Consider the following 57,671-nt stretch of genomic DNA (forward strand, 5'->3'; position numbering starts at 1 on the left):
CCGGCACCAATCAGGTTAATGTAACCGTAAATATTAAAGATGAGAAACTTTATCTGGCCGTAAAAGATTTTGGTATCGGTATTTCAAAAGAACAGCAGCACAAAATTTTCGATAAATTTTATCGGGTAGAAGAGAACAGTAACCGGTTTAACGGTCTGGGGATCGGCTTGTACATCTGTTCAGAAATCATAAACCGCCATGGCGGCACAATAGGCGTAAACAGTGTGCCGGATGAAGGTTCTGAATTCTATTTTATTATTCCTACAACAGAAGAAGAAATCCTTAAAAATCAAATCTAATTATCCTTAATCCGTATTAATGAAAACAACTCTTAAAAATAATTTGCGTTTAGGCCTCGGCTTATCGCTAATTATTCTGTTTATCAGTTCCCTGGCCTCTTACATAAGTATTAGCAACCTGATTAAAAGTACCGAATTGGTTAAACGTAGCGATGAGGTGATTTTAAATGCAGAAAATATTATATCGTATTTAAAAGACGCAGAAACTGGCCAGCGGGGCTTTTTATTAACAGGGAATAAGGTTTTTTTAACGCCCTATTACGGTGCCAGCGATTCGGCGGCTGTGATCCTAAAAAAAGTAGAACTCGATACCAGGGATAACCGAATTCAGCAAAAAAATGTGGCGGCGCTTAAAAATATTCTTTTCAAAAGAATGGATATCATTAAATCAACTATAGAGATTAAAACTTTAGGGGGTGCCATTGATCCAACCGTATTATTTCAGGGTAAAATTTATATGGATGATGCCCGGGCCGTTGTGAGTAAAATGGTTGCAGAAGAGAAAAGATTACTGGAGAAAAGAACCAACGAATTAAACAAACTTACTTCTTACACGCCTATCCTGATTTTAATTGCAGCGGTTCTTGCCATTTTGATCACTTTGTTTTTTTATCGGAGGGTATCAATTGATTTTGATGAACGTGTTAAACTCCAGCAAGAAATTGAGGATAAAAAATACGAGATGGAGAAACGCATAGCGGCCATTAAAGAAATTGCCGTTCAGATATCTGATGGTAATTATGGTGTCAAGCTCGATAGCCAAAGCCGGGATGATATTGGCGAACTTTCCGAATCGTTAAATACCATGTCGGCATCACTAAAAAAATCTTTTGATATTTTAGAAGAGAATGAATGGTTGCAGACCGGCGTTGCTAACCTAAACGTGAAAATGGTTGGCGAAAAAGACGTTTTCCACCTGGCAGATGATATTGTTGAGTTTTTGGCCACCTATACCAAGAGCCAGATTGGTGCCATTTATTTATTTAAAGATGATGGATACCTGCATTTAAAAGGGCAGTACGCACTACATGGACAAAATTTAGCTAAAACCCTAGAACTTGGACAGGGTTTAATTGGGCAGGCAGTTAAATCAGGTAAGCCTATATTGTTGGAAGATGTTCCACAGAACGAACTAACCATTACGCATGCTACCGGGAATATTAAACCTGCACAGCTAATTGTGCTGCCTATTGTTAGAAACGAAATTTCCATCGGAGGTTTAGAATTGGGCACCGTCGGGAAATACAGCGATTTACAATTACATTTCTTAAACTTGATTTTATCTGATATCGGTACCGCTTTACTGGGTGCACAGAACAGGTTTAAATTACAACAATTGTTAGAAGAAACGCAGGCACAATCAGAAGAGTTGCAGGTTCAGCACAGCGAACTGGAAGGTTTAAATGCAGAACTTGAAGCGCAGGCACAGAAACTTCAGGCCAGCGAAGAAGAATTACGGGTGCAACAGGAAGAATTGTTGCAGAGTAATCAGGAACTTGAAGAAAGAAGTAGCTTATTAGAAGAAAAAAATGAACTGATCGAAGAACGCAATATTGAGATCCAGCAAAAAGCAGAAGCATTAGAACTGAGTACAAGGTATAAATCAGAGTTCTTGGCCAACATGTCGCATGAGTTAAGAACACCGCTCAATTCGATATTGTTGTTATCAAGATTGATGGCTGAAAATGAGGCCATAGATCCTGAACATCAGGAATACGCAGCGGTTATTCAAAGCTCTGGGCAAGGGCTTTTAAGTTTAATCGACGAAATTTTAGACCTTTCTAAAATTGAGGCGGGCAAAATGGAACTCGATCGTACAAATGTAAAAGTTGACGATATTATTTCCGGTATGCGTTCTTTGTTTAACCCTTTAGCTAAGGATAAGAACCTGAATTTCGTTATTGAAAAATCGGCGGGGGTTCCTGAATTTTTCCATACGGATAAAATGCGCCTGGAGCAGATCATTAAAAACCTGCTATCAAATGCCATTAAATTTACCACGGCAGGTTCGGTAACCCTAAATATTATTACAAATGAAAAATTAGGCGCACTGATATTTAAAGTTGCTGATACCGGTGTAGGTATTGCACCCGAAAAGCAGGGTATGATATTCGAAGCTTTTCAACAGGCCGATGGCTCTACACGCCGAAAGTTTGGTGGTACTGGCCTTGGACTTTCCATTAGCAGAGAGCTGGCTAAATTATTGGGCGGATACATTGATTTAAAAAGTGCAGAAGGCGAAGGAAGTGTTTTTACACTTACCCTGCCCATTGATAAAAATAAAGGCTTTGAAGGTGTAGTACCCCAAAAAGAACAGCCGGTGGTGGCTTTAGAAACCCCGTTAAAAAAAGTAAACCATTTAACGGTTGTAAATATTCCGCAAGAGATTGAGGATGACCGTGATCATATTGAGCCTGATGATAAAGTGATTTTAATTGTGGAAGATGATACCCCTTTTGCTAAAACACTTTTAGATTTTACCAGGAAAAGAAACTATAAAGGTTTGGTTGCTGTTCGCGGAGACGTAGGGATTGAAATGGCAAAAACGTTTAAACCACTTGCGATTTTACTTGATATCCAGCTGCCTGTTAAAGATGGCTGGCAGGTAATGGAGGAGTTGAAATCGGATCCTGCTACACGCCCAATCCCGGTACATATCATGTCTTCTTTACAGGTGAAGAAAGAAAGTTTGCTGAAAGGTGCGGTAGATTTTATCAATAAACCTTTTGCTTTTGAGCACATGCAAGAGATATTTTCAAAACTAGAGCATGCTTTAAGCCGTCATCCTAAAAAAGTGCTTATTGTAGAAGAAAATGAACAGCATGCCAAGGCGTTGAGTTATTTTCTGAGCAATTTTAATATCCAGACAGAAATTGTTAACCAGGTAAACGAAGGCGTTTCTGCCTTGCATAAGCCAGAGGTTAACTGTGTGATTCTGGATATGGGCATTCCGGATAAACACGCCTATGAAACACTTGAAGTGGTGAAGAAAACACCAGGCCTGGAGAATTTGCCGATCATTATTTTTACCGGTAAAAACCTGTCAAAAGGTGAGGAAAACCGGATCAAACAATATGCAGATTCGATCGTCGTTAAAACGGCACATTCTTACCAGCGTATTCTGGATGAAGCGGGCCTGTTCCTTCACTTGGTTGAAGAAAAAAGCAAGGAAAAAACCAAAACGCCTAAAAAGTTTTCCGAGCTGCAGGATGTATTGATTGGTAAAACAGTTCTGATCGCGGATGATGATGTGCGCAACATCTTCTCTTTAACCAAAATGTTAGAGCAGCACCAGATGAAAGTGGTAGCTGCCACAGATGGGAAAGAAGCCCTTAAGCTACTAAATGAAAATCCCGAAATTGATGTGGTTTTAATGGATATGATGATGCCTGAATTAGATGGTTACGAAACTACCACGGCCATCAGGCAGGATATCAAGTACCGCAGCCTGCCAATTTTGGCCGTTACCGCAAAGGCGATGATGGGCGATCGTGAAAAATGTATTGCTGCGGGTGCATCAGATTATATCAGTAAGCCTGTAGACATGGATCAGCTGATATCCTTATTAAGGGTTTGGTTATACGAAAATCATCATACATCTTAAACCATTATATTTTTATGCCTCAAAAATTAATTCTCATCATTGATGATGATAACCGAAACATTTTTGCTTTAAAAGCTGTTTTAAAGGCCAAAGGTTTTGATTGTTTATCTGCTATAAGTGCACAAGATGGTTTTTCTATTTTAGAAAAGCACGATCATGTTGCCGTTGTTTTAATGGATATGATGATGCCGGATATGGACGGTTATCAGGCTATGGCGGTCATGAAAAAATCAGATAAAATGAAGAACATACCTGTATTGGCCGTAACCGCCCAGGCCATGGTTGGCGATAAAGAGCGCTGCCTGAGCGCGGGGGCATCGGGGTATGTTTCGAAACCGATAAATGTTGATGAGTTATTAAAGCAAATTGAAAATTTTACAGAATAGCAGGTGATAAGTGATGTGATAGATAACGCGCAGGTAGAAATCCTGTTGAATGATGTTTTAGAAAATCACGGTTATGATTTTCTGGAGTATTCTCACGCATCGATTAAAAGAAGAATTATCCGCCTATACGGACTGGATAATTTTGTGAGTTTCGCCGAATTTCGTTATACGGTTAGAACAGATAAACAATACTTTAAGCGTTTTTTAGAAGAAATCACGGTTAATGTTACCGAAATGTTCCGCGATCCATCCTTTTATAAATCTTTACGGAATGATGTACTTCCTGTACTGGGTACTTATCCCTTTATCAGGATTTGGGTCGCAGGTTGCTCTACCGGAGAAGAAGCTTATTCGCTTGCCATTGTATTAAAAGAACTTAATTTGCTTCATAAGTCGCTCATTTATGCAACTGATATTAATCCATCGGTTTTAGAAAAGGCAAAAAAAGGTATGTTTCCTTTAACTTATTTAAAACAGTATTCCGAAAATTATCTGCAATCAGGTGGATTAAAAGATTTCTCTGCTTATTATACGGCTAACTACTCTTTGGCAAAATTTGATGAAAGTTTAAGCAGCAAGATGATCTTTTCTACACATAACCTGGTATCAGATCATTCTTTTAATGAGTTTCAACTGATTTTATGTAGAAATGTATTAATTTATTTTGATAAAGGGCTACAGCACAAAGTTTTCAACTTATTTGATAGTAGCATTGAGAAATTGGGCTATCTTGCTTTGGGAAGTAAAGAAAGTTTGGAATTTTGGCCAAAGGCGAGAGAATATAAAAGGGTTAAAATGGAGAAAATATGGCGCAAACTATAGGTTCTACATCATGTGAAGCATTAATTATTGGTGGCTCAGCCGGCAGTTTAGATGTTTTGCTCGAAATTTTTCCTGCCTTACGGAAAGATATTCATTTTCCTATTATAATAGTGGTTCACCGTAAGGCAAGTAACGAGTCTCTTTTAACCGATTTATTAAAATCGCGTACAACATTGGCCGTTGCTGAGGCAGATGAAAAGGAGTTTTTAATGCCGGGTAAAGTTTTTATTGCGCCCGCAGATTACCATACGCTGATAGAGGAAGACCAGAGTATATCTTTAGATTATTCTGAAAAAGTAAATTATTCCCGACCATCAATTGATGTTACCTTTCAATCTGCAGCTGAAGTTTTTAAAGAAAAATTAGTCTGTATTTTACTTTCAGGCTCCAATTCAGATGGTGTAGAAGGATTAAAATGCGTAAATATCTTTGGGGGTAGGGCGGTTGTACAGAATCCAAATACGGCCATAATGCCATATATGCCACAACAGGCGGTTCTGAATGTAATACCACATATCATAGTGGATAGCCACGATATGGCTGACTTTATAAATAAATTAAATGATTGATTTTTCGGAGGTTAATATGATAGTTACAAAAAAAGTATTTGTTTTTGATGATAATAGGGATATCCTTGATCTCTGTACATTTATTTTGGAAGATGCCGGGTATGAGATAAAAACATCCGAAAGTGCCAATAACATAGAAGAACAGGTTGCAGCCTATATGCCTGACCTAATTTTTATGGATAACTGGTTACCCGATCTGGGAGGGATACAAGCCACCAGAGCTTTAAAAAGCAATCCTGATTTAAAACATATTCCGGTAATTTATTTTTCGGCCAATAATGATATATCTTCATTGGCTGATGAAGCGGGTGCAGATAGTTACCTATCGAAACCGTTTGATATTGCTGCATTAGAAGAAATTGTTAAAAAGCATTTGAGTTAGTGCCATCTTATCACATGAACTCGATAATTGTTTTAGCAAACAACTGTTTTAAAAATGCCTGCCAGACCATTTCGTCATGCTGAATTCATTTCAGCATCTTTTTAGTCATGAAAAGACCCTGAAGTAGATTCATGGTGACGATCGCTTACATTAAAAAGCTGATAAAAGGTAATATTGCTGTCGAACTTAGAATTATAATATCCAACCGCCAAAATTGCTTAGCTATATATAGGTTTTAACACCCCTTAGCGTCCTCTGCATAAAAACTCAGCAGTCTTTGCGGTTAAACCAAATTTAAGCCTTACCCCAAATCCTGGTATTCAGATCCAGCTCCTTCACAATATCATACATAAACTTTATGGTAGAGATATCTTGATTTACAGTTTCGGGACTCAGTAAAGATTTAAATACCGGGGCTTCAAAATAATTCCGGTTTAAAGGGAAAGCGATATACATTCTTGATTCGATGAAGGATAAACTGATGTTATACTTGGTTTGCTGATTGAGGTTTAGTATCCGCTCCATCAGGGCAGGTGTAAGGATATACCTGGATTCGACCTGGTCTGAACCATAGGTTACAAAGGTCTTGTCAAATTCTACATTCTCCAGCTGGATAACGTCATTGTTGCCAAAAGAAAACAGGTTTTTTGAAAACCATGCACCAAAAGCTGCTCCGAAGTCTTTTGGCCTGACGATGGTTACGCCATTAAATTTCTTATTAAAATCGGCTGCGAAGAGGATCCCTCTAAAAATGTCGTGCCACGCTGTTCGGGTTCCGTCTTTTGTTTGGGTTACTGTTTTATATTCAGCATGTACTTCAGCGAAGTAAAACCGGGTTTTATCCGCACATCCCATTACTAAATCTTCTGTTTTGTAACGATCAGGCTCATTGTTAAACAACTGTGTGTACATAAACTCCGAAGCTTCAATTCCCTGATAGGGACTAATCGATAAACTTTCGTCTAAAAATTTAAGCGCAACACCAATTACATTGGTTTTGTAGGCATTTTGGTAAGCTGTTAAAGAATCGTTGATCTTAAATAATAGAACGCCGCCGTATATTAACGGGATTAAGCCAATAATTACACCAGGAACGGGAAGGCCCAATATGAAGCCTAGAATACAAATTAAAATACCGGCGGCAATAAAAATATAGCCTTTAGTTTGAGTGCCGGCAATTCTTGTGCGTTCTACCTCCATTGTAGCCAAAACTTGCTGTAAGGCTACATTATTTGCAATATCGAACAACATTAGTTATTGAAAAGTTCTTTTGCGCTAATGTTTTTACGTTCTTCTGCTGCGGTTTCTAAAACGGCTATTGGCTGAAAGTTCAGCATCCCGGCAAATAAACTGCCCGGAAACATCATAATTGAATTATTGTAATCGGTTACCGAAGCATTATAGGTTCTTCTGGCAGCGGCAATCTGTTCTTCACTCTCCGTCCAGGTAGTTTGCAGGTTAATAAAATTGGTGTTGGCCTTTAAATCAGGGTAATTTTCAACGTTTACCATTAATCCTCTGATATTGCTGCTTAATTGTGCATCCAAATCTGCTTTTTCAGCGTTACTGATATTTGGTGCGCCCGCTTTAGATCTCAGTTCAACTATTTTGGTCAAGGTTCCCTGCTCGTAAGTAGTGTATTGCTTTACTACTTCAACCAGGTTTGGAATAAGGTCGAACCGTTTTTTAAGCATTACATCAATGGCCGAGAAAGCATTTGCGACCTGGTTTTTCTTCCCGATAAGCGAGTTGTAAAAGAAAATCCCAATAAGAATAAATCCGATAATAATGAGGGCAATAATCATAATTTTAGTTTAAGGTTTAGCGCATAAAGATAAAAAAAGGTTACAACAATGTTATCGCTTTTCATTTTGCTCCCTTTCGCGTTTTATCCGACGTTCTAACCGCTTTTGTTTCCTTTTTAAATGATTGGCGCGCATGGCCTTAAAATTTGCGATATGTTCACGTACTTCACTCTGCTTTTCTTCGGTAATTCCTATACTATATTTTATACCGGTAAAAAGACCCTTCCAGATCATGTTGAAGAAAGAAGTATTGGATGGCCGGCTATAATTTACGGATACAGGTACCAGCTTGCCATCTGCCCCGGGGTTTTCTGATTTAATAATCAGGGCATTGGCTAAAAAAGAAAGAAAACCGCGTGTAACCAGATGATCTTTTTCAGGGTCGTTTTTCATCAGGGCAACAGAAAGGTCGTAATAAGAGAATGCTACCGTTCCTTTTGTGCCCAAATCGTTTGCCTTAAAATTGAATTTCAATTGATCTACATTGCCGCGGTTAATACGCACCAGACCCAGGGGTTTGGTAATCTGGTTTAAAATCCGTGCATTAAAATTGTGTAGAACGCCATGGTAGGAAAATGCACCATCTTTAGCGTTAAGGTTGAACATAAAATTCACATCAAGTTTCCCCTGGCCAAATAAATAAGTATTTAAGTTAACCTCCATTATCGGGTTTATGGCCTTAATATTATCAAGGTTAGTGGCATTTTTTATAATTCCAGAGGTGTTTTCAAAACTGATGCGCCCTCTTTGATTACTTTCACTATTAAAAACAGAATAGTTGATGTTTACATCTTTCAGCTGGATTTTCTGTACCAGGATAGGCGCATGAACAAGTTGCAAAAGCTGATGGGGAAATTTACCGATCTTATTTTCCTGAGGTTTGGTCGGCAGCCCGTTTTGGTTAAAAACCGATACTGAACCATTAGCTATGGCCATTTCCTTTGCCCAAAGCTCCTGTTTACTGATGTAAAGCGGCAAGTCTATGCCGTTGAGCATAATATCGCGCATGCCAATGTCAAAACGTTCCCTGGCATAACCTGCTACCTTGCCGAATTTCATTTCATCATATAATGGAACCAATGCAAAGCTATTTATCCTTAGTTTGCCCGTGGTAGCCCTAAAATCAAGCTGATCAAGCTTAATATCGTACATTTTATCTGGTGTGCGGTACACATAATTATTAAGGTTGATCACTATATCTTTCAGCAGGTAAAACCGGCTCGGATCATCTGCTGAGGTAGAATCAACCAGCAGATCGGTTAATGTAATATTAAGGTCGTCAATATCGAACGGGACTGAATGCGGTACATTTTTATTTATATATTTAAAGCTTACATCTTTAAATCGGATGGTTTTAATGCTAAACTCTTTCAGGTTTTTGGAAATGATATCGTATGGCGATTTAATGGGCCTTGGTGCACGTCCTTCATTAAAAGCAAATTGCCGATTAACCATCGTTACCTCAGGTTTATCAAATATGATTTCTTCCAACTGCAGTTTTTTTTCGCGGTACAAGGTTAACGGGTGGAAACGCTTCACCACCAGTTTTTTTAAAGAAACGGTATATAAATTATTTGGCGCTCTTTTTAAGGCGATAAGTTGCCTGAACCGATTGGTATCGGGCGTTATTTGGACATTCTGTAAAGTAGCATTTCCCGTAAAAACGTTCGTAGATACCTTGGTAAAGCTGATGGTATATAAACTATCTGTTGACTTATAGAGCAGTGTTTTAATCCTGTCCGTTAAAATAGGGCGTGACTTTACATTTAACAACCAGGCAATACCTGCAAGTACGATAAAAACACCGAGTAGTGTACACGCAATCCATTTAAGAACTTTATAACGGTATCTTTTAGTATCAGGCATTAAAAAATCAGAGATAGTGTTTTATCAGCAATATACGGTATAAACATATATTTGAAAAACGTAAGATCAATTTTTTTCTCTGCGTGCTTTTCTTGCCGCTTTTCTGTCGGCCCGTTTTTGTTCCCTTACTTTTTTTGCAATTACTTTTTGCTGTTTTACCGGATCCTTTTCAGGTACTATGCCAACACCTACAATATCTTTGATGCCCACAAAAACGGTTTTCCACATCAGGTTAAAAAAAGAGGCAGAATTAATCCTGGTATTCGTCATACTGGCTGTTCTCGGTGCTTCGTCTTTTTGCGGGTTTTCGTCTTTAACCAAAATGGTATTGGCCAGGAAAGATAAAAACCCTTTTTCCTTTGTTCCCTCGCCATCAATATTGTCTGATAGGAGTTTTACTTTCAGGTTCGTGTACAGCATATTCATCTTGCCCGTTGCAGATTTTAAATTTCCGTTGGCCTTAAAATCAATGTGCTGTATATTTCCGCTTTCTATTTCTACCAAACCCAGTGCTTTCGATAATGGATTTAGGTTTTTCATATCAAATTTGCCCAAACTGCCGCTATAGGTAAAAGCGCCATTGTTATCGGTCAGGTTAAAATCAATATTTACATTCAGCTTTCCGGTACCCATTAAAAGTGTATTTAAGTCTGCCAGTGCATGGTTCTTTTTGCGCAATTGCAAGCTATCATTGGTCACATTCAGAATATTTCCATGGAGTGCTTTAAAATTAACTGATCCGGTTTTTTTACTTGCAGGGTTAAACTCAGCATATTTAACATCAATGTTTTTAAGCTTTACCGTATCAATCAGAACAGGCATGTCCAATCTTTTCAGAGCCATATGTGGATAGTTCCGGCCTTTATCCAAACCCGGCGGTGGTGGGGATTCGCGGCTCATAAATACTTCAACATTGGCCGTCCCAATTTTTAACGATTTGGCATATAGTTTTTGGTCGGTATTTAAACCAATAAAATCTACTCCATTAAATTCTATTTGATCAAAGCTTAAATTGTAACGGTCTTTTTGGGTCTTGTATTTTCTTGCGAAAGTAAGTTCATTGTATAATGGTATAAGTTTAAATCCTTTAACGGTTATCTTTTTTGATGAGGTGGAACCTCTAAAGGTATCCACTTTCATGGTGTACATTTTGTCTTTTGTTACCGATTTATAACCCGCAATCTGAAATGATACGTCTTTTGTATAATAAAACCTGGTTGTATCATTACCTGAAAGCGAATCCAATAAAAAATCATTAATGTTAATATCCAGGTGTTTGATCGAGTTTTTGATTTTTTTTGAAATGGTTTTATTAATGTAATCGAAATCTGCATCTACAATTTTAATGCTTTTTACCTGTACTGATTTAAAGTTTTTCGAAAGCTGTTCATAAAGCGATTTTTCATCTTTCAGACTATCGGTTTTCTTGCTTACTTTATTAAAAAACATATTAATAGAGGGCTTTTGTAAAAGGATTTCATTTATCTCTATCCGTTTTTTAAAGTAGGCCGTAAGTATGCCAACACGGCTGATCTGTAATTTCTTTAACCTAAGTTCGAAAATATGGGCGGGTGCCAGTTGTTTTGTTTTCAAGCTATCAAAAACAGCCGTATCGGGTGTTAGGGTAACATCGCGCAGGGCCATGCTGCCTGTAACTACATTTAAGTTAATGCTTTTAAAATCTATCCGATATAAATGATGGGAGCCATTGTAAACACCAGTCTTAATTTTTTCGGTCAATATGGGCTTCCATCGGGCACTTAAAAACATCGCACCAAATGCTAAAATTAAAATCAATATGCCGAATATGCTTCCTATCCAGACCCAAATTTTCGTTTTATGCTGCGCTGTCATTTATTAGGGCTTATCGATACGTAACAGATGGGAACAAGAAAGGTTTTTTAGTTGCGAGGCAAAAGACCAAAGCGGAAAGACGAAAGCGTTACTATTGGGGGGGTGATTGTTAAAATTATTTTCAGGAGCGCAACGACAGGGTAAGTAACAGTGTTTATTCCTTTGCTTCGCTTATACGCTTTGGCCGTCGTGCCTCCTGGCCTGCAGGGTACCGCTTCGCCAAGGCCTAGGTTTTTAGGGCAGTGGGTTGTACCCTTCATAGTAGCAGAAGCAGTTGTAACCTAAACCGACCGTAGCGGGATGCCGCAATTTTTTCAATTGGGGCAGAAGCGGGGGCGGGGCTGCATCGACCCATTGGCACCGAAGCCTACGTTTCCAAAACATCTGACTCATTTTATAATTAGTAATTATTCATTTGGAGCGCAAGTGCAGTACAAGTAACAGTGTTTGATCCTTTGCTTCGCTTGTACGCTTCGGCCGTGCGTGGCTGATTCGCAACTACTTTTTTGAATAATATATTAATTGCCCATCAATTTTGATTAATTGGTGGGCATTTTGTTTTCTTATATTTTTTAGTTTACAAGGTGAAAATCGATGAATGTAAGCATCAATTGTGTTATCCCGCATAAAGTTTAGTGTGTCCATGCTGCTATAGTTGGTGTTGGCCAATATAGCCTCTACTTTCAGCCCATTTTCCTTCAGGTCAGCTACAGTCCGCTTTACCAGATCAGGAAGACACTGGCTATCTCGCCTTTCGGACAAGGTAGAATGCCAAGGCAGTTCTTCATCAAGGTCATAGGCTAGGAAGAACATAATATCCATTCTCACCCTTGATGTACTGATGATCTTTCTGTCGCTGGAAAGGTTTTTAAGATAGCCAACGAGCATCAACATCATAAAGACAACCGGGTCAATACTTTTCTGGCCTTCCCTGCCATAATATTTGGCAGTTGCCCTGTAAACAAAGTCAAGGTCGAGCGTGTCGTTTAGACGTTTATAAAAATTATGTGTGGGGATATGGTCTGAGAGTTGGAAACTGATGAAAAGCTTTTTCTGATAGTTCTTCTTGCCTTGCAGAGGTAAAATAATAAGTGTATGCCTGGTAATCAAATAATTAATGAATTATTCGATAATAATTCGCTACTTCTTCACCTGAAAAAATAACCTCCATAATAACCTAAAAGCCAATCCCAACCTGTACGCCAGTTCCTATCGATGCTGGCAGGTCATTTCCGAACCTGATGGGAAAAGGCATGGCAACGTACATATTGGCGTGCTTTCCTTTTACGAGCACCTGATTGACCACGGGTGTAAGTCCGAACCTGCCATTAGTCTCAAATGCTGCCCTTCCGATAAAGGTAAAGCCATGCTTGAAACGGAACATTGCTCCCGGATGGAAGAGAACAGAATTTACCTTTGAAATGCCATGTTCGGTCCTTATTGAGGGCACCACCTCAAAGCTTATCCCGAAATTATCGCTTTTAAGGATATTCATCCCAAAGGGGAAACCGATGAAATGGATGTCAGAGAAACTATCTGTAAAGCCGTGCCTGTTCCAGCTTCCAATGGGTTGGAGCACAGCGAAATATCCCGTTGTCCTTGGGTAGGGCTGTGGCTGCTGTGCATTTACTTTGAATAAAGTCCAAGTAAGGAATGAAACCGTAAGTACAATTGATCGGAGCCTGGTAGGCGTAAGTGTGCTGAACATGATGTGCGGGTTAAATAAATTTGATGATAAGTCCAAGGATGGCAGCGGCTCCTATGATATAGGGTTCCTGTAGTTTTTTGATGTAGACGAGTGCCAGCAATGCTGCGACTGCTATGAGTAAGGTCCAGGCATCAGTGATCGAGCGGATCGCTATGATAACAACCGACCCAACAAGGGCACCGATCACGGCAGCGGTTATGCCCTCCACAAATGCCTTTATACTCGTATTTTTTGCAATCCTTTTAAATGATGGAGCGAGGGCTACCGTAAAAAGATAACAGGGAAGGAAAGTGGCAGTTGCCGCAACGCATGCGCCCGGGAAGCCAGCCACAAGGTAGCCGATGAACGCCACGGTGATTACAACAGGGCCCGGGGTAATCATGGCCACAGCCACAGAGTCTACAAACTGGTGCTCGGTCAGCCAGCCGAATTCCTTTACCACGCCACCATGCAGGAAGGGTACGATGGCAAGTCCGCTACCGAAAACAAATGCCCCGGCCTTGGCAAAGAACCATCCTATTTCCTGGAGCGTCTTTCCATCATAGTTCCAAAACCCTGTTCCGAAAAATAGCCCTACCGAAAGTGTAGCTGGTTTTTTCATCCATCTTGGCGGTGCCTTGATTACCATGTAAGCGAGGCCGCAGGCAATGAACAACAGGATTTCCTCCCTTTGGGTAATGATGGTAATAACAATACCCATGATATAAAAAAGCCATAGCAGCCACTTGGATCTGATGGCGGACGGTTCAAGTTTGCTGATGGACTTAATGGTCAGCTTATAGGCGCTCATGGCAATGATACCTATTACCGCGGCACCTACACCATAGAATACAGCCTGCATCCAGGCGAGCCCGCCATATAGTTGATAGGCCATTCCAAGCAGTACAACCATGACAAAAGAAGGCAGCACAAAGGTAAGTCTGGTTAATGTTGCTCCCAAAAGGCCATGGTGCACAAAGCCAATGTAAACTCCAAGCTGGGCTGCAAGAGGACCTGGTGCCAACTGTGCAAGTGCAAGCCCCTCATTATATTCCTCGTCTGTCAACCACTTTTTATTTTCGACAAGGTCGCGTTGCATGTAGCCTACGAGTGCAACAGGCCCACCGAATCCCCAGGTTCCCAATTTCAGGAAGTAGATGGTAATCTCAGATAGCGAGTACGGCTTGGGCTGAATGTTTTCTTGTGCTGGGTTGTTCATGGGGCTGTGAAATTGTCCCACAATGTTCGGTATTACATTCCCTGGAGAATTGTACGGAATTGACTATTTTGTATCCTTTTTACCTTTGAGCAGATTTTTTCTGAATATGGATGGATTTTCTTCCATCTGCTTCTTGAATATCCTGTTAAAATGGCTCTGGTCGGAGAAACCTGTAAGATATGCGATTTCGGTGAGGGAGTATGTTGTATTCTGCATAAGGTTTACTGCTTTCTCGATACGCATCTTTCGGATATACTCTCCAAATGATAAGTTGTCGAAGTACTTGGAGAACTCTCTTGAAACGTAGGCAGGATTGATCTCCAACGATTCTGAAGCCTGCGAAAGACTGATGCTCATATTGGTGTCCATCTGGTCCTGGATCATCTCTTTCAGCTCCCTTGTCCACTGCGGGGCATTTTGTGAACTTGATTTCAGGTAGCGATTGTAAACATCGAGCAAAAGGTGCTCTACGGGAGACTGCGTATGCTTTTGGTCGTGAAGGTGCTTGGCCCATGTATAAAGGCCGTCATATATGGTCATTCCAATTTCCAACAGATCGTGGTCATCGGGGATGTTCCTTGAAAGCCCCAGAAAAATAGCAGACAGGCCGGGTGCCTGTGGGGCAAAATCGGGCCTGTCTGTATCTGCACCTCGGATGATGGCAGCCATCCTGTCCAGGGCCACATCCCTTATGTTGTGCTTTTTGAGGAAATAATCAAAGGTACACCTGTCATCGTAATGGCTGTATTCCACACCCGGAAGGTCAAACGGAATGGCACCGATCTTTTCGGCCTCGGCAATTACCCGTTCAAATTGAACGTAGATGATTTCTGCATCTGGATCAATGAACCTTTTAATCAGCCAGGGGCAGGCGATCCGGTCAATCTTTGGTCTTTCTCGGGTGATCCATTTCATTTTCTTTATCGAAGCTTAAGCGCTAAAGTTAACGAATGGAAGACAAATTCTATTTACGTTAAAGGATTTGAGTTGTGCAACAGCCACGTGCCTTCGGGCCAGCAGGGTACCGCTTCGCCAAGGGCTAGGTCGTTAAAGCAGTGGTCGTCCCTTTATATGAGCAGGGGCTGCTATGTCCTTCTATTTAAATAAGGATTTTTAATCATTTGATAGTGGGTTAAAAACTGAAGCGCAATAGGGTCGGATTATCATAATCGTACTGTAAACATTTAAACAAAATATGTCAAATTGTCACTTTTAATTTTATTTATGTATTTTTGCAATCCCCAAAATGTTTTAAATAATGATTGATTTACAAGTACAGGATAAAACGCACGATGAAGCCAGGCAAGGTGAAGCTTTAATTTTAGATACACCGGTTAAAGCCGATGCCCGTAAATTATATATCGAAAGTTATGGTTGTGCCATGAATTTTGCTGATAGTGAAATTGTTGCTTCTATTTTATCGGAAACTGGATTTGAAACAACAGGGGATTATCACCAGGCTGATGTCATTTTCATCAATACCTGTTCCATCCGCGAAAACGCAGAAACCAGGGTAAGAAACCGGCTATCACAGTTCGGTGTTGAAAAACGCCGTAACCCAAAATTAATTGTTGGGGTTTTGGGTTGTATGGCAGAACGGTTAAAATCTAAATTTTTGGAAGAAGAGCGTTTGGTAGATGTGGTGGTTGGGCCTGATGCTTACCGTGATCTGCCTAACTTAATTGAGCAGGTTGAAAGCGGACATAAGGCCGTTAATGTTTTATTATCACGCGAAGAAACCTATGCTGATATCAGTCCGGTTCGTTTAAACAGCAATGGAATAACCGCTTTCATTTCGATTACACGTGGTTGTAATAACATGTGTTCTTTTTGCGTAGTGCCTTTTACCAGAGGCCGTGAACGTAGCCGCGATGCACATTCCATTATAGAAGAAGCAAAGGGTTTATTTGAAGCGGGTTACCGGGAGGTTACACTTTTAGGTCAAAACGTAGATTCATACACCTGGACATCGGAAGATGGAACAGAAACGGTTAATTTTGCACAGCTTTTGGAGCAAACGGCATTGGTTAGTCCGGATTTAAGGGTGCGGTTCTCTACTTCACATCCGAAAGATATTACCGACGAAGTTTTGCATACCATTGCCAAATACGATAATATCTGTAATTATATCCACCTGCCTGTTCAGTCCGGAAATACCCGCATATTGGAATTAATGAACAGGACTTATACCCGCGAATGGTATATCAATCGTATTGATGCCATCCGCAATATTATTCCGGGTTGTGCAATTTCTACCGATATCATCGCTGGTTTCTGTACAGAAACTGAAGAGGAACACGAGGAAACCCTGAGCATGATGGATTATGTGCAATATGATTTTGCCTATAACTTTACCTACTCCGAAAGGCCTGGCACTTTAGCCGCCCGTAAATTGGCAGATGATGTTCCTGAAGAAGTGAAAAAACGCCGTTTGGCCGAAATTTTGGCTAAACAACAGGCACATTCATTAATGCGTTTGCAAGAGTGGGTAGGTAAAACCGTTCGGGTTTTGATTGAGGGCACTTCTAAAAAATCTGATCTTGATTATTGTGGAAGAGGAGACAGTGGCGCAATGGCCATTTTTCCCGCTGTTGAAGGCGTTAAGCCGGGGCAGTACGCAAATGTGTATATCGAAAAGTGTACATCTGCTACATTAATTGGTAAAATAGTATCATAAAAATCCGTCATGCTGAACTTGTTTCAGCATCTTAATTTGAAAGACACTGGAACAAGTACAGTGTGACGTAACTTTAGAAAGAATAAATGGATACACAAAATATTAAACAACGTTTCGGTATTATTGGCAACTCGCCTTTACTCAACCGTGCCATAGACATTGCAAGCCAGGTAGCACCAACCGACATGTCGGTATTGATAACCGGTGAAAGTGGTAGCGGTAAAGAGGTGTTTTCGCAGATTATCCATCAAATGAGTGCCCGTAAGCATGGTACTTTTATTGCGGTAAACTGTGGTGCCATTCCCGAAGGAACCATAGATTCAGAGCTTTTTGGTCATGAAAAAGGATCATTTACCGGTGCGCACGAAGCCCGTAAAGGATATTTTGAGGTGGCAAATGGGGGTACCATCTTTTTAGACGAGGTTGCTGAGCTGCCTTTGGGCACACAGGCCCGTTTGCTGCGTATTTTAGAAAGTGGAGAATATTTACGCGTAGGCTCTTCTAAGGTACAAAAAACGGATGTTCGTATTATTGCAGCCACTAACGTGGATGTATATAACCGTGTTAAAAATGGAAAGTTCCGCGAAGATTTATATTACAGGTTAAATACTGTTCCATTGCGGATACCTGCTTTGCAGGAGCGTAAAGAAGATATTTATTTATTATTCAGAAAATTCGCAGCTGATTTTAGCGATAAATACCGTAGTCCGGCATTACACCTGGAGCCGGATGCCATTCAGGTCTTAACCAATTATAGCTGGCCGGGTAATGTTCGTCAGTTAAAAAATATTGCAGAGCAGATCTGTGTTTTGGAAAAGGATCGGAATGTAACCGGGCAGGCCATTTTAAACTATATCCCGAACGAAGCCGGAAGTAACTTGCCCATGGCGATCAACGCTCAGTCGAAGGAAGATTTTACAGAAAGAGATATTTTGTACAAAGTTCTTTTTGACATGAAAAAGGATATGGTTGAGCTTAAAAAACTGGTGGCCGAAATTATTCAGCACGGCGGAAATACGGCTACCGTTTTAGCGGATAACCCGCAATATATCAATCAACTGTACCGTGATGTAGAATTGCCTGCGGGGCAAGAGCATGCCTTTACCATTCAGCACCCTGCACCAGGCAATAATAACGTTAACAATAATAACAATGCTGATTATTTTGCACACGAGGCCGAAGAAGTAGAAGAATCTTTATCGCTGGTGGATAAGGAATCAGACCTGATTAAAAAAGCATTAAAGAAACATAAGGGTAAACGTAAGTTTGCTGCACAGGAATTGGGTATTTCAGAACGGACCCTGTATAGGAAGATTAAAGAGTTAAACCTATAAATTCAATAATTTGTATTTAATCCCTGTAAAGCAAGTTTCTAAAAATCAGACAACATTTTAGATAATGATGAAAATTAAAATATTTGCCTTAATTCTGCTCGCTTCGGTTTTTAGCGCTTGCTCTTATAAATTCAGCGGAGCATCAACAACAGGATTAAAAACGGTGGTTGTTCGGGTATTCGAAAATAATGCACCTTTAGTGGTACCAACATTAAGTAACCAGATTACTGAATCGTTAAAAAGCCGTATCCGTAACCAAACCAAGTTGATTATCTCTCCAACAGGTGAGGGAGATGCATCGTTTGAAGGGAGAATAACAGGTTACGATATCAAACCGGTTGCGCTTCAAAATAGTGCTACACCTACCGCAGGTGCAAACCGGTTAACCATTACGGTTTCGGTAAAATATAAGAATAATATAAAAGAGCACGAAAAAGAAAGTTTTGAAGAGAGCTTTACCAAATATTTTGATTTTCCGATTAATGGGGCACCGATTCAAACGCTATTGCCTGGTGCTATCGAAAATATCAACAAACAGTTATCGGAAGATATTTTTAACCGTGCATTTGCACAGTGGTAAATAAAGCAGGATTCTAAAAGACAAAATATTCAAAACCCGTTTACATTTTTTTAACTTAGCGGCAAACCTCGATAATGGATAACAAAAAGCTACTGGCAGATTTACTTGCGCAACCTGGAAAGGTGAGGCCAGAGCATGCATCCATGTTGCAGGAGATGGTTGTGCAATTTCCATACGCACAGCCCATCCATTTACTTCTGGCCAAGGCCAATGCTTCATTTATTCCAAAGGCTGCACTATATAGTCAGGGGCATGTATTGTTCCATATACTCAATATGGTTCCGGTTGAAGAGGCAAGGGAGGAGAAGGAAGATGATATTCATGTAGTTGTTGCAGAAAATATACACGATGAGCCGGAAGTTTTAGCGCAAACAATTGAATTTACTGATGATAGTCCATCGACTACAGATCAGGTAGTAAATAAGGAAACAACAAACCAGCTGCCAGGCAGCAATAAGCATTTAGTAGACTTGCCTGCAGGTGACGATTCTTTTATTGAAAGTGTGGCCGCTACTGATTTCTTTGCCTTTGAGCAGAAATTAAGTACCGATGTGGTTGGCGTTGCGCCAGAAATCGAAACTGTAGTACCAGACGAGCCAGAAAGGAATTTTGTTTCGCAATATAACGATGATAAGCTTCCATACACTTTTTTATGGTGGTTAGCTAAAACCCGTAAGGAGCATGAGCAGATTTTCCAACCTTATGCGCACCCTAATGTTAATCATAACAAACCACAGCCGAAAAATAAGCAAGAGCAAGAAAGTGCTGAGTTTCAGCAACAGTATGTTGAGCATATCTTTCACATCCAAACCCCTTTCGAGGTTGCCGATCATTTAGCAGAATATCCTGCTGCCGAAATCAAAGATGCAAAGGGTGCCAAAATTATAGAGAAATTCTTAAAAGAAGATCCAACAATCAAGCCGCCTAAGCCAGAACAGATCGATAATGAAAATAAGGCGAAGAAAAGTGCAGAAGATAATTATGACCTTGTTTCGGAGACTTTAGCTAAAATTTATATCGAGCAAATGCTTTATCACAAAGCCATAGATACTTATAAAAAATTAAGTTTGAAATATCCGGAAAAAAGCCGTTACTTTGCCGACCTTATCCAATCTATAGAAAAGAAATTTTAAAATATAATATTACCATGGTAACCTTTTTAATCATTTTATTAATTATTGCGTGTGTAGCCTTAGGCTTATTTGTTTTGATACAAAATCCTAAAGGTGGCGGTTTAGCTACGGGAGGCGGTGGCAGTAACATGTTTGGTGTGCAGCGTACCGGCGATGTTTTAGAAAAAGGATCGTGGGTATTGTTAACACTAATAGTGGTGTTAACCCTTGCTGTTACTACAATTGCTAAAACAAGCGGTGGCAGTGCTGCAGTTGGAAACTCAGCTATTCAGGAGCGTTTAAACAAAACACCATCACCATCTCCAATCGGCGGCAATTTAAACAGTACTAAACCGGCAGCTTCAACTCCGGCTAAAACAGACTCAACAAAGAAATAAGTCATACTTACCCATATTTATAAAGCTTTCCTCAAAAGGGAAAGCTTTTTTGTTTTTAGCATTCCATAAAAATGAACAGCCTTTGTCTCTTAACACACATTTAACATAAAAAGCTTTAAATTGCAGCATGAAATTAAGTGTGCTGGTTTTATTTACTGCTCTCGCCGTTGGTCTTTCCATCGGGATGGTTAATTTTTATTTTCAGCATAGTCTGTATTATATGGCCATTTCTTTTGGCGTATCGTTTCTGTGCAGCTTTTTGGTTTTTTATTATTTGCTGGAAAAATATATTTACACCAAAATCAAACTCATCTACAAGCTGATCCACAACCTTAAATTGGGCAAAGATTTGAAAGATGCGCTAGGTGAGTATGTAAGTTCCGATCCGATCAATGATGTAGAACAAGAAGTAAAAGAATGGGCGGGTGCAAAGAAAAAGGAAATCGATTTATTAAAAAAACAAGAACAGTTTAGGAGAGAGTTTCTTTCAAATGTTTCACATGAATTTAAAACCCCGCTTTTTGCGATTCAGGGTTATATCGAAACCTTGCAGGATTGCCTGGTAGATGACCCCGATCAGGCCGTTTTATTTCTAAAGAAAGCAGAAAACAATGTAGAGCGGTTGAGTTATCTGATTAAAGATTTAGACGTTATTTCAAAGTTAGAAACAGGAGAATCGCCAATTAACTACCAAAAATTTGATTTTGTACAATTGGCAAAAGAGGTGATGGAAAACCTTGAAGACCGCGCCAAGGCAAAAAACATTAAACTTTTTTTTAAAGAGAAGTACACTGCTATAACCCTGGTTTCTGCCGATCGCGAAAAGATTAGGCAGGTGCTGATTAACTTAATGGTAAACAGCATTAAGTACGGTATTGATGGAGGCGAAACCGCTATTAAAATTTTCGAGTTGCACGATCAGGTTTTGATTGAAGTAACTGATAATGGTATAGGTATAGAAGAAAAACACCTGTTGCGCCTGTTCGAACGTTTTTACCGTATTGATACCCACCGGGCAAGGGAAGTTGGCGGTACGGGTTTAGGTTTGGCTATCGTAAAACATATTTTAGAAGCACACCAGCAAACTATTTCGGTAAGAAGTACACCGGGAATAGGTACTACATTTGCTTTTACGCTACAAAAGGGTGGGTAGCTTTAATAACTGGATAATCATTCTTCAATTTTTTGCCACAGGAACACGAAACGCACCTAAAATAAGGCATCTGATTTCATTACGAAAGGCAATTTACTATTGTTGATAAACCCGTATTAGCGAACATCCCGGTTTAAGCAGTTATCTTAACAATTTGTGGTGTTCATCCTATTTTGCACAGTTTTCATCGGGATAAAGTGTTTATCGGGGCTATCGTAACCGAAGAACTTATTCACACTGTTTTAAAATTAACCTATTTATTTCATTGTCAGGTGTCTAAAACTATTGAAATAAACGCTGCCTAAGTAAATGAGCTGATAATTAGTTAATATAATTAAGAAATTAACATTAACTTAACATTGAGCTTGTAGCTTTGCAACATATTAAAAATTAACATGAATAATATTTTTAAGTTCTTTACACCTCAGGACAAAAAGTTTCATCCGCTTTTCGAACAAGCTGGTAGCAATGCATTAAAAATTGCTGAAACCCTTTTAGAAATGGTTAGTACGGGTGATGCCGAAAGCAGAAAAACAATTTTTAAAGAAATTGAGCGCTTAGAGCATGTAGGTGATGATATTACCCATTCGATATTTCTTGAACTGAGCCGGAACTTTATTACACCATTTGATAGAGAAGACATTCACGCATTAGCTACGGCTGTTGATGATGTTGCCGATTATATTTATGGTACTGCAAATCGTATGCAGATGTATAACATGAATACCATTAACGAGCCGATTGTTAAAATTGCCGAACTTTTGGTGGAGATGTGTACTGATATCGATAAAGCCATAAAAGAGCTACGCAGCTTTAAAAACATCCGCGTAATTGCTGATGCTTGTATCCGTATTAACAGTGGCGAAAACCAGGCCGATTATGTATTCACCTTAGCTGTAGCACGTTTATTCGAATACGAAACCAATGCGATTGAATTAATTAAACAAAAAGAGGTTTTACAAACGATTGAAAAAGCGACAGATAAATGTGAGGATGTGGCGAATGTGCTTGAAACGATCTTGGTTAAAAACGCTTAATAAAAAACAAACATGGTAACTACCTTATTGGTTGTTGTTGTAATTCTGGCTATTGCTTTCGATTACATTAACGGCTTTCATGATGCCGCTAACTCGATTGCAACAGTTGTTTCTACAAAAGTTCTTACGCCTTTTCAGGCGGTTTTATGGGCTGCGCTGTTTAATTTCGCTGCCTATTTTTATTTTACCGACCACAAAGTGGCCAACACGGTTGCTAAAACGGTGATCGAAAATTATATTACCTTAGAAGTTATTCTGGCAGGTTTGGTTGCTGCAATTATCTGGAACCTTTTAACCTGGTGGTACGGTATTCCTTCAAGTTCATCTCACACATTGATCGGTGGTTTTGCCGGTGCAGGTATGACACATGCTTTACTTACAGGCGCTAGTCCGCTTGATGCCGTAAATATGGGCTATGTCATAAAAATTGTATCTTTCATTGTATTGGCCCCGATAATCGGTATGGTAATATCAGTTATATTAACACTGATCATTATCAATATCTGTCGTTATGCCAAGCCTGCTACTGCCGAGAAATGGTTCAAGCGCTTACAATTGTTATCTTCTGCGGCATTAAGTTTTTTCCATGGTGGTAACGATGCCCAAAAGGTAATGGGGATTATCGCTACAGCTTTAATCGCTTCAAAAGTAATTCCTAATTTCGAAGCGATGCCCGCCTGGGTGCCAATTGCCTGTTATTCGGCGATATCATTAGGTACGATGAGTGGTGGTTGGAAAATTGTTAAAACAATGGGCTCTAAAATCACAAAGGTAACTGCCCTTGAAGGTGTTGCTGCCGAGGGTGCCGGTGCAGTAACATTGGGTATTACGGAACATTTTGGTATCCCGGTTTCTACTACACATACCATTACAGGTTCTATTGTGGGTGTGGGTGTGGTAAAAAGCATTTCAGCGGTACGTTGGGGGGTAACCATCAACTTAATTTGGGCATGGATTTTAACCATTCCGGTTTCGGCAACCTTGGCAGCCATTATTTATGCTGTGATTTATTACTTAAAATAAAAACAAAATCCTTTAACATCATAAGAGACCATGGCATTAGCTTTGGTCTTTTTTTTTACCTAAAAGAACGCTAAATTTTCGCAAAGCCATGTTTTGTTCTACCACAGAACACATTGAGTTTGTACGAAGGAACATGGAGAAAAGCTATCATATGAGCTATTATTAAGATGATAACAACAAAACGGTCGTGCTAGACTGAAGCGCAACGTCGAGATTTATTCCATATGAAAGGCCCTTAAACAAGTTCAGGGTTGACGATTTGCCGGAGAGATTTACTTATGTAGATTTCTCGACTGTGCTATACCTCGCTTTCTCGGTGTTTTTTCTTGGTGAAACCGGTGGTTAAAGCATGCGTATACTTACAAATTTTTCTTCATCTCCTTCGCTACTTCTCTTGCAACCGGATCTTCACTTTTCTCCAGTTCTGCTATAATGTTTTCCTGATTTTGTGTGGAGTGGTTCTGGCTCATTTTAAAAACATGGTCAATCTGCTGTACCAACACTTCAAATCCTGTAATTGCCTTTAAATGCTTCTGGATATATGACTCATCCATTTTGTTAAATGCAGCAGGGCTTGTTTCAGGGTGCTCATACTGATCAGTTAGCGCTTTGATAACCTGATAAGTTTCTTCCGAATCCATGAGTCTGATTGTGCCTTTGGCCTGAACTGTCTTATAATTCCAGGTCGATACGGAGGCAGGTTTTTCGTAAACGGATGCGCTGATATAAGCGTGTGCACCGGTAAAAACAGCCATTACATTTGGATTTTGCTCAAATGCCCTACAATGATCGGTTTTGGTCATGATATGGCCGGTCAATTTAATCGAATCACCTTCGGTTACGGTTTGAACCGGTACCTGCGTAACAACCGGATATTCGCCGTCAAAACCAATTAGTGTGATAAAGTTATTTTGTTGCATGAATTCAAGAATTTCATCTTGATTGCCTGCTTTAGCATATGGTGTTTTGTACATGAATTGTGCTTTTTGCCATACCCAATTTCGATTCACAGGAAAAACTGATACTATTTGCTGTGTCTTGGTATGATGTGGTTCACAAAGGAAATTAAAATTTAACGCTCATCTCTACTGAATCCGTTCCGTTTTTGGGTAATACCCAATCCGGACCTTCTTTAATCAACCGTTTCGCTTCTGCATCGGCTTTTTTGTTCAGTGATTTTATAACGGTGATGTTGGCAGGCCGCCCATTGCTTTTAACCTTGAAACTTAAAATCACAAATTGCTCCGGGCCTTTAGGATTATAAAGCTTATTGTTATGCGCCAAATACTGGCCATAATTAATAGTAGAAACCGGAATAGGTTTCGTAATCTCATTGGCCGATTTTCCATCCAGGTTTTGCTCTGCACGCAGCGTAATTTTTGGGGCAGGAATATTTTCCTTTTTTTGTCCGTTTGAGCCTGTAATCAGCGCCATTTCGTTTAATGATTTATTGCCGTTTAATGCATTTTTAATCGCATTTGGGTCTTGTAAACCAGCAACAGGTAATTCTTTAAAGCCAATCGCATTAATTAATAAGTCTTTATCTTTTGCACTACTATCAGCTGGTAAATAGAAATAACCACTGGCATCGGTTGCGGTTACATTTTTAGAGCCAGCTAACTTTACCACGGCTCCCTGAACAGGCCGACCATTACTTTGGTCTACCACATTGCCGCTAAATGCAATTTTACCTGATCCCGTTGCAGGTGCTGCTGTCACCACAGCCTCGCTTAATGCAGTCTGGTTTGATTTGTAATCGTTAAGGCCCACACGGCTCATTGCTTTTGCGCGACTATTGTCAGATGCAATTTTTGCCGCTTTTACTTCAGCCATCTGTTGCTCTGCAGGTGCTACAATGGTGTTTGTTTTGGTGTTTTTTGCCAGGTCTCCTGTTTTTGCAGTTGTTATTGCTTTATCAATCAAGGTTGCTTTAGTTGTGTTTTGCGTAACGATTTCTTCTTTAGCTTTTGTTTGGGCCGAAGCAATATTTGTTGAACTGTCTAAGCGAACCAATACACCGTCCTTTTTATGCGCAGCAATTTCAGCATTCCTGCGATTGGTTTCGCGCATAAAGAATAGAATGCTTACCGCAATAAAGGCCACAGTTGCGGTTGCCGCAATACTTAACCTTTGGGTGGTAAAGCCCCAAAGTTTGCGCTTTACAGGTTTTTCAGCTATACGATCATACAGTTGCTTTTGTAAAATAGAAAGTGTTTGTTTGCGTTTGGGCGATTGTTTCAGTCCTTCCAAAGCTTCGGCAACGAAAGGATCTTCCAAAGCTTGTTTTTCTACAAAATGCATAGCTTTGGCATCAAGCTTACCATCCAGGTAATCTTCCAGTACATCAATATCTAACCAATCGTTATTCACTATTGTTTTTCTCTATACAAATCTTTAAATTCCGCTTACCATTCTGTATGTAACTCTTCACTTTAAGCATATCGTAGCCCGTAATATCGGCCACTTCTTTATAACACTTTTCCTGTAAATAAAATAAATCTACGCTTTTTCGCTGTTCTTCAGGCAAAGTTTCCATACACTTTTCCATGATGGTCAGCTGCGTTTCTTTTGTGTTATCAATATCCAGATGCACAAACTCGCTGTTTTCCACAAAAGTATCGTCTATGGAGACATTGTTTTGCTTCGCCGATTTCCGTAAAGCCATTAAACAATGGTTCCGCGTTAAAACATGAAGCCAGCTTTTGAAGTTCTGTACCTCATGTATTTTCAACTTGGTTACCAGTTCTTCAAAAATCTGCATCACCGCATCCTTGCTTTGCTCTTCGTCTTTGAAGTAGTTTAAGCAAACCCCGAATACCAAATGCATGTATTTATTGTAAAGCGTACCCAACGCGTCTAAATCGCCCGTATTTTTATACCCGGCAATTAATTTGGCATCGTCTTGCTGGGTGTTTCCAGCTGTGTTTTTTATAAACCTCAAAAAAATGGTCGCTATTTCGAATTATCTTTCAAGTATAAAAAATATTTCTGAGTATCGATATGGAAAAACCTGAAGAACTACATCATCCTTAAAAAATTAAGATTATGAAAAAGCTTCTATTCTCTTTAATTGCAATTTTTTTGCTGATGAGTTTCCAACAGTTTGATGGCCGAACGATTACCGGCGTAATTACTGATGCGACCTCTGTTTTACCAGGGGCATCAATTATTACCAATTACAGTAAAAGGCTAGTTACCGCAGATTTGAAAGGCAGATACAGCATACAGGTCACCGATAAAGATACGGAACTCAAGATCTCATATATTGGTTATAAGCCCCAAACCATAAAAATTGGAAAACGCAAAACGATAAACATTACAATGGTTGCAGATAATGCTACTTTAAATGACGTAATGATTGTTGGTTACGGAATGCAACGAAAAAGTATGATGACGTCATCTGCTGCGATAGTTTCCAATCAGTCTTTAGCCGGAAGAGTTGCCGGCGTATTTGTGGGGAACGGGCAGCAACGTATGGAGTACAGAAACGAAGAAAGTTATAAAGGCATTGCCGAAAATACCTTCCATAAGGCAAAAAGCGACCCATTGTCTACCTTTTCAATTGATGTTGATGCTGCATCGTACAGCAATGTTAGGCGGTTTATCAACGGAGGCAACCTACCCGAAACGGATGCGGTCAGAATTGAGGAGATGATCAACTATTTTGATTATGACTATGAGCAGCCAAAAGGCAAAGATCCTGTTAATATAATTACCGAAATGGCCACTGCACCCTGGAACAACACACATAAACTGGTGCAAATTGGTTTACGAGCTAAAACGGTTACCACTGAAAAACTACCGGCATCCAATTTAGTTTTTCTGATTGATGTTTCCGGTTCGATGAGTGCCGCTAATAAACTTCCCTTATTGGTTTCGTCATTCAAATTATTAACAGATCAGCTTAGAGAAAAAGATAAAGTTGCAATTGTGGTTTATGCCGGAAATTCCGGCGTGGTTTTACCGGCAACTCATGGAGATGAAAAAATCCGGATTAAAGATGCCCTCGATAAATTAAGTGCTGGTGGCTCTACCGCTGGCGGACAGGGCATTGAGCTTGCCTATAAAATTGCTTCAGAAAACTTTATTAAAGGGGGCAACAACCGCGTAATTTTAGCTACCGATGGCGACTTTAATGTTGGGGCAAGCAGTGATTCGGAAATGGAAAAACTGATTGAAAACAAAAGAAAAAGCGGCGTGTTTCTGACCGTTTTGGGTTATGGCATGGGTAACTATAAGGATAGTAAAATGGAAACACTTGCCGATAAAGGAAACGGTAATTATGCCTACATTGATAATTTAACTGAAGCCCGGAAAGTATTGGTAAATGAATTTGGCGGAACCTTATTCACCGTTGCCAAAGATGTTAAGTTGCAGATTGAGTTTAATCCGGCTTTGGTTCAGTCTTACCGTTTAATTGGATATGAAAACAGGCTCCTGGCTAAAGAAGACTTTAATAACGATGAAAAGGATGCCGGAGAAATAGGCTCGGGCCATCGTGTTACTGCGCTCTATGAAATTATTCCGACAGGTGTTAACGATAGTTTTACCACAAGTGTAGATGATCTGAAATATCAAAAAACGAACCCATCCAATAGCGGTAGTTCAGATGAACTGCTTACCATTAAACTTCGTTATAAAGAGCCCGCAGGTAGCAGCAGTAAATTATTGGTGAAAGCAGTAAACAAAAACACTTTAAGCATGAATTCAACCAGCGATAATTTCAGATTTGCTGCTGCAGTTGCCGAATTTGGTATGATTTTAAAACGTTCAGCCTTCAAACAAAATGCTACCTTTGAGCAGGTAATCGCTTTGGCCGAAACGGCAAAAGGGAAAGACAAAGAGGGTTATCGCTCAGAATTTTTAAGCATGGTAAAATCTGCAAAATTAATGGCCAAAGATTTGCTAAGCATAAAAGATAAAATCATCATGAATGAAAAAAATTAGTATGGTACCGGCATCCCTGGCATTAATATTATTAACAAGCTTAAATGTTAGTGCACAGATTAAACTGAGCGATATATTTAAAAAGGTAACCGGGAAACAGGGCTCTACAACAGCCGCTACCGGAACCCCATCCACTTTTGAAATAGGGCAGGGAATTAAAGAAGCGCTACAGCTGGGTGTTTCTGCTGGTGCAGACAGGCTTTCGGCTAAAGATGGCTTTTTAGGCAATCTGGCTGTTAAAATCTTAATGCCCCCTGAAGCACAAAAGGTTGAAAAAACATTACGTAGCATAGGCCTGAATAAGCTTTGCGATAATGTGATTGTTAGTTTAAATCGTGCCGCCGAGGATGCTGCTACCGAAGCAAAGCCGATTTTTATATCGGCCATTAAACAGATGACTTTAACCGATGCGACCAATATTCTGTTGGGTAGCAAAGATGCGGCCACAGCATATTTTAAAAGGGTAACGACGGCACAACTGATGCAGAAATTTAGCCCGATTGTATCCACCAGCTTAAATAAGGTAAATGCCACCAGGTATTACAGCGATTTGACTGCACAATACAACCGTTTGCCTTTAGTAAAGCCTGTAAATACCAATTTAACAGAATATGTTACACAAAAAGCGATAGATGGCTTATTTGTTGAAATAGCCAAAGAAGAATTAAAAATCAGGGATAACCTGAGTTCAAGAAGCACAACGCTACTTCAGAAGGTATTTGGTTACGCGGACAGGAAAAAAAATTAGTATTGTGTGTCTCGTGAGACATGGCAGATGGTTTTCGCTGTTTAACTTTATTGGTAGTCTTATCGGAATCCTAAGACCAGATTGGGGTGGCAAACATCATTTCATTTTTAACGGTTGCACGGCGCAAACACTTTGTAGCTAAACCCGATCGCGGTGAAATCCTTTTTGTTGCAGCCAAAGCCTGGTGAGGAGGAACAAAAAGATTAAACCAAAAGCGGGGCTGCAGCCCGCCAATGTCATGGTCCTTTCATTTTCAAAAAATAATGAATAACATATCTTCTCTGCTCAAGTCCTTTTAATCTTTCGAAGTAGCCTTGCTCATTCCTGACACCAAACTTCGAAAGTTTGCCAAAAAATAAAGAAAATTTAAAGTAATATTGAGTTTCATCCGTTTACTGGTTTATTAAGCCAAATTTAGTGCCAACAAACGAACCTCAAAATATTATTTCAACGGTTGCCAATTATGGTAAACGCTTATTCAGTTTCATCCGTGGCCGGGTGAATACGGATGAGGATGCAGAAGATATTTTACAGGATGTTTGGTTTCAACTCAGCAATCAACCGGAAGCTGGCGCCATCGAGCAGATTAGTGGCTGGCTATATCGGGTGGCCAGAAATAAGATTACCGATAAATACCGCAAACAAAAGGAAGAATCGTTAGAAGACTTCACTTTTGAAGGCGAAGACGGTGAAATCAATTTTAAAGAAATTTTACTTGCAGAAGCCTACTCGCCGGAAGAGGAAAGTTTAAAGAAACTATTCTGGGATCAGTTGTTTTTGGCGCTGGAAGAACTGCCCGAAAATCAACGTTATGTGTTTGTTCAGAACGAATTGGAAGAACGTACTTTTCAGGAGCTGGCCGATGAAAGCGGAGAAAATATTAAAACATTAATATCAAGAAAGGGTTATGCGGTAAAACACCTGCGTAACCGTTTACAAAATTTATATCAGGAATTTATTAACTATTAAATTTGCAGACATGATGAATAGAAATTTTAATCGGCGCAAGAAATTTATTTTCTTTTTACCCGTAGCGGTGCTTATTGTAGCGGTATTGGGTTATGTGGTTATGTTTTTATGGAATTGGATTTTACCTGAGGTGGCACATGCAGGCAAACTTAATTATTGGCAAGCGCTCGGTTTACTTGTGCTGTGCAGGTTACTTTTTGGGAACTTTAATAAAGGAGGTGGGCATAATGGTTTTCGTGAACGTGCCCGCGGAATGCGTGCCAAATGGGATTCTATGAACGAGGAGGAGCGTGCAAAATTTAAGGAAGAATACAAGCGGAGATGTGGCGGATGGGGCCACCACCGCAATAAGGAATAATTTGGAAGCCTCGATTAATTCGGGGCTTTTTTGTTTTACTATCATTCTGAACGAGGTATCGTCATCTCGACCACAGCTACGCGGAACGGAGAGATCTATCAAGACAGATTTCTCCATTTCGCTGCACTTCAGGAAATGACGGTCGATTTTTTGATTCTATCGGTTGGTGTCTCACCGACCGAAAGGATTATTTACTAAAATATCTTCGATTATCCTATAATCAACAGCGTCCAAAAAAGGGCTTCATTGCTGAGGAGAAACAACGAATGCTGTCTGCTGCGGGCAGGCATCTTTCATGCTAGCGATTCTTGCTATAAAGATTGCTTCGTCGGCTGAAAAAGCATTCCCGCAGTGAAGATCCCCCAGAGTAATTTATTTCCATTAAATGCTACTGTCATTTAGATTGATTTTTATCTAACTAATTATTCCTTGGGATGGCATCACAAGGATGATTAATCATTTAGAAAGATCCTTCATTGCATTCAGGATGACACAAATATTTTAAAAAAAATCAAGATAATTTAAAGTAAAAATAAAATTCCTCCGTCTTCCTATATAAAAAACAAAAACAACAGGTGTGCACGCAAATTACTAACAGTGAGTTGCGTAACATCAATTAAAATATATAGAAGATGAAAAAAATATTAAAAACGATAGGATTCGGAATGGTGCTTGGGGTAGTTGCTTTCTTCATACCATTGGTGTTCAAATTTATATTGGCCATGATGCTGATCGGTTTAATGTTCAGGATTTTTACCGGTAGGCGCCGCTATTATTTTCATAACCGCTTTAACGGATTTGAGAATCACTACAGTCCGGTTGTACCAATCGATAACCAATGGTACAGGCCGAATGTACAAGGCAATGGAACAGTTAACCACATTAACATAAATGATTAACCGCCATGAGAACATTTAGAATATTATTGGCATTAGCCGTTGCTGCAGGAACTTTTTACAGCTTAAATGTACTGGCCGTTCAGTACGGATACCCTGATCGGTTGGATTTTAAAAACAGGCATTATCATGATGATTGTGATCACGGGCAATATAAAAACCATGGCTTCAGTCATCATCGTACGCAGCAGGCCGATACCATTATCCCAACAGACAGTATGAACAAAGTAAATAGATAGCCTCATGTCAAAAGTACTTTTTTTAAGCGATCCATATCAGGCCGATGTTAGTCCGATTTTGAGTATGGCAAATGAAATGATTACCAGGGGAGAGCAAGTTACTTTCTTTAGTTCTGATGAATTTAAGGCTCCGATAGAACAAATCGGCGCAGATTTTAAAGCCTATAATCAGGAGTTGAAAATTTTTCAAGGAGAAAAGGCTGTTAACGAAGAAGAAAAACCCAAATCTGGATTGATCAGCGCACTGCTGGAGCCTATGAAATTTATCGATGATATTTTGGTTCAGTTAAGGGGCTTGAAATTTGATTATGCCGTTTTCTCACCGTCATATCCCTATGCAAATATCATTACACAGCTGTTAGATATCCCTAAAACAGAACAGGCGGTTTACAATTAATATTGGCTTGGGCTGATGAATTAACAGAATAAATAACAATTAAAATTAAATAAAATGTACAACGAACATAGATGCCATTCGGGCAAGATGCATGGCCACTTTGGCGCAGGAGAAGGAAGATTTGGAAGACGCTTTGGTGGTCCGTTTGGTCACCATAAACACACCATGTTTAACCAGAGCTTTAGAAAGGTGCCTGCGAATATAGAAGAAACAGAAAATAACTTTGTTATTGAGCTTTTTGCACCAGCTTTGCTTAAAGAAAACTTGAAGGTTGTGACCAAAGATGACGTATTAACCATTTCTTACCAACCAAAGGAAGAAGCCGATGCCGGTAAAAAGTATAACCGTAGAGAATATAGCAACGGCACTTTCGAAAGGGCTTTTAACTTAAACGGAAAAGTTTTAGTAGAGAATATTTCGGCCAGTTACGCCGATGGAATTTTGAAGGTTACACTTCCTAAAAACCCTGAAACGAATACACCAGATAAAGATATTCTGGTAGACTAAGTTTCGTCTATTATAATTTCCAGGCCCCGATTGTTTAAAGCAATTGGGGCTGTTTTGTTTTATTTTGAGGGAAAAGGAATAACCTGATAACGCTTTACCGTAATTAAGAAGGCAGAAATTAAATGTGCGTTTGTTATTCGCGGTATTTTAAGGTACTTTTGCTAAAAGACATAAACACAATAGATTGAATTTTAACGACTTTAATTTTAACCCCGATTTATACGAAGGCTTAATGGCTATGGGGTATAAAAGCGCTACTCCAATACAAGAACAAGCCATTCCGGTAATTTTAGCTCATCATGATCTGATTGCCTGCGCTCAAACTGGTACAGGAAAAACAGCCAGCTACCTTTTGCCCGTAATGGATAAAATTAGTAAAGCTGCTGACAGACACAACAATACCTTAATTTTGGCGCCAACACGAGAGCTTGCACAACAAATTGATTTACAGGTAGAAGCTTTGGCTTATTTTACCAATATCAGTTCTCTGGCGGTTTACGGCGGGGGAGATGGTATTGCATACGAACAGCAAAAACGCTCCATGCGCGATGGGGTAGACATCATTATTGCCACTCCGGGCAGGTTGATGGCGCATTTATCTTCAGGTGTATTAAAGCTGGAACATTTACAGCATTTGATTTTGGACGAAGCAGATCGAATGCTGGATATGGGCTTTTACGACGATATTATCCGCATTATTAGCTATCTGCCAAAGAAAAGGCAAACGCTTTTGTTCTCCGCTACGATGGCGCCGAAAATAAGAACCATGGCAGGCAAGATCTTGCACGAACCGAAACAGATTACCATTTCAATTGCTAAACCTGCTGAAGGAATTGATCAACAAGCTTATAACATTCACGATCAGCAAAAACAAGCTTTGTTAACGGAAATTTTCAAAAGCGACCAATACAAAAGCAGTATCATTTTTGCCTCTACAAAAGAAAAGGTAAAGGCATTATATAAAGCTTTTAAAGGTTTGGGCATTAAAGCCGAAGCTTTCCACTCTGATTTGGGCCAAAAAGAACGCGAGGATATTTTATTGGCCTTCAAAAACCGAAGGTTACCAATTTTAATCGGAACGGATGTATTATCTCGTGGAATTGATGTAGAGGGAATCGATTTGGTAATCAATTATGATGTTCCGGGCGATCCGGCTGATTATGTGCACCGAATCGGGCGTACGGCAAGAGCTGCAACTAAAGGTACAGCCATTACCCTGGTTAACGGAAGGGATAAGCGCAAGTTTGATAACATTGAAAAGTTAATTGAGAAACCGGTTCCGCGTATGCCACTCCCGGAAAGCATAGCTGCCATGGAAATTACGCATGTAGAAGAAAAGAAAGCACCGCATAAAGGAAATAAAAAGGTCTGGCATAAAAAGAAAAAACCGAAGCCTTCAGCTTAAAATATTTAAAACGCCATAAGACTGTTCTTTTTGGCGTTTTTCTTTTATAAATTATCTTTGCGCGGTTCAATGGCAAACTTCATTCTTATCGGTTTATGCGTGTTGGCTGGCATTCTTTTCAGAAAGCGCAAATTATTGCCTAAAGATGCACACAAGGGCATTAACGCCTGGATTATCTATATTGCACTGCCTGGGGTTTCGCTTAAATACCTGCCACATATTACCTGGACTAAAGAACTATTGTTTCCGGCGTTGGCACCAATTGGTATCTGGCTGTTGGGTTGGCTGTTTATTACCCTGTATAGCCGTACCCAGCATATCAGTAAAGCTACTGCTGGCGGTTTAAAACTCACCAGTTCATTAAGTAATACATCATTTGTGGGGTTCCCATTAATTTTGGCATATTTTAGCGAAAAGGAGCTGGCAATAGCTATTATTTGTGATCAGGTAACTTTTATGCTGCTGTCTACCATTGGTATTATAGTGGCCATCCGTTCGTCGCAGGATGAAAAGTTAAGCTCAAAATTAGTGCTGAAAAAAGTATTGACCTTTCCACCACTTATTGGCTGTGTTTCAGCGCTGATCCTGCCACATTTTATTAATCTTTCGCCACTAGATCCACTATTCGAAAAACTGGCGGTTACAGTTGGTCCATTGGCGTTATTTTCGATAGGTTTACAGCTAAAATTTGGGGGATGGTTTAGCGAATTAAAACATATCAGTTTTGCTTTATTGTATAAACTGATCCTGGCCCCATTGACTGTGTTGATGATAGCAACTCTTTTAAATGCGCATGGAATGATTACCAAAATAAGCATTTTCGAAATGGCTATGCCCACACTGGTAAGCGCTGGGGTAGTGGCCGATCAATATAATCTTAACCCAAAGCTTTCTGGTTTAGTGGTTGGAATAGGCATATTGCTTTCGTTTATTACCACCGGTTTGTGGTGGTTGCTGCTGAATTATTCAGGGGTAGTTTAATGTTTACTTTTTTACCACAGAGACTGAAGAGAAAAGGCACGAAGATCACAGAGATTTGTATATTTTAACAACAGATAGAAAGGATGGGCACAGATAGAAACTCTAATTTATTATAGACGTCAAAGTGAGAGAAGTAGGCTAGTTCACAGGGTTTCTCAGTGTTCCTCTGTGTAAAACTCGGTGAGCTCTGTGGTTAACAAAAAAAGCCGCAAAATTTCTTCTGCGGCTCCTTAAATGATTTTGATTGAATTACAAAGCTAATTTCTTAGTAATTGCTGATGGAATACCTGCTTTGTTTAATAAAATTGCTGTTGTTTTATATTTTACATAGTTTTTAGTTACGTATAAATATCCTTTGTAATCGTTGCTGGCGCCCCAGGAGTTTTTAACGATATAATATTCTTTACCGGTCTGATCTTTGGCTAAACCAACAATATGCATACCATGATCATCAGTGGTTTGATAGTTATCGAAGGCAAGCTGACGGTTTTCCTGCGTAATCTCCATCTCTGGCTGCGGGCCATTAAACATTTCTGCTTTTTGTTTCGCCGTCATTTCAGCGAAAGGCGTTTGCGGCACAAAGGCTACACCGTTTTTCCAGCTGAAGTTTTTCTCACTAACATCTGTAGCCCACGCCACCGTATAACCACCTTTTAGGGCATTATCAATAATATCTGTCAACTCATTCACCTTTACGTTATAAACCTGATCGAAAGACCAGTTATCAGGTACTAATAAAGTAAATTTGCTGTAGAAAGGGTGATCGTTGAATGAGGAAAGTTCCACATAGTTGTCCGGATTTAAACCAACCACTTCCTGAGCGAAAGTTTTTGGTGTGTATTTTTTGCCATTATAAGTGAAGTTTTCTGGTACAGCACCTAAATAAGCATCAATTACACCTGTATAGGCCTTTAACCAGTTTGGTGTTAACTCGCCATTGGCATTCTTTACAACAGCTTCTAAAACACCTTTTTCAATATCGCCAAGTTCTGCCGTTTTATTGATTTTAGTGCCATAGTTTAGCCCGGTGTATACCTCTTGTGGAACGGCACCATATTTTCTGTACATATTGATTACGTCGTGCAAAGCACCACCATCGCCTAATGAAACCGCACCATGCATGCGCACGTAATTTTTACCTTTTTCTACATAAGCATTACGGGCCGAAAAAAGCGGAGATAAGGTTACGGGCTTTTTACCCGCTTTAATCATTTCTGATTCTAAAAATGAATTGGTAGAATAGCTCCAGCAGGTACCTGAAGATCCCTGGTTCTGAACCGGGGTGTTGGCCAGGTTAATTACTTCTGTAAATTTAAAAGAAGCTGCACTGTTTTCGCTTTGGTTGTTTTTTAAAGAATTAACGAGATTGTCTTGAGCATAAGTCGCTGATACAGATAACGATAATGCCAAACCAATCACACTGATTTTGGTGTAGTTGATCATTTTTATGAATAATTAATAAAGTCAGCGAATGTAAAAATACTTGTTGATTTGGCATCAAAAATTTTGTAATAAATCGATAACATCAGTCATTTTATTGCAACAATGTTGAATTAACATTCTGGTAAACTGATTGGAATATTGGTTGCCAATCCGCCATCTGATGTTTCTTTATATTTGGCATTCATGTCGAGTGCAGTTTCCCACATGGTATTTACCACGGCATCTAAACTTACTTTTGCCTTATCAGGATTACTCTGAAGTGCCAATTGGCTGGCGGTAATCGCTTTAATGGCGCCCATGGTATTTCTCTCGATGCAAGGAATCTGTACCAGGCCGCCGATCGGATCGCAGGTTAAGCCCAGATGATGCTCCATGGCTATTTCTGCTGCCATTAAAACCTGTCTTTGCGAGCCGCCTAAACACTCTGTTAAGGCTGCTGCAGCCATGGCTGAAGAAACGCCAATTTCGGCCTGACATCCGCCCATTGCGGCTGAAATTGTTGCCCCTTTTTTAAAAATACTGCCTATTTCTGAAGCACAGGCAATAAACCGGATAATTTTTTCTTCGCTATAACCATCACAAAAGGTGATAAAATATTGCAATACAGCAGGGATTACGCCTGCGGCACCGTTGGTAGGGGCGGTTACCACACGACCAAACGATGCATTTTCTTCATTAACGGCTAATGCGAAACAGCTTACCCAGTCTAAAATATAATTAAAGCCGTTTCCGCCCTTTCTGATGGCTGATACCCAACCCGTATAATCTGAATATTCGTTTTTGCCAATTAATCGCTTATTTAGTGGAAATGCTCTCCGCGCTACATTTAAGCCCCCCGGTAAAAAACCTGTGGTGTGGCAGCCACGATAAATACAGTCGCGCATCACGGCGAAATGCTGTAAAATGCCTTTTTTTGTTTCTGCTTCAGTACGCCAGGCCAGTTCGTTTTCCATTACGATTTCGCTCACCTTTAGACCGGTTGACAGGCACCAGTGCAATAGTTCCTTGGCTTTTTCTACAGGAAAGGGAAGGTCTACCTGAACTTTTTTGCTATTGTCTTCGCCTTCTTTTATCACAAAACCGCCACCAATAGAGTAATAGGTTTCTGAAAAAGCTTTTCCATCCTTTAAAAATGCCTGAAAAGTTACCGCATTGGGATGAAAGGGTAAACTTTCGGCAAAAAGGAAAAGCAGATCTTGATCGTAATCAAAATCAATAACTAAATGATCAGCAAGATTTAATTTTTTATCTCTTTGGATGCTTTCGAAAGTTGGGGTAACGGCATCTACATCAAACGTTACCGGATCGGCGCCTGTTAAACCCAATAGTATGGCTACATCAGTTCCGTGTCCTTTGCCTGTTTTGGCAAGAGAGCCATACAGCAATATCTTAATGCCTTCAACATTGTTAATCAGGTTTTGCTGTGTGAGGGAAGCCGTAAATTGCTGGGCAGCCCGCCACGGACCTAAAGTATGTGAACTGGATGGGCCGATACCTATTTTAAAAATATCGAAAACCGAAATTTGTTCCTTGATCATGATGAAAGTTAGTTATACAAAGCTATGATTGTTTTATGACTTTGGCTAAATTAATTTTGGCTGGAGGTGAAAATGTTTATCTTGGCGAGACCTAATTTAAACGCTTCAAAAATGGACTTTAACCCTACCGATCAAGTAATCGATCTAAGCTACTGTCGTGCTGGTTCAGGTATAAGGCTTGCTAATTATAGCATCGAACTGGTTGTTTTTACATTATTCTTTTTGGCATTTACATTTGTATCGGGATTTTAATGCCCGGAATTTCAGATGGAATCAATGAGCTTTTAGACTGATTAATTGCAATGGTTTGTTATGGCTTTATCAAGTGTTTAATAGAAGCCGCTTCAAGTGGAAATTTAATCAGAAAACTTATTGCAGAAACTAAATCCATAAACTAAGCTGGTAGCGAAATTGATTTCGCAAAAGCATTTTGGGCGAAATATGATCTGTGCGATTCCTTTTGATGCAATTAGTGTCCTCAACAATCCCTGGCACGATCGCTGGTCGGACACAATGGTGGTTGACGGGAAAAAACTGTCCTTGAAAACCCAAAGGGTAAATCTGTTTGATTCAGTTAAAAATCAAATTCAATAATATCATCATCCTTTAACATCCGCTCTACAAATTTCCGGTGGTTTTGCGGTGTACCGGTAGCGGTCCAGTTTCCGGTAATGATGTTGTTTACCAGCTGATGCTTACCACGTTGGGGCTTGAGCTTACTTTCTTTGAAAACTTCTTCGTAACTTTCTAAATCGCTGTTTGTATGTTGTTTTTTAACAATGCGATAGATCCTTTTGGTAAAACGTCGGTCGCCGATTTCTTCTAAAAAGGGGAAGATAATCAAAGCCAGCATTACCACAGCGGTAACACCAATGGCTTGTTCGTAATAGCCAGAGCCTACTGCCATGCCAATGGCAGCCACAATCCAGATGATACAGGCCGTAGTTAATCCTTTAACACGGTTTTCTTCTTTAAAAATTACGCCAGCACCCAAGAAACCGATACCTGTAACAATATTAGAGGCAATACGGTCTTGACTGGTTGGGCCTATTTTGATGGATAATATCGTGAATAGGGTTGCGCCTAAACCGATCATCATCATGGTTTTTAATCCGGCAGATTTACTTCTGTACTCGCGTTCGGCTCCGATTATGCCGCAAAGTAGGGTAGCCAATAAAAATTTATTGATTTCGCTTTGCGTAATAAAATGGTTTTGTTCTATAATTTCGTTCATCGCCTTTAATTATCAACGGCAAATTAATAAAAATCATAACATCTTAGTCCATTTGCACGGCCACCTGTTGAACTATTAGGGAAATATTTTTCGTAACCTACACCGATTTCGGATGTTCCGCCTGTATTGCTATAGTTGATCTTCGAAGTTGTGGCATCGTGACTAATGCCTAACCGGAATTTTTCGCCATTGGTTCTGCGGTTAAAAATATCGAAGATAACAGAAAATACAATCGCGTCATTTCCGTTTGAATTACCATCGTTACGGTACCAGATACCCGCATTTATGCTCGCATATTTATACTGCATGCCTGCACTGAACGATTTTACATTACCTTGTTTATAAGCAATTATAGACGGGATGAGGTAATTTCCATCCCGATCGTACTCATCAGGCATCAGGGTTAACTTGTAGCTTAAATTGCCTGAAATGCGCATTGGCAACCTGGCCTGAAAACCAGATAGGGACTCATCCGGACGGTTGAGGTGATGTAGCGATAATCCCATCATAAATTTTCCTACCACAAGGTTGGCGCCCGCATTTGAATCGAAATAATACCGGCTATCTACACCTGGCCTTTCTGCACCCGAAACACTGCCTGGAATGTAACCCGTAATATCGATCTGATCGCCAAATACCAGTTTATCCCAGTTTAGCTTTTGGTTGGTAATGCCTCCCTGCAAACCAAATGATAAAGCAAAATCATCTCCACCAATAATATAAGAATAGCTTAAGGCAATATTGTTCTTGAGCAGGTAGGCTGTACCTTCGCTGCTGCGGTTAAAAATAATCCCAATGCCGCTGTTTAGTCTAGGTAGATTGAGATCTCCTGAAGCCGTCATATACGAATAATCGCTGGCCAGACCAGTCCATTGGTTACGGTAGAGCGCGTTAAACCTGATGTCGCCTTCAAACTGCCCGGTAAGTGCCGGATTTAAATATATTGGCGCGTTGTAAAACTGTGAGTAAATGTGGTCCTGCGCCAAAGCAACCATTGGCAGCAATCCAAACAAAAATATGATTACCCGTCTACCCATTAGCTATCTGATTAAATATATTACACCGGTTTTTCGAGGAGGGGATGAATCGTAAGTCATCCCTTTCCAATCGCTTCCATTAATAAATTTGATGTCTACTTTCCAGTAATAAACACCCTGTGGCTGGTCCTGGCCTTTATATGTACCATCCCAACCCTCTGAAGGGGCACCATCATCTAATTTAGTTGTTTCCCAAAGCAACTCACCCCATTTGTTAAAAACAGACATGTTCCATTCTTTTATGCCACGTCCTTTTGCTTTAAAGATTCTAATCTCATTTTTGGTGCTGGCCGGCATGAACGAGTTGGGAATGCTCAAGTTGCCAGGTACACCAATAATGCTTACAGTTTGGAAAGTGGTAGAAGAACAGCCTTCTTTGTTCGATATTTTCAGGGTCACATTATAAGTGCCTTCATTGGCGTATGTATGATTAGGGTTTTGTAAAGTCGATTTTACACCATCGCCAAAAGACCACTCCCAGCTCACGGATCCTGCGCTGATATCTTTAAAGCCAAAAGTATAATTTGGAATAGCTAATTCGTTCCCCGGGCTAACAGTGAATGTAGCCACTGGTGGTGCAACGATATGGATGAAATCGGGTTTTGTTACGGCCTTCGAACAATCCAATGCGTTGATTGCAGTTAAAGTTACAGTGTAATTGACATCCGATCCGGTATAGGTATGCTGTGGTTCAAATTCATTTGAGATCGGAGAGCCATCGCCAAAATCCCATGCGTAACCGATAGCGCCAACACTTGTATTTTTAAATTTAACAATGAGGTTCGTACAGCCGGTCGTTTTATCGGTACTGAAATTTGTTGTAGGTTGGGCAAGCACCGTCACCGTTTCGGTAGCTGAATTTTTGGAACAATCATTTTCAGCATCTAGCCTGATGGTGTATCGCCCTGCTTTAAGAAAAGTATAAGGGAAAACACCAGTATTGGTGGTTGGGATGATTACGGGTGTCTCGCCGGAATCCTCATTGGTAATGGTATAAACGTATCTGCTGGCTCCACTGGTGTTATTTAAAAAATTAACAGTCCAGGGTGCACAACCTTTTTTCTCGTTACCATTTACCACTAAGGCCGGTATAATGTCATTTGGCGAAACCCTGATCACAACCGGAATTGCATTTGTCTCTCCACAGCTATTCTTAGCGGTCATGTTAACGGTAAAGTCTTTTACCACAAGTGTTTTAAAGGTATGGCTTATTGTATTCCTATCAGTAAGAGGACCTGACGAAGTGCCGTCACCAAAATCGTAGGTATAGGTTGTGCCCACGCTTTCTGGGCCGGTATTGATGAAGTTTACGAGAAGATCGGCACATCCAGTTGTTTTATCAGGCGAAAATATGGCAACAGGTTTGGCATGTACGATAACCGTTGCAGATGTAACAACAGCCGGACCGCAAGGTAAGGTTGTGGTGAGCGTAATGTTATAGGTTTTATCTTTTCCGCTTGGATCAGCCAGAAAAGTTATTGCTGCGGGTTGTGCAAGGGTAGAAGATTGTCCATTGCCAAAATCCCATGCATAAGTTGCGCTGTTCAGCGGATTAGTGGTATTGGTGAAAGTAACGCTAAGCGGGCCACAACCTTCTGTTGCGCTTTGTGAAAAAGATGGCGTTACGCTAGGAAAAGTACTAAACACTTCGCTTTTTTCGTCTGTATTACAACCCAGGCTACTGGTTACAACAAGTTTTATGGTTACGCTTTCATTACCATTTATGATGGTATATCCTGGAAATGTTGGTCCTGCTCCGATTTGTACATTATTGGCAAACCAGGTATAAACACTATTTCTATCCGGGTATAATGTTGCGGCAATATTGGTTGCATCGAGTTTAAAAGGTGCACAACCAGTGTTGTTAAGGTAAGTTATTTCAGCTTTCGCATTCGGGTTTACCGTGATCTTAACCTGGTTGCTTAAACTGTTATTGCAAACCCCGCTGGCTACTGATCGGCGGTAGTAAATGCTTACCGCAGGTGTTGGCGGTGTAAAGTTTAAACTGTTTGCGCCCAGTACATCACTCCAATCGGTTCCATTTAAGCTCGATTGCCATTGATAGGTATATGATCCGCTACCACCACTTGGGGTAATGCCTGTTAAAGTCGCAGCAGCCGTACCAATACATATGTTTTGATCGGCAGAAATGGTATTGTTGGTTAACCCTGGCAAAACGGTAAGCTGTACCGAATTACTGAAAGAGGGACAAGAGGTGCTGTTTACTACCCGCCTGAAATAACCAGAAGCAGTAGCTGTTATGGTTAAATCTTTATTAATGGCCGAAGGGATGTTTGTCCATATATTGCCGTCGGCACTGCTTTGCCACTGGTAGGCATAAGTGCCTGTTCCTCCCGTAGGTACATCGCCGTTGATGGTGGTAATCTGTCCTGAGCAAATGGGTGCAGCCGATGCGCTGATGTTATTGGTAACCAGCGGATAATAAGTAATGGTTACATCATCGGTAGAAGGTGGGCAAGCGCCTAAACCGGTAATGGTCCACCTGAAAGTATAAGTTTGCCCAGGTACTAAGCCGGTAACTAATGTATTGTATTGGCTGGGATCGGTAATTACAACCCCTGTTTGAGCTGATGTAATGATCCAGGTGCCACTGTTCGGCGATGGGTTATTTCCATTGAGATTAATACCGCTCCCGGTGCACAAGTTTTGGTCCGGGCCTGCGTTGGCTACAACCGTTCCGGGGTTTACCGTTATGGTGGTTACAGTAGAGAATGCTTCTGCACAGCTACCGCTTTGTACCACTGCACGGTATTGCGTGGTGATCGTGAGGTTAGCGTATCCATACGGATTTGCAGTTGAAGTAACCGTAGACCAGCTTACCCCATTATCAATAGATCTTTCCCATCGGATAATATTGCCAACCTGCCCTGTTAAATTGATGTTCCCGCCGTTTGCGCCCGCACATACATTCGCATCACCTGTGGTGGTGCCACCAATACTGAGCGGATTAACAGTGATTTGAACATCATCGCTTGCTGTAGAACAGTTAGTATCACTTATTGTCCATCTAAAAGTATAAGTATTTCCTGCCTGTAAACCATTGATGGTTGTATTTCCCTGTGTATCATCAGCAAAAGTCACAGCTGTTGGCGCAATAACGATGGTCCATTTGCCGGTACCAACTGCAGGCGTATTTCCTTTTAAAGTGTAGGTGCTGGTATTGCAGACCGCTTCATCCATGCCTGCATTTGGCAACGTTGCACTGGGCAAAACCGTAATGGTAATATTAACAGGCGTACCTGGACAGCCATTTGTAGATACGGGAGTAATGGTGTAGGTTACCGTACCTGTGGTGGTGCCTGAGTTGGTTAAAATATCGTTTATCTGTGTTTCTGCTGATGCAACATTTCGATTGCTGTTACCTGTAATGCTTCCGGTTACTGCGCTGCTGTAAGTGTAATTTACGCCTGCAAAATTGCCGGATAGGGTAATGGCCGATGATGTTTTGTTACAGATGCTTGAACTGGCCGATGTAACAGTAACAATAGGATTAGGCTTTACGGTAACCACCAAATTAAAAGGTGTTCCATTGCAGTCATCGAAATGCGGTGTGATGGTATAGGTTACGCTGGCATCGGCATTCAGATCGGTATTGTTGAGGATATCGTTAATGTTTCCAGTCCCGTTAGCCGAATATCCGGTTATAGATGGTGTTCCGGTAGCGGTCCAGGTGTAGGTTACGCCTGTTACAGCTGAAGTTGGGGTATATGCTACACTATTACCAGTACAAATGGTTTTGGTTGCGGCACTTGTTAAGCTAATGTCTGGTTTAATTTTTAAGATAATTTCATCATCAATCTGGTTACACGGAGCAGCCAGTGCGGTGGTAACCCTTAATGTTAAGGTAACGATACCGGCTCTTTTTTCATTTAATGTTGGCGTATAAACGGCATTTAAATCATTTCGGTTAGGTGTAAATGTACCTTGCCCCCCTACCCAGGTTTGTGTGGTTGTGGTTCCGGTTACCGTGCCACTTAAAGTAAAACCCGGATCATTAAAGCAGATGCTTTGGTCGGGCCCTGCACTAACCACAGGAGCCGTGCTGAAAGTAATTACCTGGATATCTTCTGCTGTACCACAATTATTCTGATGAATAACCTTTATGGTATAAGTATCATAACTGTCGAATTTTATAGAAGGATATTTTGAATTTGCCGTTGTTCCTCCGGTAAAGCTGTAAGTACCAGATGCAGATGGAACAACCGTCCACGTATAGGTGTCAGAAAGGTCTTGTGTAGTGCCTGTAATTAATGTTTTGGTTGGTCCTGTTGTGGTATTATTAAAATCGTAGGTTGCCAGGTTACACAGCGTAATATCAGGTGAAAGTGTAGCTTTAGGGCTTTCATTTACCACAACAGTTTTTGGCTGACTGGTAATCACACCGCATGACGGCGTACTGATGCTTAGCGTGATGATATAGGTGCCAGGATTGGAGAAACTGAATACAGGTTCTTTACTTGCTGCGTTGGTGCCACTTACAAAACCAACTGAAGGGCTAACAGACCATGAATAGTTATTTACTGTGTTGCAGATATTATCTAAAACAGAAAGATCAGTTGGTTTTAATGTTGACCCGGCACAGATTGTACTTGATGGTAAACTAAAATCTGGCTTCGAAGGATCCTGAATGCAGATTTTCATTTCTACCGGATCGGCGTTACATGCGCCAGAAGTGTTTGATTCTAACCGGATAGTATGTTCGCCACGTGTAGTAAATTTGTGTACCAGATTATATGATCTGGGTTGGTTTGCTTTTACCGGTACACCGTCTACATACCAGTTGTATGTTACCTCATTGGGCGTACATCCTACGGTATTGGTGTTTGGATTTTCGCCAAGTGTAGATGTGTTTAAAAAAGTAATGTCGGCATTGGTACAGCCAGGGCTATTGAAAGCAAAAGAGTTTATTGGTTTAACCACTACTCTGGCGGATGAAGAAACCGGTGTGCCAATGATACCGCAAAAACTGTTCGATACATTGATGGATACATCAAAAGCATTAAAAATGGTACCGGCACTAGAGGTTGAAACGCTTCCGCAGGAAGATTTCATATAGGAGTGTGCTACAGTACCACCATTATTGATAATATCACAGAGCGTATAAGTGGTTGTAGATTGGTCGCCCCAGTTAATGGTGTAAATATTACCCGGGAAGTTATTCTGGATTCCGGAGGCTGAAGTAACATCAACATTAAATGTGAGGGCCCCTAATGGCAAACATACCACCGTGTTCCCTGTATTGGCAAAGGCGGTAATGGTTTTATTATTAATTAACAGGTAGGCTTTGGTGGCAACCGAACCATTAGGCATGACGGCCTTGGTGTAAATGGTATAATGCGATTGTTGAGCCGTAAAATTTTGTATCGGTGTAGGGAAAGACAATGTGGTTATGCCGCCTCCACTGCCCTGATCGGTTACTGTCGCCGTAACATTACTATTTGCCGTAGATTCGTTAGTGATCAAAAAAGAATTATTCGGCTTACTCATACAGGTGCCAAAAGTTTCTCTATTGTTGTTATTTAAATAGGTTGAGGTGAGTTTGGCTTCAACTGGTGCTCCGGCTTTAACCTCAAAAGGGGTAGAGGTGGCACTGACAGAAGTTGGGAGCGTTGTTTTAACCCGAACGCGATAGCCTGTTCCTGGTGTAAGGCCTGTGGGAAGTAGTCCGTTTACGTAAGTGCTATAGAAGCCTGCATAAGATCCGATAAGTGTTTCTGCTGCGAAACTTCCATTTTGATCTGATAAATAGAGTTGAAATTGATTTCCCTGGGCGATGCAGCTGGCCGGCATTTGAAAAGGAACAGCAATTGTACTACCTGGGGTGTATGGTCCGGGATCTACCGTGCCAATATTTACCTGTGCGAAAACATTCGACACAAGCAGAATCATCCCAAAAAATAGGACAAAAGAAAGCCTTACCCTTGTACAACAAATCTTCATAAACCTCTAATAGTAGGGAATGATTTTATTGTGTTCTGGTAGCTTTGTCAGTTTAACTTGCTTTAGTCTAATATCAGGAGTGAGTATTTGACTGGAGACACATCAATAAATATTCGATATAATTTACGTAGTTTTTATATTACATCTGTAAAATTTTACACCAAAACAAACTAAATGAGTAGGTTATAGTTGCGGTAAGCTTCTTTTTTGATGTATTAAAGCATAAAAAAACCCTCAAGTTATAATAGCTTGAGGGTTTTTTTACACGAAATCGTTTCGTTAAAGGTGAATATTACATCATACCACCCATACCGCCGCCACCCATTGGAGGCATTGGAGTACCACCTTCTTCAGGTTCGTCTGCTAAAACAACTTCTGTGGTTAATAACATGGCTGCAATTGATGCTGCATTTTCTAAAGCTACACGGCTTACTTTAGTTGGGTCGATCACACCGGCACCAATTAAGTTTTCGTAAGCACCGGTACGTGCATTATAACCAAAATCTGCAGTACCTTCTTTAACTTTTTGTACTACGATAGAACCTTCGATACCTGCGTTTTCGCAAATCTGACGTAATGGCTCTTCAATAGCACGACGGATAATCTGGATACCTGTGTTTTCGTCTTCGTTAGCACCTTTTAAATCAGCGATTGAAGCTACAGCACGGATGAAAGCTACACCACCACCTGCAACAATACCTTCTTCTACAGCTGCACGGGTTGCGTGTAAAGCATCATCAACACGGTCTTTTTTCTCTTTCATTTCAACCTCACTTGCTGCACCAACATAAAGTACTGCAACACCGCCAGCCAATTTAGCTAAACGCTCCTGTAGTTTTTCTTTATCGTAGTCAGAAGTAGTGGTTTCGATTTGTGCTTTAATCTGGTTAACGCGAGCTTTAATATCATCTGTGTTACCTGCACCGTTAATTACAGTTGTATTGTCTTTATCAACAACAACTTTCTCAGCAGAACCTAAATAAGTTAAATCAGCATTTTCTAATTTGTAACCTCTTTCTTCAGAAATAACAGTACCGCCGGTTAAGATGGCGATGTCTTCTAACATGGCTTTTCTTCTATCACCAAATCCTGGGGCTTTAACAGCCACAACTTTTAGTGAACCACGGATTTTGTTAACCACCAAAGTAGCTAAAGCTTCGCCGTCTAAATCTTCAGAAATGATTACTAATGGTTTGCCAGTTTGAACTGTTTTTTCTAAAACCGGCAACAATTCTTTCATGTTGCTGATTTTTTTGTCGTAGATTAAAATGTAAGGGCTATCTAATTCAGCTTCCATTTTATCTGCATTGGTCACAAAATATGGAGATAAATAACCTCTGTCAAATTGCATACCTTCAACTGTTTTAACTTCAGTTTCAGTACCTTTTGCTTCTTCAACAGTAATTACACCATCTTTACCAACTTTACCCATTGCCTCAGCAATTAAAGCACCGATTACTTCATCGTTGTTAGCAGAGATAGATGCAACTTGTTTAATTTTATTGTTGTCTTCACCTACAGTTTGCGATTGTGCTTTTAAATTTTCTACAACAGCTGCAACTGCTTTATCGATACCACGTTTTAAATCCATTGGATTTGCACCAGCAGCAACGTTTTTAATACCGGTAGTGATGATTGCCTGAGCCAATACGGTAGCAGTAGTCGTACCATCACCAGCAATATCAGCTGTTTTTGAAGCTACTTCTTTAACCATTTGAGCACCCATGTTCTCAACCGCATCTTTCAATTCGATTTCCTTCGCTACGGTAACACCATCTTTGGTAATTGCTGGTGATCCGAATTTTTTATCGATAATTACGTTACGTCCTTTTGGACCTAATGTTACTTTAACTGCATTTGCAAGAATATCAACACCTCTTTTCAGGGCGTCGCGTGCTTCTACGTTATATTTTACTTGTTTTGACATTTCTTTTTTGAATTTTGAATGATTGTATGAGAGAATGATTGAATTTGTATTCTTTCATTCTAACATTATTATTTTATTTGTTGATTAATGCTGAATTCTCTCATTTGAAATTCAGTCATTCAATCATTAATTATTACCCAACAACCGCGTAAATATCAGTTTCACGCATAATCAGGTAATCTTTACCTTCATAAGGGAACTCCGTACCACCATATTTGCCATAAATTACAACATCGCCAACTTTTACGCTCGCTTTTTTACCTTCAGAATCTTCTTCGGAAACAGAAACTACAGTTCCTTTAGATGGTTTTTCTTTTGCAGTATCAGGGATATACAAACCTGATGCAGTTTTTTCTTCTGCCGCAGCCGGTTCAACGATTACTCTGTTCGAACTGCCAGCAATTGGTTTAAGGTTTAACGCCATAACTTTTATTTATTTTTTATTTTGATTTGAATTTTTTAACTGAACTTACAATTAACACTTTTTATGCCAAGTGATTTAGCGGGACAAATTTTCACCAAACTGTCAATCTTTTCATGCTAATGATTTGTGGGCGTGTCAGCATGGCAGTATGTTTTGGTTTTTTAGCGAATAGAGAAACGTCATTGTACTGAATAATTTATGGCATAAAATTCAGTTTTTGGCTCTCCCGTGCAATCATCATCCAATCGCGATCGGATGCGAGAAGGCTTTTTCAGCATGCAGCCTGTTCAGAAACTTAGGAATTCCTCCTTGCCATGACAAAGCTAAATCTATTTAGATCAATTTCTTCGTTTCGCCACCAAGCTCATTTACATTTCCTTTTCGGTTAAATATTTCCAATACCTCTTGGGCACATGCTGCACATGTAGTTTGGTGTTTTTACGAGCTACGATATTTGCGCTTTTAAAATAATCTTTCCAGAGTGTTGCATATAAAACCTCGCTTTCATCCATCAAAATTGATGCTGGACTTGATTTATTTATGCCATTGGTAAAACTGATCGTAATTTCTTCAACTGAGGTTAAATTATAGTGCAGGCCATATTTCCGTTTTAAATCATAAATTACCCATTGCTGGTCGGCATATCGGTTTTTAAAATGATTGGATATTAAAGGCAGCACATTAAAATCAGGATCGATACCAGCATAAAATATCCCATCGCCGGTTTTCTGAAAGCGGATAAACGCTTCCATCCGGTGTTTCTCACGCTCTACACTTTTGGCATATTTAGAAAGAGCAATAACATGCTCATTGCCATAGTTGCCTTCTGCACCAGCGGCATGTTTAAAAATGTAAATCGAAAATTGAAAGAGATGGTTGTAAGCTTCCGGAATTTCTGATAAATAGCTGCAGTAAAATTTGCGGAGCCATTCTTTCTTCAGTTTTTTCTGAAGCCCTGCCCAAACGCGGTCGGCCTTGGTTGCATCGGTAATCACCGTAAAACTTTCTGCAAAAGCTTCTGGCTGAAACATTTCGGTTGATTTGAGCATTGTTTTGCCAGGCTTATGCTCAAACCATTCAAAAACGGCTGTTAAAAGCCCTTGTAGTGAACCATCGAAAATGTAGGTCATTGGGGGAATAGTTTAATTGTCATTCTTAACGTAGTGAAGAATCCTCAGGCGATGAAAAGCAGAACCCACGAGCTGTTCAGGATTAAAAGATCATTTACTCCGTTCGGGATGACTGCACATTTAAAACAAAATCATCTGGTTACTATCCGTTTTAAGATACTTACTCTGACTTTCAGCCAGAATAAAAGCCTTAATCTGCGTTCCCTGATAATCTTTTAGTTGGTATGGCGTATCTAAACAGGTGATAAAATGTTTGGCGCGGTTATAAGCCACACCTATTTTTTTTAACTGATCAATTCTGAGTTTGCCAAATTTACGGGCCTGCACAATTTTCTTAGCCGACATAACGCCGATCCCAGGTATGCGAAGGATCATTTTATAATCAGCGGTGTTAATATCAACCGGAAAATGTTGCATATTTCTAATTGCCCAGCTTAATTTTGGATCGATATCAATATCCAGATTTGGATTGGCATCGTTTAAAATTTCCTGTACCTTAAAACCATAAAAGCGCATCAGCCAATCGGTTTGGTATAATCGGTTTTCTCTTAACAAAGGTGGTTGTGTGCCCAGTACAGGCATTCTCGTATCGTTACTAATGGGAACGTAACCTGAATAGTATACTCTTTTTAAAGAGAAGTTATTGTAAAAGGCATTAGCGGTGTACATAATATCTTTATCGCTCTCAGGCGTGGCGCCAATAACCATTTGTGTGCTTTGCCCTGCCGGTACAAATTTCGGGATATGCTTGATTAATTTTTTATCTGCCGAGAACTGGGTAATCTGTTTTTGTACAAAGTCTAGCGGTTTAATCACGTCAGCATGGCTTTTTTCAGGGGCCAAAAGTTTTAACCCGGCCTCGGTAGGCATTTCTAAATTGATGCTCATCCGGTCGGCATACAGCCCGGCTTCTTTTATCAATTCATCACTGGCACCAGGTATGGTTTTTAGGTGGATGTAGCCATTATAATTTTGCTCTAAACGCAATTTTTTTACCACCAATAGAAGTCTTTCCATGGTAAAATCGGCATTTTTAAAAATTCCCGAACTGAGAAACAAGCCTTCTATATAATTTCGGCGGTAAAAATTCATAGTCAGTTCTACTACCTCATCTACTGTAAAAGCTGCACGTTTGATGTCGTTACTTTTACGTGAAACGCAAAATAAACAATCGTAAATGCAATGATTGGTAAGCAGGATTTTTAATAAAGAGACGCATCTGCCATCTTCTGTATAGGTATGGCAAATGCCAGAGGTATGGCTGTTACCAAGTCCTTTATTATCATTCTTTCTCGTGCCGCCGCTTGATGAACAAGAAACATCATACTTAGCAGCGTCAGCAAGAATATTTAATTTTTCACGGATACGATCAAACATAGGTAGTATTTTGCTAACAAAGATAGTTTAATAACTAAAAATATTAGCAAATAAATCAGTTTAATCTATTCGAATTTGGAATAATCGTAGGAAGCAGAAGTTATTTGCCTTCCCATTCTTTATAAAAGTGCTCCAGGTAAAGCAGCATGAAATTATGCCTTTCTGTTGCCATTGCTTTTCCTGCCTCAGTATTCATCATATCTTTTAATAGCAGCAGTTTTTCGTAAAAATGGTTAATAGTTGGTGCAGTTGTATTTTTATAGCTTTCTTTGCTGAGGTGTTCTTCTGGTAAAATGGCCGGATCGTAAAGTACCCTGTTTTTGAATCCTCCGTAGGTAAATGCCCTGGCAATTCCGATCGCGCCTATCGCGTCTAAACGGTCAGCATCCTGTACAATCTGCATTTCTTTTGAAGTAAAAACAGCACCATCAAAGCTATTTTTGAACGACATGTTTTGGATAATCAGTTTAACATGTGCAATAACTGCTGCATCAACAGCAATTGATGACAGGAAAGAAGCAGCCATATTCGGCCCCAGCTCCTCATCTCCATTATTAAATTTAGGATCAGCAATATCATGCAACAATGCGGCGAAAGCCACGACAAGTTCATCACCATTTTCTTGTTGGTTAATGGTTTGCGCTGTTTTAAAAACACGCTCTATATGAAACCAATCGTGCCCGGCTTCGGCGTTGGCTAGTGTTTTTTGAACAAAATCGATGGTTTTTTGAATGGAAGCCTGCATAGGTATTAATTTATTCCAAAGGTATCGGAATTATCTGCAGGGTACAAAAAATGATACCAACAGCAACGGTTTATTTTGCCGTCGCTGTTCTTTTTTCGTCATCAGCAATGATTTTAATCAAATCGGCATGATTTAAGGTTAATAAATGTGGTACTTCAACCTCTAAAATTGCTGCTATCTGAAATAAACGGTCGATGGTTAATTTGCTGTAACCGAGCTCAATTTTGCTGTATGCATTTTGGGATATTTTTAATTTCGCTGCAAGATAATCCTGAGTATAATCTCTGTATTCTCTAATTTTTCTAATATTCCCGGCAACATTCTTTGTTTTTAAAGCCAATACATCTTCCATAAAAAGGATAATTTTTTAATGTTCTTCTCATATTTACGGAAATCTTTTTATCACAGATTTCGGAATGGCGTATATTCAGCACTAATAGGAATCACGCGAAACGGTAGAAAGTAATATTTATTACAGCAAAGGAACAACCTAAGCGTTTAATGTATTCTCATTGCGAGTTGATAATCAATGTCTTATAAAAACTTTAATCCACTTTGCTTCGTTTCTTAAATAACCCCGGCCGTTAAACGCTGGTTTATAAAAGGAGTAGCCGAAAACCTCAAACAGAGTAGGCATTATTAAAATTAGAAAACGTTATGAAACTTCAAGAGTTAAATTTAAACGAAATGAAAGAAATCAACGGTGGTGGTTTATTTGGTGGTAATGATTCATCGAATTCAGGTGGTCTGTTAGGATCTATCGGAATTGGTAATCTATTATCATTTTCAAATGAAACCCAAAACGGAGATGAATCGAGTAAAACCTCGTTCTCTTTAGGGAATAACATTGGTGGAAGCTTAGAAGGATTATTCAAAAGCTTAACCAGCTAATTTGACGTAGTAACTCAATTTATAAAAAAGGACCTTTTCGGAGGTCCTTTTTTATATGCAATTTAATTTACAGCAATAGAAAATTTATCAGAAAAAGAACTTGCAGCCATGGGCGGCGGTGGCTTGTTTAACGTCAATCAGGCGCTCAGTTCTCTAGATCAGAAAAAATAGTTTAATAATAATGTTAACAAAGACGATCAAATTGGTCTTTGTTTTTTGAAGAAAACCAAAACGATTTAAATGCGTATATCATTTAGATATGGATAGCGACAAATATATATTTCCGAAAGAAATTATTGAAAATACGGCCGAATACCATTTTCATACACATCACTCGTATACTAAGATTATATATCAGGTAATTCTTGTGATATTGATCATTGCTTTCTTAGCGATGTTCCTGATCAAGGTGGATGTAAATGTGAAAAGCACGGGGCTCTTTAGGCCAACCGCCGAACGCAATGAGATTAAACCACTGATTGCTGGCCGTATCGATTCGCTTTTCATCAAGGAGAATATGCATGTTAAGGCCGGACAGGTTTTACTTACCATTAAAAAAGAGAATATAGAAAGCCAGGATGCGCTAAACCAGTTTCAGCAAACTGATGTGGAAGATCAGCTATATGATCTTGGTTTGTTAATTAATGCCTATAAAAGAAATAATTGGTCTAAAAAACTGCCCTTAAAATCTGGTGTTTACGGTCAGCAATACAGTTTGTTTATGCAGCGGGTTACCGAGGCTAGAGCACGTTACCAGCTCGCGTTTAAAAATTACGAACGTTACACCTACCTTTATAAAAGAAAAGCGGTTTCGGCCCTTGAGTATGATGAGGTAAAACTTAAAAAGGATAATGTATTTAATGAACTTTCTTTAATTGGGGAGGAACAGGGCAGTAAGTGGCAGACAGAATTTAACCAGTTGACTATCCAAAATCAACAATTAGGATCGCGATACAGGCAATATCAGGAAGAAAAAGAATTTTATACGATTAAGGCACCCCTGACAGGTACAGTGCAGCAGTTAAAAGGTATCCAGCCCGGAAGTTCTATTTCTGCTAACGAAATTTTAGGTGAAATATCACCTGATTCGGGGCTTATTGCCGAAACTTATGTTCAGCCCAAAGATATTGGTTTATTACATGTAGGAACTAAGGCAAGGTTTCAGATCGATGCCTATAACTACAATGAATGGGGAATGGCCACCGGGAAAGTAATATCCATTTCAAGTGACGTTTTTATGCCAAATGGTGAACAGCCTTTTTTTAAGGTCAGGTGCCTGCTTGATAAAAACAGCTTGAAACTTCGTAATGGTTATGTTGGGAAAATTAAAAAAGGGATGACCTTACAGGCCCGCTTTTTTGTTACCCGTAGAACATTGTTCCAGTTGCTTTACGATAAAGCAGACGACTGGTTAAATCCCAACATGATTCCCCAAAGCAAAGCAACCCAAATATCACGCCTATGAAAAGCATCAAGCAATTATTCGGTGCTTTAACATCAGGTAAAAAAGCAAAGAAAACCATTATCAAACAGCATGACGTTACCGATTGTGGTGCGGCATGTTTGGCCTCAATTGCCATTCATTATGGTTTGGATATGCCCATTGCACGGATCAGGCAGTATGCCTCTACCGATAAAAAAGGCACCAATGTACTTGGACTGATAGAAGCATCGGCACGACTGGGCTTTTCGGCAAAGGGTGTAAAAGCCGCCTATGATAATCTTTTTACCATTCCCTTACCTGTTATTGCACATGTAAACCATAATAACATTGCGCACTACATTGTGCTTTACAGCATCAACGAATCGTATGTAGAGGTGATGGATCCTGCTTATGGCGAAATGCAAAAGTTAACACCGGATGAATTCAGGCAAAAGTGGACGGGTGTGCTGATTATGCTTTTACCGGGAGATGATTTTACTGCAGGTACCGAAAGGATTTCGCTTGAAAAAAGATTTCTTTACCTGTTAATGCCGCATAAATCGGTATTGATGCAGGTATTGATCGGTGCAATTTTTTATACCATACTGGGTTTATCGACGTCTATCTTTCTTCAGAAAATAGTCGACAATGTTTTACCGGAAGGAAATACAAATCTGTTAAATTTAATGGGCACTGTGATGATCATTATCATTCTGGTGCAGATCTTTATCAATTATGCCAAAACCCTGCTCACCATTAAAACTGGTCAGCAGATCGATGCGAGGCTCATTCTAGGTTATTACAAACACCTTCTCAAACTACCACAGTCTTTTTTTGATACGATGAGGGTAGGTGAAATCATTTCGCGGATGAACGATGCGGTAAAAATAAGGGCATTTATAAACGATGTACTCGTTGGTTTTGCTGTCAATATTTTCATTTTGATTTTTTCTTTCGCCTTAATGTTTACCTATTACTGGAAGCTGGCCCTCATTATGCTTACGGTGGTGCCATTGTATGCACTCGTATATTATGTATCTAACCGGTTGAATAAAACCACGCAACGCCAACTGATGGAAAAAAGCGCCGAACTCGAGAACCAATTGGTAGAATCGGTCAATTCGGTAAGTACCATCAAACGTTTTGGCCTTGAAAATTTTTCAAACCTTAAAACAGAAATCAGGTTTATCAATCTCTTAAAAACAGTTTACACTTCAGGTACCAATTCGCTTTTAGTGGGTAATGCCAGTGGTTTTATCTCCAGTATTTTCGCGGTTATCCTGCTTTGGGCAGGCGCAAGTTTTGTATTGCAGAATATGATTACCCCGGGCGAGCTTTTATCTTTTTATGCTATAATAGGATACTTTACCGGTCCTGTAATCAGTTTAATCGGAATGAACAAAATATTTCAGGATGCACGGATCGCTGCCGACAGGCTTTTCGAAATCATGGATCTGGAAAGGGAGAAAACCGAAAACCGGACTCATTTAACACCTGATATGATTGGCGATATCGAATTTAGAAATGTAAATTTCAGGTATGGAACCAGGGTAACGGTGTTTGAAGGTTTTAGCCTGCATGTTCAGAAAGGAAAAATTACTGCCGTGGTAGGTGAAAGTGGGTCTGGGAAAACCACGCTGCTATCACTGCTACAGAATATTTATCCGCTCCAGTCGGGAAATATTATGATAGGTGAATTCGATATTAATTACATCACCAACGAAAGTTTACGTAAAATGGTGGCGGTGGTACCTCAGGATGTACATCTTTTTGCAGGCAATGTGATTGAGAATATTGCGGTGGGCGAAATGGAACCTGACATGAAAAAAATTATCCACATCTGTGCTCAATTGCACATTATGGACTTTATTGAGCGGTTACCCAATGGATTTGATACCTATCTTGGTGAAAATGCAACCAATTTATCCGGCGGGCAACGGCAGCGTTTGGCTATTGCAAGGGCTTTATACCGTGACCCAGAGATTTTGATTCTGGACGAGGCAACATCTTCGCTAGATTCCTCTTCCGAAGAGCATATTCACCATGCCATTTCCTCGCTGCGTGAAAAAGGCAAAACCATTATTTTAATTGCTCACCGTTTAAGTACAGTGGTAAATGCAGATAAGATTGTAGTTTTAAAAGAGGGAAAACTGATAGAAGAGGGCACGCACGAACAGCTAATTAAATTAGATGGTATGTACACCGGCATGTGGCATAAACAATTTCCATCAATTGCTGCGGCTGTTAAAAAAGGAAAGAATAAAGCTGCTACTGAAAATTTAGATGCCAAAAATTAATATAAACCCCAGTCATCTTCAAACTCATCTTTTTCGAAATATTTAACCCATTCGATAAAGAGTAGGCGAAATTTTTCGATTTCGCCTAACACGATGTCTTTATATTCCGGATTGCATATTTCGAACATATCTGCTGCCCTTACCTGGGTTTCTAACTCTCGGCAGTTGGTTCGGATGATAGAAGCGTTTTCCATTCTTAAAATATACATATCTGCACCCTCTGCACCAACAATTTTAGGACACAGCATCAGGGCGTTCTGCATAATTAGGTTAGCGGTCATTTCGGCCATTTCTCCTTCCAGTGTTTCGCAGAACAGGGCCGCATATTTGTACACGGCTCTTGCCTGGTTGTAAAGGCTTTTAGCTCTGGTCACTTTTAGTCTAACCTTTTCCGCATCAACGCTTGATAGGTTTTCTTCAGTCTCATCATCCCGGCCAAACCGGCTAAAATGCTCCCACTCGGGCATATGATCCATGTCATCAAATTCCATATTTTTCAATTTTCTACGTTATGGTACGTAATAGAGCGTAATATATTAATTTCCAATGAAAAAGACTATGCATCAACTAAAGGTGCCCTGCGCGAGCCTTCATACAATTCATATTCCAACAAACGACAGTCTAATTTACCATTATAAAATTCAACTTTTTTGGCAGCTTTTAACCCAATTTTCTTTGCAAGATCAGGATTTCCGGTGAAAATATAACCAGCATAGCCTTTACACTTCGTTTTCATAAAATCACCCATACGTTTATAGGTTAATTCCAGCTTGCTGTGCACCCCTAGGCGCTCCCCATACTCAGGGTTAAAAACAACGACACCCTTGCCATCTTCGGGCACCGGTGTTAATTCAAAATCGCAAGCTTCAAATTCAATTAAAGTATCTACACCTGCTGTTTTAGCATTTCTACGTGTAACTTCAACTGCATCTTCCGAAAGATCAGATGCTACAATTTTAAAATCGATATTTTTAATCACCTGATCTTTTA

General features: G+C 39.9%; 51 protein-coding genes (2 of these 51 running past the window's edge). 27 read left to right on the forward strand and 24 right to left on the reverse strand.

Annotated features, from left to right (window positions below; translation table 11 throughout):
• The 6 genes in view from ABEG20_RS18715 to ABEG20_RS18740 are tightly spaced (at most 19 nt apart) and all read left to right on the forward strand, a layout consistent with a single transcriptional unit that may run on beyond the window.
• Positions 1-299, forward strand: the 3' portion of a protein-coding gene (locus ABEG20_RS18715) for a sensor histidine kinase (RefSeq protein WP_406824763.1). 835 nt of this gene lie to the left of the window's left edge; the window shows 299 of its 1,134 coding nt (coding positions 836-1,134); its start codon lies off the left edge, out of view; its stop codon occupies positions 297-299.
• 19 nt (positions 300-318) lie between these two features.
• Positions 319-3,903 (forward strand): response regulator, encoded by a 3,585-nt coding sequence (locus ABEG20_RS18720; RefSeq protein ID WP_406824764.1) that lies wholly within the window; start codon positions 319-321, stop codon positions 3,901-3,903.
• A 14-nt stretch (positions 3,904-3,917) separates the two neighbouring features.
• The gene (locus ABEG20_RS18725) at positions 3,918-4,289 is read left to right on the forward strand and encodes a two-component system response regulator (protein WP_406824765.1); all 372 of its coding nucleotides are present in this window, start codon (positions 3,918-3,920) and stop codon (positions 4,287-4,289) included.
• Between the two features lie 3 nt (positions 4,290-4,292).
• Positions 4,293-5,111 (forward strand): CheR family methyltransferase, encoded by an 819-nt coding sequence (locus tag ABEG20_RS18730; protein ID WP_406824766.1) that lies wholly within the window; start codon positions 4,293-4,295, stop codon positions 5,109-5,111.
• A complete protein-coding gene (locus ABEG20_RS18735) occupies positions 5,096-5,680 on the forward strand; it encodes a chemotaxis protein CheB (RefSeq protein ID WP_406824767.1) in 585 nt (194 codons plus the stop codon). Before ABEG20_RS18730 ends, ABEG20_RS18735 begins: the two co-directional genes overlap by 16 nt.
• Positions 5,681-5,696: 16 nt before the next feature.
• Complete coding sequence (locus ABEG20_RS18740) at positions 5,697-6,062, forward strand: response regulator (protein WP_265850599.1); 366 nt, start codon at positions 5,697-5,699, stop codon at positions 6,060-6,062.
• 294 nt (positions 6,063-6,356) lie between these two features.
• Here ABEG20_RS18740 and ABEG20_RS18745 read toward each other — a convergent pair whose 3' ends face one another.
• From ABEG20_RS18745 to ABEG20_RS18780, 8 genes are all read right to left on the reverse strand, one after another.
• Complete coding sequence (locus tag ABEG20_RS18745) at positions 6,357-7,313, reverse strand: DUF3137 domain-containing protein (protein WP_406824768.1); 957 nt, start codon at positions 7,311-7,313, stop codon at positions 6,357-6,359.
• The gene (locus ABEG20_RS18750; protein WP_406824769.1) at positions 7,313-7,867 is read right to left on the reverse strand and encodes a LemA family protein; all 555 of its coding nucleotides are present in this window, start codon (positions 7,865-7,867) and stop codon (positions 7,313-7,315) included. Before ABEG20_RS18750 ends, ABEG20_RS18745 begins: the two co-directional genes overlap by 1 nt.
• Before the next feature lie 51 nt (positions 7,868-7,918).
• A complete protein-coding gene (locus ABEG20_RS18755; protein ID WP_406824770.1) occupies positions 7,919-9,733 on the reverse strand; it encodes a hypothetical protein in 1,815 nt (604 codons plus the stop codon).
• Between the two features lie 66 nt (positions 9,734-9,799).
• On the reverse strand, positions 9,800-11,587 hold the full coding sequence (locus ABEG20_RS18760) for a hypothetical protein (protein ID WP_406824771.1): 1,788 nt from the start codon (positions 11,585-11,587) through the stop codon (positions 9,800-9,802).
• 498 nt (positions 11,588-12,085) lie between these two features.
• Positions 12,086-12,697, reverse strand: a complete 612-nt coding sequence (locus tag ABEG20_RS18765; RefSeq protein WP_406824772.1) for a transposase — start codon at positions 12,695-12,697, stop codon at positions 12,086-12,088.
• A 67-nt stretch (positions 12,698-12,764) separates the two neighbouring features.
• Positions 12,765-13,295, reverse strand: a complete 531-nt coding sequence (locus ABEG20_RS18770) for a hypothetical protein (protein ID WP_406824773.1) — start codon at positions 13,293-13,295, stop codon at positions 12,765-12,767.
• A gap of 10 nt (positions 13,296-13,305) precedes the next feature.
• Complete coding sequence (locus ABEG20_RS18775) at positions 13,306-14,493, reverse strand: chromate transporter (RefSeq protein WP_406824774.1); 1,188 nt, start codon at positions 14,491-14,493, stop codon at positions 13,306-13,308.
• 63 nt (positions 14,494-14,556) lie between these two features.
• A complete protein-coding gene (locus ABEG20_RS18780; protein WP_406824775.1) occupies positions 14,557-15,408 on the reverse strand; it encodes a chromate resistance protein ChrB domain-containing protein in 852 nt (283 codons plus the stop codon).
• Positions 15,409-15,751: 343 nt separating this feature from the next.
• Between ABEG20_RS18780 and miaB the strand changes: the two genes are divergently transcribed.
• The 8 genes from miaB to ABEG20_RS18820 all read left to right on the forward strand — a co-directional run bounded on the left by miaB (position 15,752) and on the right by ABEG20_RS18820 (position 23,807).
• The gene (gene miaB / locus ABEG20_RS18785) at positions 15,752-17,170 is read left to right on the forward strand and encodes a tRNA (N6-isopentenyl adenosine(37)-C2)-methylthiotransferase MiaB (protein ID WP_406824776.1); all 1,419 of its coding nucleotides are present in this window, start codon (positions 15,752-15,754) and stop codon (positions 17,168-17,170) included.
• Between the two features lie 86 nt (positions 17,171-17,256).
• Positions 17,257-18,504 carry a sigma 54-interacting transcriptional regulator gene (locus tag ABEG20_RS18790; protein WP_406824777.1) on the forward strand — a complete coding sequence of 416 codons (1,248 nt, stop codon included), beginning with the start codon at positions 17,257-17,259 and terminating at the stop codon, positions 18,502-18,504.
• Positions 18,505-18,568: 64 nt separating this feature from the next.
• Positions 18,569-19,084, forward strand: coding sequence for an LptE family protein (locus ABEG20_RS18795; RefSeq protein ID WP_406824778.1), 516 nt, complete (start codon positions 18,569-18,571; stop codon positions 19,082-19,084).
• A gap of 74 nt (positions 19,085-19,158) precedes the next feature.
• Positions 19,159-20,217, forward strand: coding sequence for a hypothetical protein (locus tag ABEG20_RS18800; RefSeq protein WP_406824779.1), 1,059 nt, complete (start codon positions 19,159-19,161; stop codon positions 20,215-20,217).
• Positions 20,218-20,231: 14 nt separating this feature from the next.
• Positions 20,232-20,594: a preprotein translocase subunit SecG gene (gene secG, locus ABEG20_RS18805; protein ID WP_406824780.1), complete on the forward strand. Its 363-nt coding sequence runs from the start codon at positions 20,232-20,234 to the stop codon at positions 20,592-20,594.
• A gap of 127 nt (positions 20,595-20,721) precedes the next feature.
• Positions 20,722-21,747: a sensor histidine kinase gene (locus tag ABEG20_RS18810; RefSeq protein WP_406824781.1), complete on the forward strand. Its 1,026-nt coding sequence runs from the start codon at positions 20,722-20,724 to the stop codon at positions 21,745-21,747.
• A gap of 395 nt (positions 21,748-22,142) precedes the next feature.
• The gene (locus tag ABEG20_RS18815) at positions 22,143-22,784 is read left to right on the forward strand and encodes a DUF47 domain-containing protein (protein WP_029274248.1); all 642 of its coding nucleotides are present in this window, start codon (positions 22,143-22,145) and stop codon (positions 22,782-22,784) included.
• Between the two features lie 12 nt (positions 22,785-22,796).
• Positions 22,797-23,807, forward strand: coding sequence for an inorganic phosphate transporter (locus tag ABEG20_RS18820; protein WP_090501520.1), 1,011 nt, complete (start codon positions 22,797-22,799; stop codon positions 23,805-23,807).
• 359 nt (positions 23,808-24,166) lie between these two features.
• Here ABEG20_RS18820 and ABEG20_RS18825 read toward each other — a convergent pair whose 3' ends face one another.
• The 3 genes from ABEG20_RS18825 to ABEG20_RS18835 all read right to left on the reverse strand — a co-directional run bounded on the left by ABEG20_RS18825 (position 24,167) and on the right by ABEG20_RS18835 (position 26,748).
• Positions 24,167-24,781 (reverse strand): FMN-binding negative transcriptional regulator, encoded by a 615-nt coding sequence (locus ABEG20_RS18825; RefSeq protein WP_406824782.1) that lies wholly within the window; start codon positions 24,779-24,781, stop codon positions 24,167-24,169.
• Positions 24,782-24,872: 91 nt separating this feature from the next.
• A complete protein-coding gene (locus tag ABEG20_RS18830) occupies positions 24,873-26,177 on the reverse strand; it encodes a carboxypeptidase-like regulatory domain-containing protein (protein ID WP_406824783.1) in 1,305 nt (434 codons plus the stop codon).
• Positions 26,170-26,748, reverse strand: a complete 579-nt coding sequence (locus tag ABEG20_RS18835; RefSeq protein WP_406824784.1) for an RNA polymerase sigma factor — start codon at positions 26,746-26,748, stop codon at positions 26,170-26,172. The genes ABEG20_RS18830 and ABEG20_RS18835 overlap by 8 nt, the downstream gene beginning before the upstream one ends.
• 104 nt (positions 26,749-26,852) lie before the next feature.
• Between ABEG20_RS18835 and ABEG20_RS18840 the strand changes: the two genes are divergently transcribed.
• The 10 genes from ABEG20_RS18840 to ABEG20_RS18885 all read left to right on the forward strand — a co-directional run bounded on the left by ABEG20_RS18840 (position 26,853) and on the right by ABEG20_RS18885 (position 35,254).
• Positions 26,853-28,754, forward strand: coding sequence for a von Willebrand factor type A domain-containing protein (locus ABEG20_RS18840; RefSeq protein WP_406824785.1), 1,902 nt, complete (start codon positions 26,853-26,855; stop codon positions 28,752-28,754).
• Complete coding sequence (locus ABEG20_RS18845) at positions 28,741-29,502, forward strand: DUF4197 domain-containing protein (protein ID WP_406824786.1); 762 nt, start codon at positions 28,741-28,743, stop codon at positions 29,500-29,502. The genes ABEG20_RS18840 and ABEG20_RS18845 overlap by 14 nt, the downstream gene beginning before the upstream one ends.
• A gap of 417 nt (positions 29,503-29,919) precedes the next feature.
• Complete coding sequence (locus ABEG20_RS18850) at positions 29,920-30,471, forward strand: RNA polymerase sigma factor (protein WP_057933206.1); 552 nt, start codon at positions 29,920-29,922, stop codon at positions 30,469-30,471.
• Positions 30,472-30,481: 10 nt separating this feature from the next.
• Entirely contained in the window at positions 30,482-30,829 is a 348-nt protein-coding gene (locus ABEG20_RS18855) for a hypothetical protein (protein WP_406824787.1), read from the forward strand.
• A 632-nt stretch (positions 30,830-31,461) separates the two neighbouring features.
• On the forward strand, positions 31,462-31,728 hold the full coding sequence (locus tag ABEG20_RS18860; protein ID WP_406824788.1) for a hypothetical protein: 267 nt from the start codon (positions 31,462-31,464) through the stop codon (positions 31,726-31,728).
• A gap of 5 nt (positions 31,729-31,733) precedes the next feature.
• A complete protein-coding gene (locus ABEG20_RS18865; protein WP_406824789.1) occupies positions 31,734-31,964 on the forward strand; it encodes a hypothetical protein in 231 nt (76 codons plus the stop codon).
• 4 nt (positions 31,965-31,968) lie between these two features.
• Positions 31,969-32,361 carry a hypothetical protein gene (locus ABEG20_RS18870; RefSeq protein WP_406824790.1) on the forward strand — a complete coding sequence of 131 codons (393 nt, stop codon included), beginning with the start codon at positions 31,969-31,971 and terminating at the stop codon, positions 32,359-32,361.
• Positions 32,362-32,415: 54 nt separating this feature from the next.
• Positions 32,416-32,868, forward strand: coding sequence for an Hsp20/alpha crystallin family protein (locus tag ABEG20_RS18875; RefSeq protein WP_406824791.1), 453 nt, complete (start codon positions 32,416-32,418; stop codon positions 32,866-32,868).
• Positions 32,869-33,052: 184 nt separating this feature from the next.
• The gene (locus tag ABEG20_RS18880) at positions 33,053-34,273 is read left to right on the forward strand and encodes a DEAD/DEAH box helicase (RefSeq protein WP_406824792.1); all 1,221 of its coding nucleotides are present in this window, start codon (positions 33,053-33,055) and stop codon (positions 34,271-34,273) included.
• A gap of 69 nt (positions 34,274-34,342) precedes the next feature.
• Positions 34,343-35,254, forward strand: coding sequence for an AEC family transporter (locus ABEG20_RS18885; protein ID WP_406824793.1), 912 nt, complete (start codon positions 34,343-34,345; stop codon positions 35,252-35,254).
• A 249-nt stretch (positions 35,255-35,503) separates the two neighbouring features.
• On the opposite strand, the gene ABEG20_RS18890 is transcribed toward ABEG20_RS18885, so the two are convergent.
• The 11 genes from ABEG20_RS18890 to ABEG20_RS18940 all read right to left on the reverse strand — a co-directional run bounded on the left by ABEG20_RS18890 (position 35,504) and on the right by ABEG20_RS18940 (position 52,422).
• Entirely contained in the window at positions 35,504-36,697 is a 1,194-nt protein-coding gene (locus ABEG20_RS18890) for an aminopeptidase C (RefSeq protein ID WP_406824794.1), read from the reverse strand.
• 110 nt (positions 36,698-36,807) lie between these two features.
• Complete coding sequence (locus ABEG20_RS18895; protein ID WP_406824795.1) at positions 36,808-38,235, reverse strand: L-serine ammonia-lyase; 1,428 nt, start codon at positions 38,233-38,235, stop codon at positions 36,808-36,810.
• A gap of 574 nt (positions 38,236-38,809) precedes the next feature.
• A complete protein-coding gene (locus ABEG20_RS18900) occupies positions 38,810-39,469 on the reverse strand; it encodes an MgtC/SapB family protein (protein WP_406824796.1) in 660 nt (219 codons plus the stop codon).
• A gap of 23 nt (positions 39,470-39,492) precedes the next feature.
• The gene (locus ABEG20_RS18905; RefSeq protein WP_406824797.1) at positions 39,493-40,506 is read right to left on the reverse strand and encodes a PorP/SprF family type IX secretion system membrane protein; all 1,014 of its coding nucleotides are present in this window, start codon (positions 40,504-40,506) and stop codon (positions 39,493-39,495) included.
• Between the two features lie 3 nt (positions 40,507-40,509).
• The gene (locus ABEG20_RS18910; protein ID WP_406824798.1) at positions 40,510-46,416 is read right to left on the reverse strand and encodes a PKD domain-containing protein; all 5,907 of its coding nucleotides are present in this window, start codon (positions 46,414-46,416) and stop codon (positions 40,510-40,512) included.
• Between the two features lie 343 nt (positions 46,417-46,759).
• Positions 46,760-48,394 (reverse strand): chaperonin GroEL, encoded by a 1,635-nt coding sequence (groL, locus tag ABEG20_RS18915; protein ID WP_406824799.1) that lies wholly within the window; start codon positions 48,392-48,394, stop codon positions 46,760-46,762.
• A gap of 133 nt (positions 48,395-48,527) precedes the next feature.
• The gene (groES, locus tag ABEG20_RS18920) at positions 48,528-48,818 is read right to left on the reverse strand and encodes a co-chaperone GroES (RefSeq protein ID WP_025141798.1); all 291 of its coding nucleotides are present in this window, start codon (positions 48,816-48,818) and stop codon (positions 48,528-48,530) included.
• A gap of 368 nt (positions 48,819-49,186) precedes the next feature.
• Positions 49,187-49,948, reverse strand: a complete 762-nt coding sequence (locus ABEG20_RS18925; protein WP_406824800.1) for a TIGR03915 family putative DNA repair protein — start codon at positions 49,946-49,948, stop codon at positions 49,187-49,189.
• Between the two features lie 120 nt (positions 49,949-50,068).
• Entirely contained in the window at positions 50,069-51,325 is a 1,257-nt protein-coding gene (locus tag ABEG20_RS18930; protein ID WP_406824801.1) for a putative DNA modification/repair radical SAM protein, read from the reverse strand.
• Between the two features lie 100 nt (positions 51,326-51,425).
• Positions 51,426-52,070 carry an HD domain-containing protein gene (locus ABEG20_RS18935; RefSeq protein WP_406824802.1) on the reverse strand — a complete coding sequence of 215 codons (645 nt, stop codon included), beginning with the start codon at positions 52,068-52,070 and terminating at the stop codon, positions 51,426-51,428.
• Positions 52,071-52,140: 70 nt separating this feature from the next.
• A complete protein-coding gene (locus ABEG20_RS18940; RefSeq protein ID WP_406824803.1) occupies positions 52,141-52,422 on the reverse strand; it encodes a helix-turn-helix domain-containing protein in 282 nt (93 codons plus the stop codon).
• A gap of 335 nt (positions 52,423-52,757) precedes the next feature.
• On the opposite strand from ABEG20_RS18940, the gene ABEG20_RS18945 reads away from it, so the two are divergent.
• The 3 genes from ABEG20_RS18945 (at position 52,758) to ABEG20_RS18955 (ending at position 56,681) form a co-directional block, all read left to right on the forward strand.
• Complete coding sequence (locus tag ABEG20_RS18945) at positions 52,758-52,961, forward strand: hypothetical protein (RefSeq protein ID WP_406824804.1); 204 nt, start codon at positions 52,758-52,760, stop codon at positions 52,959-52,961.
• Between the two features lie 259 nt (positions 52,962-53,220).
• The gene (locus ABEG20_RS18950; RefSeq protein WP_406824805.1) at positions 53,221-54,426 is read left to right on the forward strand and encodes an HlyD family secretion protein; all 1,206 of its coding nucleotides are present in this window, start codon (positions 53,221-53,223) and stop codon (positions 54,424-54,426) included.
• Positions 54,423-56,681: a peptidase domain-containing ABC transporter gene (locus tag ABEG20_RS18955; RefSeq protein WP_406824806.1), complete on the forward strand. Its 2,259-nt coding sequence runs from the start codon at positions 54,423-54,425 to the stop codon at positions 56,679-56,681. The genes ABEG20_RS18950 and ABEG20_RS18955 overlap by 4 nt, the downstream gene beginning before the upstream one ends.
• Here ABEG20_RS18955 and ABEG20_RS18960 read toward each other — a convergent pair.
• On the reverse strand, positions 56,678-57,172 hold the full coding sequence (locus ABEG20_RS18960) for a hypothetical protein (RefSeq protein WP_406824807.1): 495 nt from the start codon (positions 57,170-57,172) through the stop codon (positions 56,678-56,680). The genes ABEG20_RS18955 and ABEG20_RS18960 overlap by 4 nt on opposite strands.
• A gap of 65 nt (positions 57,173-57,237) precedes the next feature.
• On the reverse strand, positions 57,238-57,671 hold the 3' portion of the coding sequence (locus ABEG20_RS18965) for a class I SAM-dependent RNA methyltransferase (RefSeq protein ID WP_406827403.1). It continues 745 nt past the right edge of the window; the window shows 434 of its 1,179 coding nt (coding positions 746-1,179); its start codon lies beyond the right edge, outside the window — the gene reads right to left on this strand; the stop codon is at positions 57,238-57,240.

The sequence above is a fragment of the Pedobacter sp. KACC 23697 genome (genome assembly GCF_045348445.1).
Classification (GTDB): Bacteria; Bacteroidota; Bacteroidia; order Sphingobacteriales; family Sphingobacteriaceae; genus Pedobacter.

What these genes read in the sequence shown, in the direction of transcription:
- ABEG20_RS18720 (WP_406824764.1), top strand. Translation starts at nt 319, where the DNA reads ATGAAAACAACTCTTAAAAATAATTTGCGTTTAGGCCTCGGCTTATCG.
- ABEG20_RS18725 (WP_406824765.1), top strand. Translation starts at nt 3,918, where the DNA reads ATGCCTCAAAAATTAATTCTCATCATTGATGATGATAACCGAAACATT.
- ABEG20_RS18735 (WP_406824767.1), top strand. Translation starts at nt 5,096, where the DNA reads ATGGCGCAAACTATAGGTTCTACATCATGTGAAGCATTAATTATTGGT.
- ABEG20_RS18740 (WP_265850599.1), top strand. Translation starts at nt 5,697, where the DNA reads ATGATAGTTACAAAAAAAGTATTTGTTTTTGATGATAATAGGGATATC.
- ABEG20_RS18745 (WP_406824768.1), bottom strand. Translation starts at nt 7,313, where the DNA reads ATGTTGTTCGATATTGCAAATAATGTAGCCTTACAGCAAGTTTTGGCT.
- ABEG20_RS18750 (WP_406824769.1), bottom strand. Translation starts at nt 7,867, where the DNA reads ATGATTATTGCCCTCATTATTATCGGATTTATTCTTATTGGGATTTTC.
- ABEG20_RS18755 (WP_406824770.1), bottom strand. Translation starts at nt 9,733, where the DNA reads ATGCCTGATACTAAAAGATACCGTTATAAAGTTCTTAAATGGATTGCG.
- ABEG20_RS18760 (WP_406824771.1), bottom strand. Translation starts at nt 11,587, where the DNA reads ATGACAGCGCAGCATAAAACGAAAATTTGGGTCTGGATAGGAAGCATA.
- ABEG20_RS18770 (WP_406824773.1), bottom strand. Translation starts at nt 13,295, where the DNA reads ATGTTCAGCACACTTACGCCTACCAGGCTCCGATCAATTGTACTTACG.
- ABEG20_RS18775 (WP_406824774.1), bottom strand. Translation starts at nt 14,493, where the DNA reads ATGAACAACCCAGCACAAGAAAACATTCAGCCCAAGCCGTACTCGCTA.
- ABEG20_RS18780 (WP_406824775.1), bottom strand. Translation starts at nt 15,408, where the DNA reads ATGAAATGGATCACCCGAGAAAGACCAAAGATTGACCGGATCGCCTGC.
- miaB (WP_406824776.1), top strand. Translation starts at nt 15,752, where the DNA reads ATGATTGATTTACAAGTACAGGATAAAACGCACGATGAAGCCAGGCAA.
- ABEG20_RS18790 (WP_406824777.1), top strand. Translation starts at nt 17,257, where the DNA reads ATGGATACACAAAATATTAAACAACGTTTCGGTATTATTGGCAACTCG.
- ABEG20_RS18795 (WP_406824778.1), top strand. Translation starts at nt 18,569, where the DNA reads ATGATGAAAATTAAAATATTTGCCTTAATTCTGCTCGCTTCGGTTTTT.
- ABEG20_RS18800 (WP_406824779.1), top strand. Translation starts at nt 19,159, where the DNA reads ATGGATAACAAAAAGCTACTGGCAGATTTACTTGCGCAACCTGGAAAG.
- secG (WP_406824780.1), top strand. Translation starts at nt 20,232, where the DNA reads ATGGTAACCTTTTTAATCATTTTATTAATTATTGCGTGTGTAGCCTTA.
- ABEG20_RS18810 (WP_406824781.1), top strand. Translation starts at nt 20,722, where the DNA reads ATGAAATTAAGTGTGCTGGTTTTATTTACTGCTCTCGCCGTTGGTCTT.
- ABEG20_RS18815 (WP_029274248.1), top strand. Translation starts at nt 22,143, where the DNA reads ATGAATAATATTTTTAAGTTCTTTACACCTCAGGACAAAAAGTTTCAT.
- ABEG20_RS18820 (WP_090501520.1), top strand. Translation starts at nt 22,797, where the DNA reads ATGGTAACTACCTTATTGGTTGTTGTTGTAATTCTGGCTATTGCTTTC.
- ABEG20_RS18825 (WP_406824782.1), bottom strand. Translation starts at nt 24,781, where the DNA reads ATGTACAAAACACCATATGCTAAAGCAGGCAATCAAGATGAAATTCTT.
- ABEG20_RS18840 (WP_406824785.1), top strand. Translation starts at nt 26,853, where the DNA reads ATGAAAAAGCTTCTATTCTCTTTAATTGCAATTTTTTTGCTGATGAGT.
- ABEG20_RS18845 (WP_406824786.1), top strand. Translation starts at nt 28,741, where the DNA reads ATGAAAAAAATTAGTATGGTACCGGCATCCCTGGCATTAATATTATTA.
- ABEG20_RS18855 (WP_406824787.1), top strand. Translation starts at nt 30,482, where the DNA reads ATGATGAATAGAAATTTTAATCGGCGCAAGAAATTTATTTTCTTTTTA.
- ABEG20_RS18860 (WP_406824788.1), top strand. Translation starts at nt 31,462, where the DNA reads ATGAAAAAAATATTAAAAACGATAGGATTCGGAATGGTGCTTGGGGTA.
- ABEG20_RS18865 (WP_406824789.1), top strand. Translation starts at nt 31,734, where the DNA reads ATGAGAACATTTAGAATATTATTGGCATTAGCCGTTGCTGCAGGAACT.
- ABEG20_RS18870 (WP_406824790.1), top strand. Translation starts at nt 31,969, where the DNA reads ATGTCAAAAGTACTTTTTTTAAGCGATCCATATCAGGCCGATGTTAGT.
- ABEG20_RS18875 (WP_406824791.1), top strand. Translation starts at nt 32,416, where the DNA reads ATGTACAACGAACATAGATGCCATTCGGGCAAGATGCATGGCCACTTT.
- ABEG20_RS18885 (WP_406824793.1), top strand. Translation starts at nt 34,343, where the DNA reads ATGGCAAACTTCATTCTTATCGGTTTATGCGTGTTGGCTGGCATTCTT.
- ABEG20_RS18890 (WP_406824794.1), bottom strand. Translation starts at nt 36,697, where the DNA reads ATGATCAACTACACCAAAATCAGTGTGATTGGTTTGGCATTATCGTTA.
- ABEG20_RS18895 (WP_406824795.1), bottom strand. Translation starts at nt 38,235, where the DNA reads ATGATCAAGGAACAAATTTCGGTTTTCGATATTTTTAAAATAGGTATC.
- ABEG20_RS18900 (WP_406824796.1), bottom strand. Translation starts at nt 39,469, where the DNA reads ATGAACGAAATTATAGAACAAAACCATTTTATTACGCAAAGCGAAATC.
- ABEG20_RS18905 (WP_406824797.1), bottom strand. Translation starts at nt 40,506, where the DNA reads ATGGGTAGACGGGTAATCATATTTTTGTTTGGATTGCTGCCAATGGTT.
- ABEG20_RS18910 (WP_406824798.1), bottom strand. Translation starts at nt 46,416, where the DNA reads ATGATTCTGCTTGTGTCGAATGTTTTCGCACAGGTAAATATTGGCACG.
- groL (WP_406824799.1), bottom strand. Translation starts at nt 48,394, where the DNA reads ATGTCAAAACAAGTAAAATATAACGTAGAAGCACGCGACGCCCTGAAA.
- groES (WP_025141798.1), bottom strand. Translation starts at nt 48,818, where the DNA reads ATGGCGTTAAACCTTAAACCAATTGCTGGCAGTTCGAACAGAGTAATC.
- ABEG20_RS18925 (WP_406824800.1), bottom strand. Translation starts at nt 49,948, where the DNA reads ATGACCTACATTTTCGATGGTTCACTACAAGGGCTTTTAACAGCCGTT.
- ABEG20_RS18930 (WP_406824801.1), bottom strand. Translation starts at nt 51,325, where the DNA reads ATGTTTGATCGTATCCGTGAAAAATTAAATATTCTTGCTGACGCTGCT.
- ABEG20_RS18935 (WP_406824802.1), bottom strand. Translation starts at nt 52,070, where the DNA reads ATGCAGGCTTCCATTCAAAAAACCATCGATTTTGTTCAAAAAACACTA.
- ABEG20_RS18940 (WP_406824803.1), bottom strand. Translation starts at nt 52,422, where the DNA reads ATGGAAGATGTATTGGCTTTAAAAACAAAGAATGTTGCCGGGAATATT.
- ABEG20_RS18945 (WP_406824804.1), top strand. Translation starts at nt 52,758, where the DNA reads ATGAAAGAAATCAACGGTGGTGGTTTATTTGGTGGTAATGATTCATCG.
- ABEG20_RS18950 (WP_406824805.1), top strand. Translation starts at nt 53,221, where the DNA reads ATGGATAGCGACAAATATATATTTCCGAAAGAAATTATTGAAAATACG.
- ABEG20_RS18955 (WP_406824806.1), top strand. Translation starts at nt 54,423, where the DNA reads ATGAAAAGCATCAAGCAATTATTCGGTGCTTTAACATCAGGTAAAAAA.
- ABEG20_RS18960 (WP_406824807.1), bottom strand. Translation starts at nt 57,172, where the DNA reads ATGGAATTTGATGACATGGATCATATGCCCGAGTGGGAGCATTTTAGC.